This is a genomic window from Acidisoma sp. S159 (assembly GCF_009766125.1).
In the GTDB taxonomy this organism is placed as follows: Bacteria; Pseudomonadota; Alphaproteobacteria; order Acetobacterales; family Acetobacteraceae; genus Acidisoma.
The window spans coordinates 384,919-442,346 of record NZ_LMUG01000008.1 but is presented as its reverse complement, the minus strand read 5'-3'; the positions used below and the strand labels follow the sequence as shown (position 1 = coordinate 442,346).

Here is a 57,428-nt window from a genome sequence, read left to right as displayed (position 1 = left end):
CCGCGACATTCGCCATGATCGATCTTCCTAGTCGAGGGGCACGGCCGAGCCGTCCCGCAGAATATGAGTGCAAAGCAAACGCCGCGCCTCGCCGTCAGGATCCGCCTGAGTATCAAGCGCCGCAACCGTCGCGAAGCCATTCTCGCGGGCAACTCTCGGCGCGTCCCCGTCCGCATCCGCTGGCACATAAAGGCGTGGCCGGGGCGCGGGCTGCGGCGCCACATCCAGGATCGCGTCAGGGAAGAGGGTAAGCCCTGTCGCGGGCTCCTGCTCGCCGCTGATATAGCGGCCGCCCCGGCCGAGCTCCTGCTGCCGCCCGAGCGCGAAGACCGTGATGCAGGGACCGGTGTGATAGCGGAAGCCACGAAACTCCACGGGATCAACCGTGAGGCGCAGATGCGGCGCGCGAGCCTGGATGGCGGCGACCACCGCCGCCAGACGATCGGCCAAAAGCCGCGCCTCGCGTGGCAGCGCCGCCGCCGCTAAGGCGGCGAGGGCGCGCTGCGCTTCGCCAGCTGCCAGCAGCAGCGCCGTCAAGGTCTCCGCCATGCCGCCGCCAAGCTTCGCGACCGCGGCGGCATCCTTGCGATCGAGCGCATGGGCGAGGGCGGCGCGGCGATCGCCGGTGGCGCCCTCTGCGTCGAGAAGAAGAGACGCCATGGTCGGCATGGTGAGGTCGAAGCTGATCTCGGTCAGTCCCACCGTCGCCAAGGCATCGGCGCCCGCCAGCACGATCTCCGCGTCCGCCTGCGGTGCATCGGAGCCAATAAGCTCGATCCCCGCCTGTGCCACCTGCCGGTCCGGGGCGAGATGGTGGCCGCGCACGCGGAGGCATTGGCCGGAATAGGATAGCCGCAGTGGGCGTGGTGCGCCGGCCAGCCGCGTCGTCGCGATGCGCGCGACCTGCGGCGTGGTATCCGCCCGCAGCCCCATCATGCGCTGGCTCACCGGATCCATGAGCCGGAAGGTCTGCTCCGCGACGGCGGCGCCGGTGCCCGCGAGCAGACTATCCTCGAACTCCAATAGAGGCGGCCGGATACGCTGATAACCATGGGCGGCGAAGCAACCCATCATCGCCTCCACGGCGGCAGCCTCGACTTCCGCATCTGGCGGTAGCAGGTCGCGTAGTCCCGCAGGCAGCAAAGCCAGATTTGGCGGAAGGTCGTCGGTCACGGGCATGGGTCTCGCGCAGAGGGGGCAGGCCGCGGTCCGGCGGCGGCGCCTATAGCATCCGCCGGGTAGAAGGCAAAACCGCTGCGGCGCGAAACGCGAGATCCGGCAACTGAACGTTTGCTATTCGTAACGTTATCGGCACTCTTGAGCGATGCTCTTTGGCACCCCGGTTTTCGTGCTCGCCTTCCTCCCCGCGACGCTCCTGGGCTTTCACCTCCTGTCCCGCCACTCACCGCCGGCCGCGCTCGCTTTCCTGATCGGCGCCAGCTTCGTTTTCTACTCCTGGGGGCGCCTGGACGACCTGCCATTGCTCATCGGCTCGGTCCTCGCCAATTTCGCATTGTCTCGCGGTGTCTCCGGCATTCGCGGACGAGCTTGGTTCGCGGCCGGCGTTGCCGCCAATCTCGGTCTGCTCGCGCTCTTCAAATACGGCCCTCTCGTCGCCCCACTGATCCGCCTGCCGCTACCAGGGCTCGCACTGCCGCTCGGCATAAGTTTCTTCACCTTTCAGCAGATCATGTTCCTCTCCGCCTCCCGCAAAGCACGCGGGCGCATGAGGATACCTTTCCTCCCTTGCGCCGCCTTCATCGCTTTCTTCGCCCATCTCATCGCCGGGCCGCTCGTGCGCCCCGCTGAAATCATCCCGCAGTTCCGCCGCGCCGCCCGAAGTGGCATCCGCGCTGAGATGCTGGCCGATGGCGCCACCATCTTCATCCTCGGTCTCGCCAAGAAACTCGTGCTGGGCGATCTCTTCGCGCATTTCGCCGACCAGGGCTTCGATGCCGCCGCGCGGGGCGCCACACTGAGTCTTTTGGAAGCGTGGTGCGCGGTTCTCGCCTTCAGCCTGCAAATCTACTTCGACTTCTCCGGCTACTCGGACATGGCGATCGGCCTTGCCCGCATGTTCGGCATCCGCTTCCCGCTGAATTTCGCGAGCCCCTACAAAGCACGCACGATCCGGGATTTCTGGCGGCGCTGGCACATCACCCTCAGCCAATTCCTGCGCGACTTCCTCTACATCCCGCTCGGCGGCAACCGGCACGGCGAGGCCCGGCGCCTCCTCAACCTCATGGTGACGATGCTGCTCGGCGGCCTTTGGCATGGCGCGGCCTGGCGCTTTGTTCTCTGGGGCGGGCTGCACGGCCTCTATCTCGTTCTGCAGGAGACATGGGACCGCATCGCCCCGCCCTGGGCGCGCCTCCCGCGGTTCTGTGCCCAGGCGCTGACCTTGCTCGCCGTGATCCTTGCCTGGGTGCCCTTCCGCGCGGCGGATCTGCCGACAACGGAGCGCATGCTCCATGGCATGGCCGGGCTGAACGGTTTCGCGGTTCCGGCGCCGCTCGTGGCGCTATTACCGATCCTTGGACGGCTCGGCCGCGTCGTCCCTGTCCTGCCCGCGCTGGGGGATGCCCGAACCCTCAGCCTGCCGGACCTCCTCGCCAGCCTCGCGGTCGGCTGGGCCATCGTACTCTTCCTGCCGCATCTGCACGAGATGACGCCGAGGCGGCGCGCATGGTCGGTGCTGGCAAGTGGCGGCTTCACGCTTCAGGCGCTGTTCTTTTCCAGCGACGCGGTGCCCTTCCTTTATTTCCGCTTCTGAGGCGTGCCATTAGACGCCTCCTCGCCTTGGCGGGACTCTTGGCGGCCTCGGTGCTGCTCCACCTCGGCGCCTTCGCCTTCGTCCTCGACCGCCCGCTCAGCCTCGGCACGTTATGGCGGGAGTTGGACGCCAAGCTCGCCTACGCGGCCTCGTTACCCAGCCCGCGTCTCGTCATCCTTGCGGGCTCGAATGCCCTGTTTTCCCATCGCTGTGCCATCATCGGGCCGATGCTGCGGCTGCCCTGCGTCAATGGCGGCGTCGCGCTGGGCCTAGGACTCGACTACCAGTTCCTGCGCTGGGAGGCCGTGCTGCGGCCCGGCGACCTCGTCTATCTGCCGATGGAGCTGCAGCAATATGCGATGACTCCACGCGCGGCCGTGGCCGGTCCGGACCTCGCAATCATGCTGCGCCACGACCGAGCGAGCCTGCTCGCCCTGGGTCCGTCGCGCTGGCCCGCCGCATTGCTCTCCGGCACGCTCGAAGACTTGATCCTAAGTGTCGTGGAAATCGCGGCGAGTGCGGCGCGGCCCGACCTCGCCCGCCACGCGCTCGAGGACATCAACGACGCGGGCGACGGCATCGGCCACTCGCTGAGGCGCGCGGCGGCGAACCGCGCATTCCTGTCGGGGCTACACCGCTCCGACCCATCACTGCACGCCATCCTAGCCGGCCGCGGAACCCAGGAGATCGCCGCGTTCCTCGGCTGGGCTGCGGCCCACCAGGTTCGCGCTATTGGCGGCTGGCCCACTGAATTCGCCGACGCGCCACAGGATCCCCGGCTCGTCGACACCCTGCGCAGCTTCTACGCCGCCGAGGGCGCCGCCTTCCTCCCGCTCGGCAACCAGGGGCGCTACCCGCGCGGCGACTTCTTCGACACTCAGGATCATCTGGCCGAGGAATGTCAGGCCCGCCATTCCATCCGTGTCGCCCAGGCGCTTGCGCCTTTGCTTCACGAGGTGGGAGCGGCAGCGCCTTCAGGCTGGGCGGCGTCCCTAGCCGCCGCTTGCCCCGGCAACCCCGGATGATCAGGCGTTCCACGTGAAACTTGATCAGACTGCGGTTGCGCGGCAGGCGCCTCGGCGGCGGGGAGGTCGATCCAGGACAGGTGACCGCCCTTGCCGGCGCCTGTATCGAGGAAGATCGCGCGCCCGCCGGAACGGGCACGGATCTCGAGCGGCCGCCCATCGGGGCTCCGCCGGTCATGGCCGACATAGACCGTGAGATCGTCGGGGATGCGGTTGACCCATCGCAGGCTGCGTTCGGGGAAGCCATCGGTCTGGGAATGTCCGGTGGGTTCGCCGAACAGCGCCCGCGCCGTGACGCCCAGGGCACGGCCAATCTCCGTTTCTGGTGCGTCTCCCAGCAACATCTCGGTGTGGAAGCCCGCATGAACGAACATGCGGTTGCCGACCCGCAGCCAAAGAGGCGCCCGCCTGGCCTCCAACGCGAAGCGCTGCCGCAGCGGCGCATCGAGCTGCGCCAGTGTCGCGATCAGTTGCGGGTTCAGCCGCACCGCTTGCCCCGCCAGGACGCGCGCCAGCTTGAGGTCGTGGTTGCCGAGAAGAAACAACCCGCGCCCCTCGTCGATCAGCCGGAACATGAGCCGCAGCACCCCGGCGCTGTCCGGGCCGTAATCGACGAGATCGCCGAGCTGGATCACGAACCGGTCCGTATCGACGGCATAGGCGAAAGCTGTGGCGTCCCCATGCACGTCCCCGACCACGCGAAGCGGCCGGCCGGCGGGAGAACGAAGAGTACCAGTCTCGGTCATTCTGACCATATATGGGACATCGGCGGCTTGAGTCGCGCCTTCGCTGGCCTCAATCTGCATGGCTAGACATCAGCGCGGGAAAACCTGAGCACTCGGCCGGTGCGACAGGCTCAGGTCATGGCGACCGGAGCCTGTGGCGGCAACAGGCCCTGGCTTGCAGCGACGGAGGATAGGCGTGGAATATCGGCTTCTCGGACGGTCGGGCCTCAAGGTCTCGACCCTTACTTTCGGCACGGCGACCTTCGGGGGTGTGGGCGACCTCGCGAAATGGGGCAGCACGGATGTCACCAATGCCCGCCGCTTGCTCGACATCTGCATCGATGCCGGGATCAATACGGTGGACACCGCGAATCTCTATTCCTACGGCAAGTCCGAGGAGATCCTCGGCGAGGCGATGGAGGGGCGGCGCAATCAGCTCATCGTCGCGACCAAGCTCGGCTTCCCGATGGGCAAGGGGGTCAATGACCACGGCCTGTCCCGGTTCCAGATCATTAAGGAATGCGAGGCCAGCCTGAAGCGGCTGCGGATCAGTCATATCGATCTCTACCAGATGCATCAGTGGGACGGGCTGACGCCGCTTCAGGAGACGCTGGAGGCTTTCGATGCGCTCATCCGCGCCGGCAAGGTGCGCTACATCGGCGCCTCGAACTTTTCCGGCTGGCACCTCATGAAGGCGATGGAAACGGCGCGGGTGAACCACTTCGTGCCGATCGTCAGCCAGCAGATCTACTACTCGCTGGAATCGCGGGATGCCGAATACGAGCTCATCCCGATCACGCTGGACCAGGGCCTGGGCGTGCTGATCTGGAGCCCGCTCGCGGGCGGCCTGCTCTCCGGCAAATACCGTCGCGGCAAGACGCCGGAGGAGGGCGGGCGTCACCTCAATGACTGGCACGAGCCGCCGATCTACAATCAGGAGAAGCTCTACGACACGATCGAGGTGCTGGTGGCGATTGCCGAGGCGCGTGGCATTTCCGCGGCGGAAGTGGCGCTCGCCTGGCTGCTGGGCCGGCCGGGCGTAACATCGGTCGTCTTCGGCGCGCGAACCGAGGACCAACTGCGCAAGAACTTGCGCTCGGCCGACCTGACGCTGACGGCCGAGGAGCGCAAGAAGCTGGACGACATCAGCTTGCCGACGCTGATTTATCCGTATTGGCACCAGCGCAATACGGCAGCCGACAGGCTCGGCCCGGCGGACCTCAGCCTGATCGGACCGTATCTCGACAAGTGAGGGTTGGGGCCGCCGATCCATTCTCCGGACCGGCGGCCAAGCTTGGCCTTGTGTTGCACTGCTCGGTCGCGGGCCGCCGCAAGGCTCTATCCCACGGCAGGGCGCGGTGAATGCTACGCTCTGTCGATCGCAGTCTGAATGCAGCCGGGAAGGTTGACCAGGCCGCAGAGATGATGATCGCGCGCGGCAAGATCAGGACCCAACTCAGTCCGTCGTTAGACCCGACGCGGCCGAATAGCAGGTGGGAGCGGCCGGTTGGGGAGGGGAATTACGTGGGGACCATTCTCCATCGCAAAGTTGTAGTCGATCTCCCGCTTTATCGCTTCTGTGGCTCGAGTATCGCCGGTCAGATACGTGATCGCTCCCAGAAGGCAGTTCCCGAACTGGACTGTGGAACCTTTCCCATCACTGTCCGGACTTTTGCGACGGAAATAGTCGGTGAAGTTTTTGCCGATGAACGGGCTGTTCCTGCTCGCGCCGAGGAATATGAAGGCCTCCTTGCCGTGGGTTAGCTCCTCCGATGACTGCCCGGATGGGCGAAGGTGAAACCGCGCGGCGGGGCCTCCTCCTGCGCCGCCTTTGTCAGGGGGCGGCGTTGAAGTTCGGATTATGCGTGACATTCTGAAACTTTCATTTGGGCCGCGGGCGGTGCGGCCTAGAGGATGTTGACGCAACGGGCTGTCCAACCCTCCAGCGTCTGAACATGCCGCCCCACCTGCTTAACAAATGAATAAACCGAGGATCTTTAGATGCGCCAACGTTGATGCTTGTGGAATGCCAACGCGGATTAATTCAAACGCAAACGCGAAAACTTGCGAGGTTTCTTAGCGAAGCTTGGCTCACCCCCATTGTCTTGCATGACAGCGAATCGTCAGGCGAGCTGACGCTTTGTAGCCAGACATCACACTCCAGCCGCTCCGTCGCTTTCGCGCCCGATACCTAAAATCCGCGCCGCCGGACCCACCGTCCAGCCCTGCACGATGAGGGAAATAATCACCAGGACGAAGGCAGCGCCGAACAGCAAATTGGCATTCTTCACCCCCTCGAGCATTGGGATCACCGTCAGGAAAATCGGCACCCCGCCACGCAAACCGACCCACGAGATAAAGCCCGACTCGCGCCAGGAAAATCCCAGCGGCGTCAGACAGGCAAACGTCGCCAGCGGCCGCGCCACCAGGATGAGCACGGCGGCGATGGCAAGGGACGGGACAATGAGCGGCGTCAGAGCATGCGGCGTCGCCAGCAGCCCAAGCATCAGGAACAGCACGATCTGCGCGAGCCAGGCCAGCCCTTCGATAAAATGCCCCAGTTCGATGTCGGACGGGTAACGGCTCTGGCCCACCATGACCCCGGCGATGAACACCGCGAGAAAGCCGCTGGTCCCCAGCACCTGCGAAATGGCAAAAAGCAGCAGGATCGCGAAGAGGCCGAGAATTGGTACCAGCGAGGCCTCCAGCCGCACCCGCTTCAGCAGCATCACCATGCCGAACCCACCGCCAAGCCCCAGCAACGCGCCGCCGCCCATCTCCTTGAGGAACAGCGTCGCGACGCCACCGACAGTATGCGATCCCGGATGCACCGCTTGCTCGCATAATAGCAGCACCAGGAAGACCGACATGGGGTCGTTGAGACCGCTCTCGATCTCCAGCACCGCGTGGAGCCGGGTGGGGACATGGAACGGCAACCCGCGCAGCAGCGAGGCCACCGCGGCGGCGTCGGTCGGCGCCATCACCGCCCCAATCAGCAGACCGAAAACGATCGGCGTGCCGGTGAGAAGATGCGCCGCGATGCCAGTCAGTGCCGCGGTGATCAGGATGCCGACGGTCGCGAGCGCGGTCGCGGGCAAAGCGGCCAGCCGCACCGCCTGGCGATCGGTTTTTAAGCCACCCTCGAACAGGATAATCGCCAGCGCGATGCTGCCGACCAAGTAGGACGTGTTGAAACTCTCGAATTGGATGCCGCCCGGTCCATCCTCTCCGGCCAGCATGCCGATGACGAGGAAGACCAGCAGTAACGGCGCGCCGATGCGTCGCGACAAATGCCCTAGAAGGATGCTGACGAGGCCGAGCAGTCCCCAGACTAGGATGAGATCGTGGCTATAGGACATCGGAACCAGTCGCCAAGGTCATCGGGACACCACCTCTGTTCAGGCTGCATGATGACCGCCCGCTTGAGGAAGCGGAAGGGTCGGCGCAGATTGGAGCACACATGAACGACCGATCGAACCTGTTGCCGGATCCCGCCCTCGCGCCTGATCTCTTTGCTGCGCTCCACGCCATGAGTTTCGACGGCACGGGCATCACGCGAGAAGCCTATGGGCCGAAAGAGACCGCCGCCCACGCGCTGGTCCGGGCCAGGGCCGAGGCCGCCGGGCTTCTCACCGAGACTGATCACGCCGGCAATCTCTACATGACCCTCGCCGGTCAGGACCGCGACCTTCCGCGCATCATCCTCGGCAGCCATCTCGACAGCGTGCGCTCCGGCGGCAATTTCGACGGTGCCGCCGGAGTGCTCGCCGGCTTGGCGGTTGCCACGGGTCTGGCCCGATCCGGATTCCGTCCGGCACGCGACATCACCGTGATGGCGATCCGGTCGGAGGAGGCCGGAAGCTGGTTTCCGGTGAGTTACGTCGGCAGCCGAGCCGCGCTCGGCACGCTGCCGCCAGAAGCGCTCGACGTGCCGCGCCTGGACGACGGCGTGACGCTCGCCGAGCACATGCGTGGCGAGGGTTTCGATCCGGCGGCAGTGCGTGCCGGCCGCCGCGCGCTGGATCCGGCGCGGGTCGCCGCCTTTGCCGAACTGCATATCGAACAGGGGCCGAGGCTGGACGAAGCTGAAGTGCCTCTTGGCATAGTGACCGGCATTCCAGGCTCCCGCCGCTACCGGGCCGGCCGGGTCATCGGCGAATACAATCACTCAGGCGCGACACCCCGGCGGCTGCGCCACGATGCAGGCCTCGCGCTCGCGGAACTTGCCTATCGTCTGGACGCCGCTTGGGCTGAAATGGAGGCGGCGGGGCACACGCTCGTCTGCACCTTCTGCGTCCTTGCGACCGCTCCGGAAGCTGGTTTCACGATGATCCCCGGCGAGGCCCATTTTCAGCTCGATATGCGCAGCGAGCGGCGTGAAAGTGTCGATGTGCTGCATGAGACGCTGTTGCGCCTGGTGGCGGAGATCGCGGCGTCGCGCGGCGTCCGTTTCGACTTGGGCGCAGAAACCGGCAGTGCCGCCAGCCTGCTGGACGCCGCCTTGCAGGCCGAGATGGCGGCGGCGGCCCAGGCCTCGGGCGTCCGCTTCCAACATCTATCCTCGGGCGGCGGCCATGACGCTGCCGCCTTCGCTCAAGCGGGCATCTCATCCTGTCTGCTCTTCGTCCGCAACCAGCATGGCAGCCACAATGCACGCGAGGCCATGCGGATGGAGGATTTCGACGCTGCCTGTCGCGTCCTGATCCGCTGGGTTGTCAGCCGCGCCGGATAGCACCGCTCGTCACGGTTGTTCCGCGGCGGAGGCTGGCAACACGCGATGCTCCCCCCACATTTGCAAACAGGACAAGGGGGGCAGACATGGCCGCAACTTACGAGAATCGCGTCGCCTCACACCGGTTGGAGGCAGGATCCTCGGCCGCAGCCTTGGTGGGCTCGCCGGCCGGAACGAACCTCGGCAATGCCTGCGCGGGTATGACGCCCGAGGACCTCGAACAGCTTCGCTGGGTCGCCGAGGTTCTCGGCGCCGATCGCAGCATGGCGATGCGCGTCGGCAGCTTCGTCAGTGACCAGGCGGAAGGCTTTGTCGATGCCGCCGGCCGCTTCATCATGAACAACAGCCGCTTCAGCGCCCGCAAACTCGCGGAGATGAGCCTGCGCCGCCTCTACGATACCGCGACCCGAGGCATGGATACGAGCGAGGTGGAGGATGATGGCCGGCGCGTCGCCGCGGCGGGCCGCCGGCACAAGCTGGTGAGCACGCTCAGCGGCGCCGCGACGGGTTTCGTTGGCGCGCCGGGCATGCTGTTGGACATCCCGCTGACCACCGGCCTCATGCTGCGCTCGATCGCCGGCATCGCTCGCGGCTTCGGCGAGGATCCCTCGACCGAGGAAGGCCGCCGCGCCTGCCTGGAAGTCTTCGCCCTCGGCACGGATGGCACGGCCGGGGCGGAGGGCCAGGTGAATTACTGGGCCGCACGCGCCGCCCTCAGCCATCTCGCGATCGACGGCTTTATGCGCCGTGTGGCGACGATGCTGGGCATCGCATTTTCGCAACGGCTGCTGACACGCGTGGTTCCGGTGGCGGGCGCCTTGGCGGGAGGGGCCATGAACTACGCCTTCATGGCCCACTACCAGCAGATGGCCCGGGTCCACTTCACGTTGCGCGGGCTGGAACGCCGCTACGATTCAGACACGGTGCGGGCTTGTCTGGACCGCCTCGTTCGACAGAACGGCCCGCGTGCCGCCAGATCGCTGAGCGATGACACGAGGCAGATCAGCGACTGACGAGCGAGGGCCGGACGGCGCGGGCGGCAAGCGCCCGTAAGGTCCGAACCGCAACGGAGTCGGTTCGGATCCCTCTGAGCAGTTACGCGATAACCTTAGGCTGGTTGGGTTTAAGCGCGATTCGAGAGGAACCAGTCGGAGCAGCACGGCCGTGGTTGTCTCGGTAAGGCGGGCCGTCAGATTTGTACAGAGTTTCCCTGGCATATTGGAGCGTGTTTGCGATTTCCGCCTGTTGCGTGGGTGGCAAGGAGGCGACAGGCACGCCGTGTTTGGTCTGTGACTTGACCACCAGCCCGGTCGCTAGCTGAAATCCTGCGGGGCATCCTGGCCCGCGGATCGCTTGGATCTCCTCGCCGACGCTCACCGCCGAAAAAAAAACCCTCGGATCGCGCAACCCGAGTAGGGCAGTAACGCAGGACTTAATCCGCGTATCGAGCGCGCGACGTTGCACATCAGGGCCCTTATTGTCGTTTACTTGAAACCGGTCGCGGTCGGTGTTCCCACTCTTCTTAGACATGCACTCGGCGTAATTTGAATTGGTACCACGGCCACTTCCTCCATTGCGTTGAGAAGAGCGTAGTTTGAATCCAGGATGGTAAAGCGTCCGTTAGTTTACCTGCGTTCGGCAGGCTGCCCGCGTTGGATGCTAGGACTGCAAAAGGGGGAGATCGCCTGGGCGCGGCCTCGGCGATTTCTCCCTTGCCCCAATCGTTGCGCCACTCCTATCGCGAGTGGCTACGCTTCAACCGCCAGTTTCTTCCGCTGGTAGCACCCGCAGGCTCCAGCTCAAATCGCGGCTCGTGCCAGGGGGGATGCGCATCATCCCTGGCTTCTCGTCTAGCGTGCCGGCGAAGCCGGCGGGGTCAGCGAAGCCGTGCCAAGGCTCGATGCAGAGGAAAGGGGCGCCTCCCGGCTTCGACCAGATGCCGAGCTGTTCGAATCCCTCCCAGGCGATTTCCAGTGCCGGCGTACCGCGCGCGGAATAGCGCAAGGACCGGCTGGCGAGCTGCGTGAAGACCAGCGCGTCTTTCGCGAAAAGGTCCGGTTCGAGCCGCAGCACGCGGTCAATCACCGGCGAGACCGCCTCCTCCGTCAGCAAGCCATTCGCGACCCGATGCACCGGGGCATTCTCGGCCCGGGCGAAACGCACCTCATGAGCTTCCTTCGCCACGCCGGGCAGGATCGGCCAGGCAAAGCCCGGATGCGCACCTAGCGCCGCCGGCAGCACGACATCTCCAGTGTTGGTCAGGCGATAGCGGGCCGTCAGCGCCCCACCTTCGATGGCGTAGGCGAGTTCGAGCTGGAAGGCGAAGGGGTAGAGCGCGCGGCTCTCCGCGCTGTCCCGCAGCACCAGGCGGCAACCGGTGCTGCTTTTATCGGTCCAGGCGAACTCCATGTCGCGCGCAAAGCCATGTTGGCCGAGGCGATAGCTGTCGCCCTCGTGCAGGTAGTGGTCGTCGTGCAGGCGGCCAACTATCGGGAAGAGCACGGGGGAGTGCCGAGGCCATTCAGGACCCGCCTGCCACAGCAACTCGCGGCCGCCGCCGTCCCGGATCGAGACCAGCTCCGCCCCCCGCACGGTCACCGCGACGGATAGTCCGTCCCGGCCAAATTGATGGGTATCCGCTGTCCCGCTCTCCGTCGCCATCTGCGCCTCCCTTGCCGTTGTCAGGATAGGGCGATGCGCGGTGTAAGGGAAAGCTACGAGATGCGGCTTTGGCCGAACCCGGCGCGGCGACCCTTTGGCGCTCGATTGTGGCAAGCGTTCACGGCGCCAGTCGCCTGTTCAGATCGGTAAGCAGAGCGTGGACGGTTTCGTAATTCGCCACGCTCATAACTTCGAAATGCTTTGAGACTTGTAGGCTCCTGTCTGTTACCGTCTTTGCGCGCAGATCAATCTCGATATCGCCTCCATTGCAGCGCACGACAGTGGGACGGCCAGCGTCGAATGTGACATAGCACTCGCGGAGTAACCCACGTTCTGCGCGGAGCACGAAGCTCACCGTTGTATTCCCCCATAATCCTGGGATGGCGGGTCTGGAACACAGCGTTTCGGCCAGGATGCTGGCGTCTGGCGGGGAACCCGGACTCGGCTTTACCCACATCCGGTCGCGATTCTTCTCGGTCAATGGCGTGGTTAGAGCGCCGGCGTTGAAAGCGGCGCACGAGGTATCACCTTGATAACTCGCATTTGGCAAAAGTCGCTGACTGGACATTATACGGCTCATCTATTTTCATCCTTCGATAGCTCGCCTGACGTCACGCGCGGAGCGAGGACGGTCACCTGACCGGGCGAACCAGGCTGGATCGAGGCTGGCCGACACTCCCTTAAAATTTCACCCCCAGCCGCAGGCAGAGACTAGGACCGCCGCATGGCGGCGAGCGGCGCCCGACCCGGATGGCTTGCCGCCCCCACAGCGAATGTGCGAGTTTAGGGCTGCCTTAGGAGGTTCCTCCGTGCGTCGCCCACGCCCGCTGCTGCCGTTGTCCTCCGACCGTCCGCTCGTCGGCCCTCCCTAGCGGGCCCGTTCGGCGGAATGACGGAATGCAACAGAGACAGGAGTAGGTCGTGATCGATCTGCACGAATGGTTTAGCGAACATCATGTGACGGAAGTCGAATGCCTGGTGCCCGACATCACCGGCATCCCGCGTGGTAAAATCACGCCCGCGCAAAAATTCCTCCAGGGCGGCGCGCTGCGCATGCCGGAATCGATCTTCATTCAGTCCGTCACCGGCGAATATCCGCCCGACGAGGAAGACCGCCTGACCGACCCCGCCATCATCGACATCACCCTGGAGGCGGATGCTTCCACCATCCGCCTCGTGCCTTGGGCGCGCGAACCGACCGCGCAGATCATCCACGACTGCCACTACAAAAATGGCGACCCGGTGCCGATGGCGCCGCGTCAGGTGCTGCGCCGCGTGCTCGCCCTCTACAAGGAGCGCGGCTGGGAGCCGGTGCTCGCCCCGGAACTCGAATTCTATCTGGTCGGCCGCAACACGGATCCCGACTATCCGCTGGTCCCCCCTGTCGGCCGCTCCGGGCGGCAGGAAACCGGCCGCCAATCCTACTCAATCGATGCGGTCAACGAGTTCGATCCGCTCTTCGAGGAGATGTATGATTTCTGCGAGATGCAGAATCTCGACCTGGACACTCTCATTCACGAGGAGGGCGCCGCACAGGTCGAAATCAATTTTCTGCACGGCGAGCCGCTGAGCCGCGCCGATCAGGTCTTCCTGTTCAAACGTACGGTTCGCGAAGTCGCACTTCGCCACGACATCTATGCCACCTTCATGGCGAAGCCGATGAGCAGCGAGCCCGGCAGCGCGATGCATGTGCATCAGAGCATCGTCGATCCAAAAACGGGCCGCAATCTCTTCGCGGGCGAGGACGGCAAGGCCAGCAAGCTGTTCCGCAACTACCTTGCGGGGCTGCAGAAATACACGCCGGCCGTCATGCCGATCCTCGCGCCGAATGTGAATTCCTATCGCCGGCTCTCGCGGTTTTCCAATGCTCCGATCAATCTCGAATGGGGCTACGACAACCGTACCTGTGGCTTGCGGGTGCCCTACGGCGAACCCGCCGCGATGCGTGTCGAAAACCGCGTGCCGGGCGCCGACGCCAACCCCTACCTCGCCTTCGCCGCGACGCTCGCCTGCGGGTATCTCGGCATGGTGGAGGAACTGGAACCGACGGCGCCGTTCGAGGGCTCGGCCTATTCGATGCCCTATGCATTGCCGCGCGAGATCAGCCACGCTCTCGATGTCATGGAACAATGCAAGCCAATCCACACAATGCTTGGCGAGAAGATGATCGAGGTGCTTCTGGCGGTAAAGAAGCTCGAATACGATACCTACCTGCACGTCATCAGCTCTTGGGAGCGTGAGCATCTGCTGCTGAACGTATAATGAGCGCGCGTATCGGCGGTTCGGATTCCTCCGCCCCGAGCTACTACGAGGCGAGCCGCCGCGGTTCGGTCATTGCCGAACCGCTCGCTGGCGACATCAATGTCGAGGTCGCGATCATCGGCGGCGGCATCACAGGCTGCTCCGCGGCGCTCGATTTGGCCGAGGCCGGCGTCAGTGTCGCGCTTCTGGAGGCGCGGGATTTCGGTTGGGGCGCTTCGGGCCGCAATGGTGGCCAGGTGCTGCCGGGTTTCGCCATCGGCCAATCGCGGCTCAACCGGCTCGTCGGCACCGCCGATGCGCGGCTCTTATGGGATATGTCCGTCGAGGCGGTGCGGCTGGTCGAGCAACGCATCAGTCGCTACGCGATCCCCGCCGACTACACCCGTGGCTATCTCCACGCCGCGATTCGCCCGCGCCACGAGCGGGAATTGGAAGAGGCGGCGGAGGAGATGGCCACGCTCGGTGTCGGCGGTGCCGAGGTTCTGCGAGGCGCGGCAATGCGCGAGCGTATCCGCAGCGCGCGGTATCGTGCCGTGCTGACCGATCCTCTGGCCGCGCATATCCATCCGCTGAACTACACGCTCGGCCTCGCGAAAGCCGCGCAAGCGGCGGGCGCGGTGCTGCTGCCGCAAACACCGGTTCAGGCCATCGAACAAGGCACCACGCTTCGCCTGCGGACGCCGAAGGGCAGCGTGACTACAAACACGCTGCTGCTGTCTGGCGGCGCCTATCTCGGCCGGCTGTGGCCGGAGGTCGCGGGCTATGTGATGCCGGTCGGCACTTATATCGTCGCGACCGAGCCGCGTGCCGATGTCCGCGACTTGCTGCCGCGCAACGATGCAGTGGCCGACTTGAACTTCGTGCTCGACTATTACCGGCGCTCAGCGGATGACCGCATGCTGTTTGGTGGCCGCGTCTCCTATTCCGCGATCCCCCCGCGCAAGCTTGCGGAAACCATGTTGTCGCGGATGCGGAAAGTCTTCCCCGAACTCGCCGATGCGCGGGCTGAGTTCACCTGGGGCGGGCTGGTCGATATCACGCGCCATCGCGCCCCGCATTTCGGCCGTCTGGCGCCCAATGTGCTTATGGCCCAAGGCTTCTCCGGTCATGGCGTGGCACTCGCCGGCCTCGCGGGCCGGGTATTGGCGGAGGCCGCGCGCGCTCAGGCTGAGCGCTTCGACGTATTCGCGCGCATTCCGCAGGTCCGCTTCCCCGGCGGCCGCGCCTTCCGCGTCCCGGCGCTCTTGCTGGCGACGAGCTATTATCGGTTGCGTGATATTTTGTGAGTATCGGCTGCGTAACGGCAGTCATCGAAAAGGATTTTGTTAATCGGCATACCCAATAGTTCCGACACGATGAAACTAGCGGACGGCTGGACCCAAGCGAAGACCGCCTGACAGTCCTGTTTGTCGGCACCGATGATTTTCACGATTGGGAATGCAGCATGATCCATGGCTTAGGCATCTTGGATAGGACGCCTCCACCGAATCAGCGCAGCCAACCGCGGAGCTTTGCACTTAACGCAAAAACCGCTGCGGGCGGCTCAAAAGAGAACAGACCTGCCGGCGTCGTCTGTGATCCATCCGTGCCCAGGCCGAAGGCCGATGGATTCATGGCGCCGGAGATCCTAGCGATGGCCCCGAACCGAGACAATGTGTCACTGCTGATATCTCGGGTCGGAGCGCTTTCAGGGCACCGTTTAGTAAATCCGGAGAACCCTTCGGAGGTTATTGCCTGGGAGCACCGCAGCGGACTGCAAATTGTAGGCCGCTATGGGGAACTTTTGTTCATCAGTCATGTTAACCTTCCTCACATCATCCTGATTGCCAACGGGCTGCAACCCGACATCCGTCTTTTGCGCAACGGGAATGCATACTCGCGAGGTCAAATGACCGACCGGGAAAAAAATGTCGCCATGGGTTTGTTGAAATTCGCTGCCACCGCGGCCCAGGACCGAGACGAACGCAATTGGCGGCGCGCAGCTATGTAGTGGTCCGGTAAGCACGGCGGCGCCACACGTCGTCAGGTTTCGAAGGGCGCGTTGCCGTCACGTCGCCCGGTCGCGCGATATCCAGCCTGACCGATGAACTCCGATTGCCGCTAGCCGCCGTAGGTGCTGAGCGTCTGCCGCAGCGGGTTCGCACCTGGATTATTCGCCAGCATCTGAACGGCGACCTCAGGTGCTGAGTAAGGCTTGCCGTAATAGGCTGCGTTCCCCTTTGGGTCGGCCGAAAGCACAGAGCCTTCGATCGAGGCTCCGGCATAGAGGCCGCGGGTCTTGGCGAAGGTCACGATATCCGCGCGCATCGCGGTCGTGGTGGCTCCGCCAACCCCCGCGCCGATCGAGGCGGCCGAGAACGACGCGTCGCCGCCGAGCTTGAAGCGGTCGTTCATGACGGCCGTCAGCGCGCGGTCGTTCATGATCATGATCATGAGTTCCGCATCCTGCACGCCGATCTGCGGTCCGAAACTGCCACTACCCAAGGAATAGAACGCCGGGTCGGACCAGGATCCGGCCGCCGCCCGTCCCATCAGCACACAAGAGCCGCCGGACCCGCCGATGACCACGCCCGCCTTGAAGACCTGCGGGCAGATGATGACCGCACGGGCACTGCGCAACGTGCCCACCAGATCCTTGGACTGGCTGCTGCCCAGCATCTCCTGCAACGCGAGGGTCGAGCGATCCACCAGATCCTGCTGCTGCGTGGTAGTCACCACGCCCTGGGCGCAGCCCGCGACGCCGAGCGGCAACAAGACGGTAAGGGAAAGGCCAAGGAGACACTGCCGCAAGCTTCGCATCAAGCCCTCATTCTCTCGATTCGCGGTCACTCGACCGTCAACAAAGAATGACATGATCCTCTAGCGCCGAACGCGCAAGTTCTCGGAAAGGCTGTGATCGAGTGACGTCAACTGTTCCGTTTGGACGGCGGTCAGTGTTCAAGGTCAGGGTTTCACGCCTGCTCCAAGTCGTGTTGTCTGGATGGTGCAGACGCCCGTTGAACCAAAACAAGTGCCAAGCGGACTTGTGGAGCGGTCTCCTGGCGGTTAATCCGGGTGGTATGCTCGATCAACTCAAGGCCAATAACCGTGCCTGGGCCAGCCGGAAGGTTGCGGCCGATCCCGGCTTCTTCCGTCGGTTAGAGAACCAGCAGGCGCCGGAATATCTCTGGATCGGGTGCTCGGACAGCCGGGTGCCAGCTAACGAGATTGTCGACCTCGATCCCGGCGAGCTATTCGTCCACCGCAATGTCGCCAATCTCGCACCTCCGCAGGACGCGAATTACTTGTCGGTGCTGCAATTCGCGGTGGATGTCATCAAAGTAAAGCACATCATGGTTGTGGGCCATTACGGCTGCGGCGGCGTGCGCGCCGCGGTCGATGGTCAGCGCCTCGGCCTGGTGGATCACTGGCTGCATCCGATTCGCGAAGTCTGCGAAGATCACCGGACTGAACTCGATGCGATCGGCAATGAGCGCGCGCGTCTCGATCGCCTTTGCGAGCTTAATGTGATCCGCCAGGTCCGCAACGTCGCCTCCGATGTCTTCGTGCAGGACGCCTGGTCGAGAGGCCAGCCGCTCGCTGTTCACGGCTGGGTCTATTCTCTCTCGAATGGCTTGGTGAACGATTTGAATGTTACGGTGAGTGTTCCGGGCGACGTGGCGCGTTTGCGAAACGGCTCCTGAACCCGGCTAACCGTCACTCAGAATACCGGCACGCCCGCCATCGTCTCGTTGGCGGATACCACGCGCCAGGCCAGGCCGCGCCGCTCCAGGCGAGACAGCGAGATATTGCCCACACTGAAGCGCAGCGCCGCATCCGCGCCGACGCCGAGGGCAAAGGCCAGGGCCGCCCGGATCACCCCGCCATGGCACACTAGAACGAGGTCGGCATCGCCGTGATCGTCCGCCAGGCGCTGCAGCACCGCGCTCACGCGGTCGATGACCTCGCCGAAGCTCTCACCTTCATGCGGCCGCTCTTCATGCGAGACCGGCCAGAAATCGTGCGGCGGCATGCGGACATGCTGGTGGAGCACCGCATTCTCGATCCCTTGGAGCGCACCGAAATTCTGCTCGATGAGGCCGGGCTCAACGGTAAGCGGCGTCTCCGGATAGCCCCCCTCGAAAATCGCTCGCGCCGTCAGCACGGTGCGGGAGAGGGGGGTCACGAACCACTCCGCTTGGGGCGGCAAGCGCTGCCCGAGCGTCACATAGGCCGACCGCTGACCGGCCATGGTCACTTCACAAATGGCGACATCGCGGTTGCCGTACAGCGCCACGCGCTCCTCGGCCGCGACCAAAGCGTGCCTAATCAGCCAGAAGCGCGTGGTGTCCATGCCGCTGAAAATCCCTACTCGCCGATGGTGATCAGAGCGCCGCGAACCCTTGCGGCGCGAAACTGGCTGGCGAAGAGCAGGCTCGCCAGGATCAGCCAGATACAGTTGAGGCCCGCCGCCCAGCCAAGCTGCTCCCAGGCGATATGCCCTGAATGCAGTGCCGCGCGCATCCCCTCGAAAACATGGGTCGCCGGGATCGCCCGCGAGACGGGCTGCAGCCAGACGGGCAAGACAGAAACCGGATAGAACACCGCGGAGAGCGGCGTTAGGCCGAAAAGCAGGGACCAGGCAAGCGCCTCGGCTCCCGCGCCATGGCGCAGGATCAGCGAGACCACACCCAGCGCCACCGCCCAGCCCATGATCATGAGGTTCGCGAAGAACAGCACGAGCACTGGTCCGAGCGAGAAAAGGTTGAAGGCATAGAGCACCCAGGCCAGCAGGATCGCCGGCAGAAGACCCAGCGCGACCCGCATGGTAGCGACCCCAATCAGCCCGGCGATCAGCTCCCAAGGGCGCAATGGGCTGACGAAAACATGGCCGAGATTGCGCGACCAGATCTCCTCCAGGAAGCTCACCGCGACACCCATCTGGCTCCGCAGCGCGACTTCCCAGAGCAGCACACCCGCCAGTAGCGAGGTTCCCGCGACCATCAGCCCGCCGCCAGCGCCACTCATCCGTTGGGTGAGGAATTGCGCCGTAAAGCCCCAGATGCACATCTGCAGGATCGGCCAATAGGCGAGTTCCAACAGTCTCGGCCATGAGCGGCGATAGAGGCAGATGTGGCGGTAGAGCAGTCCCCAGATCCGCCGCAGCGAAGCCCGGCTCATGCCGGGACCTCCGTGCCCTGCCGGCGATCGCGCGCGATATCGAGGAAGACATCCTCGAGCGTGTCCCGGTCATAGCGCGCCAGCAGCATGCTCGGGCTGCCCTCATCCACGATGCGACCCCGCCGCAGCATGAAGACCTGCCCGCAGAGCCGCTCGACCTCCGCCATATTGTGAGAGGCGAGCAGCATCGAGCAGCCGGATTCCGCGCGATACCGCTCCAGCCAGCCCCTCACCAGGTCGCCCGTATCTGGATCGAGGCTCGCGGTCGGTTCGTCCAGCAGCAGCACCTCCGGACGGTTGATAAGCGATTTCGCGAGCGCCACCCGCGTCTTCTGCCCGGCCGAAAGCTGACCGGCCGGACGGTTCATCAGCTCCCCGAGGTTGAGTTCCTCCGCGAGTTCCGCGATGCGCCGGTCGGCGCGCTTCACATTGTATAAGTGTGCGTAGACGGTGAGGTTCTCCCGCACCGTCAGCCGCCCGGGCAGAGCGATATAGGGCGAGGAGAAATTCATGCGGGCCAGGGCTGCGAAGCGGTCCCGCGCCATGTCGTGGCCCAGAACCTCGATCCGCCCACCACTCGGAACCAATAGTCCGAGCAGCATGGCGATCGTCGTCGATTTGCCGGCCCCGTTGCCGCCGAGCAGTCCAACGGTCGCGCCCCGTGGCACCGCGAAGGCAATATTATCCACCGCGACGGTCTCGCCATAATGCTTGGTCAGGCCCGTCACGCGGATCGCATCCATGGGCCTCCCTGTGCCGCCGCGCGCCGAAGCTGTCGAGCCCCCTCTATCGCCGACTCGGCAAGCCGAGGTTAGCTATAGGGATGTCTCTTGAGTTCAGGCCGGCACCTTCAGCACTTCCTCGCGGCCTGCGCGTCTACGCGATCGGGGACGTGCACGGCTGCGCCGCCTCCCATGCTGCGATCCTCGGCATGATCGCGGAGGATTACGACGCCCGTCCGGCGTTGGAGCCACTGGTGGTCCATCTCGGTGACCTGATCGACCGAGGTCCGGATAATGCCGCCGTGCTGGCGCGGGTAGCCGCCGGCTCTCCGATTCCTGGGCGCCTCATCAATCTGCTCGGCAATCATGAGGCGCTCTGTCTTGAGGCGATGATGGAAGGCGGCGATGCGGCGCGCCATTGGCGGCGCCAGGGCGGTGACGCTTGCCTCGCCGATTGGGGCATTCCCAAGCGCAGCCGCCCGGAGGATTGGGCGGCCTTGATCCCGCCCGAGCAGCTTGCCGTCCTGCGGGAGGCGCGGCCATGCCTTCGCCTCGGCGGTTATTTCTTCACCCATGCCGGCATTCGGCCAGGGCTGTCGCTCGATCAGCAGAACAATGAGGATCTGGTCTGGATCCGGGAGCCTTTCCTCTCCTCCGCCGCGACACACGAGGCGGTGGTAGTGCATGGGCACACACCACGCAGCGAGGTGACGCTACGTCCAAACCGTATCGGTATCGATACGGGCGCGGTTTATGGCGGTAAGCTTACGGCGCTGGTTCTCGAAGACGACCGCCTTGCCCTGATGCAGGTGCCGGGGCCCAAGAAGCCGCGGAAGTAGCTCACGGTTCCTCTCAACCCGCCTGCGGCACGGTCACGCCGATCATGTCGCCCTCACGGATGATGCTCGCCAGGCGCTCCTCCGACCAACCTTCAGTGCCGTCCGGACGCATCGGCAGCACCATCCAGCGATAATCCGCGGTGCTATCAACTACCCGGAGCGTTACCTGCTCGGGAAGATCGGTTCCCCACTCGAGAAGAACGCCGCGCGGATCGCGAACCGCGCGCGCCCGGTAGCTGACCGATTTGAACCAGAAGGGCGGATAGCCGAGAACCGCCCTTGGATAGCAACTGCACAGGGTGCAGACGACTAGGTGGTGGACCTCGGTCGTATTCTCCAGCACGCCGAGCGGCGGCATTCCGCGCATCGGGATGCCGAGCGTCTCAGCAGCGCGCGCCCCATCCGTCAGCATAAGCTCCCGGTAGTCTTCATCCATCCACGCCTTGGCGACCATGCGCGCGCCTCCCGCCGGGGAGGCGGCATCGGTGATCGCGATGCGCTCGGTGATTTCTTCCTCCGAGGCGATCCCCTTCGCCGCCAGCACCCGCCGCAATGCTATCAGCAGCGCGTCGCTATCCAATTCGGCGATGTTCACGAAGATGTCTCCAACCAGGGGCCGAAGATTTCGATGAGGATGTCATCGTCCGCACGACCGCCATCCCATAGGCCGTACCGCTTGAACTGGACGTGGTAGAGCGGCAGCCGTTGGGCGGGGCGGCCGAAGGCAAGGTCCTCAGGATTTGGATAGTCGCCGAGATGCCGGAGCACCGTTCCGATCTCGCCGCGCACATAATGCGGCGTCCGGATATGGCAGGGTCCGCGTGTTTCCGGCCAATCGTCCCGAACGCGAACCTGGGTTCCGGGCGCGATCATGGCGTCGCCTCCAAGGCAGCCTGCAGTTCCGCGGCAGTGACGACGTTTTTGGCGAGGAGCGTCGCGGTGATCGAACGCAGCCAGCGCTGGTAATAGGTCATCCGAAGATAATCCTCCTCGGACAGCGCCTCGACTCCCCGCCGCAATTCGTCGACGGACATGACCTGCTTCATACCGAGCAACTGCCGGATCGCGTCAACTTCGCGGTCGAATGCCGTCAGTTCGTGCGGCTCGGCGTCGATCGCATCGCACATATAGCGTGGCACACCACCAAGGTCGTGCATCGCGCGGGGGACATCTCGCTCCATGGGGGCAGGATACCCGTCTTGCCAAAGGAACGAAACGGATAACCCGGCCCCTGGCCGAGAACCGCGTTCGATACTGCCTCACCGCCAAGGATGGCGCCGCGCGATCCTTCAATTGCTCGCGTCTCATGCAGCCTCAACGATTGTGATAGCGAGGCCACGCCTATCGCCAATGCGGATTTTACAGAGCGTTACAGAAAGGCAACAATTTCACTTAAAAAGTCTAAAATACTGTTACACTGGCGGGTGTCATTGCAAAATTAGAACAAGCGTTGGTCTCATTGACGAAATAATCAAAAATCGTGGCTAGTTTTGTCCAAAAATACGTCTTGCGGTAAGGTGATTGGGAGCGCCGAAAGGCTGCCGGCTGAAACAACACCGTCTCTCGCTGGCGCGCGAGCTCTCGAAGAATCGTTCGAGAAAGCGTATGAAGTCTGACCAAAGGCAGAGTTCCGCTACCGGTTCGCCGAGCCGGGATAGGTCAAACCAAGCTGAGAAATAGGCCCAACGTGAGGGGCTTACGAACCTGGCACCGGACACTTGATGATGAGTGATCCTGTTTCCAGGCGCCGCGGCGCGGCCTCCAACGGGTGCAGTACAGTCCTCGCCACGGCCTGCTCGACCGATGCGCGACAGACCTCTGGCGCCGAACCCTGTGCCATCCGGTAAGGCGGTTGCAAAGCAAGGCTCGCCCGATAGATGAAGTTCTCGTTTCTAAAAAAAAATTAAGTAAAGTCTGCTGGACTGCTCCGACTGCCTTGCTCTTCGGAACCTGGCCGGTCCGAAACCTCGCTCAACGACCCTGAAGGATCCCTACATGTACGCCTCGGAACTCGCACTTTCGCCACAGCCGGTGCAGCTTGGCACCTCGATACGCTACGATCCCCGCGCCGAAATGGCGATGCGACTTCCTTCCTGGGTGCAACCGTTACTAACTTGGATCACCGCGAAGCCGGCCCCGGGTGAGGAGCCTGCCCCGAAATCGCCGCTGGCCTTCGTCCGGGAGGCCGCTCTCCTCGTTGCCGGCGGCTGCGCCCTGTCCGCACTGGCGATTTCCTTTATGACTGTGCAGGAGCCGTTGTTCTGGTTGCTTCTGGTGTCAGGCCTGCTGGCAACCACTTCGGGGCTCGGCGTCTTCCAGGTCGTGATCTTCCACCATTGTGCGCATGGCACGATATTCCGCACGCGGGCGCGCAACAGGACAGTGGGGCGGGTGGTTTCGGCAGTCCTGTTGTTCAAGCACTTCGATCGTTACCAGAGCGAACATATGCTGCACCACAACGCGAAGAAGCTCTTCACCGACGATGACGAATTCACCGACTTCATCCTCGGGATCTGTGACCTCGCGCCGTCTCTGGATCGCCACGAGCTCTGGCGCCGGTTACTGGTCGATCTGGTTTCTCCCCTGTTCCACGGGCGCTTCCTCTACAAGCGCATTCGCGGCAGCTTGGGATCGCATGAGCGCTCGCACAACCTCATCGGCATCGGGGCCTGGGGCACGCTTCTGATCCTCGCCGCCTTGACGCACATGCTTGGCATCTTCTTTGTCGCTGTCGTACTGCCCGTTACGGTCCTGCTGCAAATCGCGACTGTCTTTCGCATCCTGTGCGAGCATCGTGTGCCGCCGGTCGAAGTCCTCATCCGCCGCGGCCCCGACCTGGTGTGTCAAGCCACAGCCGGCGTCTTTCCAGGCGTGCGGCCGCCCGAGGCCCGCGCCACAACTCTGCCTGGTCTCGCTGCTTGGCTCATCTGGTGGACGAACATGCTGACGGTGCAGCTCTTCGTGCGCTTGTTCGTACTCGTGGGCGATGCGCCCTGCCATGACTTCCACCATCGGCGGCCAGCGAATAAGCGCTGGACGGACTACGCTCACGCGCGTCAGGCCGATCTGGAGGCCGGCTGCCCGGGCTTCCCGCTCAACTACGTCGATACCTGGGGGCTATTCCGCGCGATCAATGAGAATCTTGGGGCGCTGGCGCGTGCTCCAGCCGACCTGCTGGGATGAGCGGCGTGGTTACCGGCCGTCACCCGGGCGAGGCGCCTGCGGCCGCGTCCGGCGCGAGGCGCATCCTGCTCGGCGGCACGATGACCATCACGGTGGTGCCGCGACCGTCTGCGCTGTCGATGATCAACTTCCCCTGATGCGCTTCGGTCAGCTGCCTGGCGATCGGCAAGCCCAAGCCAGTGCCGGGAAACCTGCGGCTCAGAGTGTTCTCAAGCTGTACGAAAGGCTCAAGCGCGCGCGGAATATCCTCCGGCTGCATGCCGATGCCGCTATCGCGAATGGCAATCTCTACGCCATCTCGCGTCGTGCTGCGCGCCGAGACGGTGATCTTGCCACCGGTCGGCGTGAACTTGATGGCATTGCCGAGGAGGTTCGAGAGGATCTGCCTGAACCGGTCGTAATCGATGAAGCTTTGCAGCCTCGGCACCACCGGAAGCAGCTCGACGACGATCCCGCGCGAGGCGGTCTCCGCCGCGAAGGCCCGCACCGACGCCTGCAACAGCTGGCCAACCGGAACCCAGTCCAACTGCAACCGCGGCACCGCATTGCTGAGGCTGGAGAAATCGAGAATGTCCCGGACCAGCGAAAGCAGGCTCTGGCCGGCGTCTAGAATCTGCCGCGCGAACTCCTCACGGTCAGGTGGCCGTGTCCCGCTATCCAACAGAAGCTCCGAGAATCCGATGATCGCATTGAGTGGCGTGCGCAGCTCATGGCTCAAGGTCGCGAGGAACCGGGCGCGCGCATTGCTCGCCTCTTCGGCGGCCGTCGCGGCCTGACGCAATGTGGTCTCGGCGAGTTTGCGTAGCAGCACGTCGATGTAGACGGACAGCGCGCCTTCAACCAGTTCCTGGTCGCTGGCTTCGAAAGGGCGATGGATATTGCCTTCGGTATGATTACCCAACAGCAGCGCCCGCCGGCTGGCAGGCTCATAGGCCCAGAGCAGGTAAGGTACTCCGAGCAAAGCCGCCAGCGCTTCTCCGGCCGGTCCGATTTTCTGGCCCGAAGCGGTGTACAGAAAGCTCGGCGGTTGCTCCAGCGTCACCTGGGCGCCGACCTTTGGCCCCAAGCCGTGCTCGATCACGAAGCGGCCCGGCGTGGCGGGATCCTCGGTCAGGAAGGCCGCGCGGTCGCAGACGGAAGTGTCCGCGATCGACGCCAGCAGCGGCTCGCCGATCGCTTCGGCCGGCATATCGCGGTTGACGATCTGATAGGCGCCCCGAATCAGCCGCGCGACGATCCGGCTGCGCCGCGCCTCCCGTGAGGCTCGGCTTTGCTCCTCTTGCAGCCGTAACAGCCTCGCGCCGATCTCGTTATATTCGCGCTGGTAGTATTGCAGCTCGCGTTCGAGCCGCTCGATCTTGCCCGCAAGCTCGCCGCTCATGAGTCCCGCTGGAGGATACTCAGCACGCCGGTCCAGTCGAGCGGCCGGCTGTAATTGCCGGCGAAGGGGGCGATCTCCACGCCCGAATAAAAGCCCATGAAGGGGAAGGCCGGCGCGAGGCTGCTTATCACAAGCTCGGCTTCCTCCGTCGCGGCTCCGCTCATCACGCTGGCGCGCCCGGCGCAGTCGATATAGAGGCCCAGTACGCAGTCCTGTCCGGAAATGCGGGTCTTGAGATCCGCGACGCCGCGCTCCACCGAATCCAGCATCAGCGAGTTGTCGCGACTCATGATCTGGACCCGCGTGCCGACGGCGAAGTCAGGCTCGAACAAAGTAATCGAGCCCGCGGCGGGATCCGCACGCAGGATGAGCCGGTTGACGTAGTTATTTTCGTCGTAGGGCGCGAAGGGATCGCCCTGCTTCTGGCCCAGCGTCGCGACCAAGGAGAGCTGCTGTCCGCTCGTTGTTCCAAGCTCGAGCCCGAGCATGCGTTCGACGACCGTAAGCGCTGGCTGACCATCCAGCTCCAACACCTCCGGCCCATTGATGCGCGTGATCTCCATGAATGTGCTGACGGGACGGCAGCCGTGCAGGATGACCGTCGTCGCACGCAAATTCGGCGGGAAGACCAGCGCCGCCATGGCGTGCTTGCGCACCTCGCCGCCCTCAAACACCCAGCCGTCAGAGATATTGATGTCGGTGAGCAGACCGCCGCCGATAACGTGAAGCGCGCGCCCCCCGAGCCCTTCCTGGAACCCTTCCATGAGCTGGCTCGCCGGATGCAATCGCAGCGGCGAGACATTCGCCACGCTGTCGAACAACAGCATGACGGCCGAGCCATCGATCGAGTTGCCTTGAACGACCACGCCCAGCCCAAGCCCCGCCGCGCGTTCGTCGGCCAGAAGATCGCGGGTGGTGAAAATCCGCGGAGTCACGTTAGCGCCGGTGAAGGTGATAAGCCCGATCTCGAACCCGCTATAGCCAAAGGCCGTCCCGGCAATCACGCCAGCCGCCGATCCGCCCGCGAGCGGAACATCGCCGAACGCATCCCTCAGGGCGCTTAGTGCTGCCTCCGGCGGATGCTTGCCACCAATGAAGGCCAGGACGAGTTCGGGCCTGTCCGGTCCCAACTGATCGCGGCACGACCGCACCGCCGTCGAAGCATGCACGTCGCGAGCGTAGGCCGTTCGGATCATGATACCGCCGTTGTTCGGGTTTACGTTTGCGCTGGGGCGCGTAGCGTTTCATCGCGATCGACCAGAGGCGAGCGCAGCGTGACCTTGTTGCGCCCGCTGCGCTTGGCTTCATAGAGTGCGCTGTCCGCCTGTTCGATCAGGCTGAGGGCCGAAAACGCGGTTGCCGACGCTGCCACGCCTATGCTGACCGTGACCCGCACCTCCGGCTCGATGAGCGCCTGTTCGATGGCGATCCTCAACCGCTCCGCGACATTCACGGCGGAATTCTCATCTGAGGCGGCGACGATGACGACGAACTCTTCGCCGCCGTAGCGGGCGACCAGATCGACCTCCCTGAGATTGACCCTGAGAATCGCGGAGACGCCCTGGAGGACGCAGTCGCCAATGCGATGCCCGTGGCGGTCATTGATATCCTTGAAATGATCGACGTCTATCATCAAAGCCGCAAAGCCTTGGTTCACGGCGTCGGCGTAAAGTCCATCGAGATGGCCGATCAGGTAGCGCCGATTATAGAGGCCGGTCAGCGGATCGATGACCGCGAGTTGCAGTGCGGTCCCGACATCGGTTCGCAAGCGGTCCTGATAGTGCTTCCGTCGGATATGGTTGCGCGCTCGCAAAAGGAATTCGCTCTCATCGAGCGGCAGCATGAGGCAGTCATTGGCGCCGAGATCGAGACCGCCGATGACGAGACCACGCTGACCGGGTTCGCCGACCAGCAGCAAGGGCGTGTCGCGCGTCATGTTCGCCGCGCGCAGCTTTGCCACCAGCCGCAATGGATCACCTGCCATCGGCGAAAGGCTGATGACGATCAGATCGAAGGGCGCGACCTCGGTTGCCGCAAGCGCCGCGCTCTCGTCTTCCGCCAAAACCGTCGCTATGCCGTCACGGCTGAGAACATCGCGCAGACGCTGCGCGCGGATCATCAGATCATCGACGATGAGCGCCCGGCCCGGCTCGGAGACTGCCTCATGCAGGCCATTCGCGGTCAGCCCCAACGCGAGCGCGGTGTCGCCCCGGGCGCGCCATTCGTCCAGCAGGCGCTTCAGCCGAATGATGCCACGCAGCCGGGCCAGAAGAATCTCATGCTCGACGGGTTTGGTCAGGAACTCGTCCGCCCCGCAGGCCAGTCCCTGCAGCCGGTCCGCTGGCTCCTTGAGCGCCGTCACCATGATCACAGGGATATGGCACGTCGTCTGCTTAGCCTTCAGCGAACGGCACACCTCGTACCCGTCCAGTCCAGGCATCATAACATCAAGTAGAATGACGTCAGGCTGCCAGTCATCCGCGAATGCAAGCACGTCGCGACCGTCACGGATCGACTTGACTTCGTAATATTCGGCGGCGAGGCGGACTTCCAGAAGACGGACATTGGCCGGGACGTCATCGACGACCAATATGCGGGCCGTCAAGATGGCCTCCGTTTAGAACGCACGCCCGGTGCGGGAGCGACTGGCGCTCCGCCTCGCGTTCTTGTCAGCAGCGGAAACAGCGGGGGGAGGGCGCGTGCGATCGGGCGTACTCCCTGTGCGAATATGGCGGGCACATACATAATTTGCTCAAACGGCGGTAGGCTGGCCACGCCCAAAAGGGCACTAAAGCATTAGCATAGCATAGCCTAAATGGGGGGCACTAGCCTGGACTCGGCCGCCTTCCCCAAGTGTCATGCTCTTCCCTTCAAGCAAGATTTTTACAAATTCTTCCTGTCGCCCCTTTACTCCGGAGCCGGAACAGCGGGTATGCGCGCCATGAGATCTGCTTGTTTTTCTAGAATTACTTTGGTGATACTATGAATTTTGGTGGGGCGGTTCTGGCGGCGCTCAATACTCGATCGATAGGGGTGAGGCGGCGCCCGAGATCGCCTCGGGCTGCCCGGCCGATCAGTCGATATTCACGAACTCGGCCCCTAGCGAAGGGCAATACGTCTGCCCTAAGGTGATTTTGTGCACTGCACTCTAGCGGGGGCACGTCGCGGAAAGGCAGGCGCGTGACCGATTTCGAATTCATCGTCATCGGCAGCGGCCCGTCGGGCCGCCGGGCCGCGATCCAGGCAGCCAAGCTCGGCAAAACCGTCCTGGTGGTGGAACGTGGACGGCGTGTCGGCGGCGTGTCGGTCCATACCGGCACTATTCCCTCCAAGACCCTGAGGGAGACCGTGCTCAACCTCTCCGGCTGGCGGGAACGCGGCTTCTACGGCCGCTCGTACCGCGTGAAGAAGAATATCGAGGCCAAGGACCTCATGGCCAGGCTGCACATCACGCTGGACCACGAGGTCGATATCCTGGAGCACCAGTTTGCGCGCAACGCGGTGCGCACGATCGAGGGCACGGCACATTTCATCGACCCTCATCGCATCGAAGTCGTCTCGGCCAAGGGCGACAGCCGCGTATTCTCGGGCGAGAAATTCCTCATAGCGGTCGGCACCCGGCCCTACCGTCCAGCCAGCATTCCCTTCGATGGCGCGAGCGTTCTCGACAGCGACGAGATCGTCGAGCTGACACGCCTGCCGCGCAGCCTGACGGTCATCGGTGCGGGCGTCATCGGCGTGGAATACGCCACCATCTTCAGCGCGCTGGACGTGCCGGTGGCGCTGGTCGAGCCGCGGGAGAGTTTCCTGGATTTCATCGACCAGGAGATCATCGAGGACTTCACCCACCAAATGCGCGATCGCGGCATGACGATCCGTCTCGGCGCCAAGGTGACAGCGGTCGAGATCGAGAACGGCTGGCCCGTCGCGGCGTTGGAGGGTGGCCGACGCGTGCGCTCCGAAATGTTGCTTTATGCCGCCGGGCGCGTCGGGGCGACGGATACGCTCAACCTTCCGGCTTGCGGCTTGGAGGTCGACCATCGCGGCCGCCTGAAAGTGCATCCGCAAACACTGCAGACTGAGGTTCCCCATATCTACTCGGCCGGCGACGCGATCGGCTTTCCCAGCCTCGCCTCGACCTCGATGGAGCAGGGCCGCATTGCGGCCTGCCACGCTTTCGACGTGCCGATCCCACCCGCCCCGGAATTCTTCCCCTATGGCATCTATTCTGTCCCGGAGATCTCAACCGTCGGCATGAGCGAGGAGGAAGTGCGGCGGCGCGCCATCCCCTATGAATGCGGCATCGCGCGTTTCCGGGAGACGTCGCGCGGCCATATCATGGGCCTCGATACCGGCATGATGAAAATGATCTTCTCGATCCGCACGCGCCGGCTTCTGGGGGTGCATATCGTCGGCGAGGGAGCCACCGAACTCATCCACATCGGCCAAGCGGTCCTCAACCTAAAGGGCACGCTAGACTACTTCATCGACAATACCTTCAACTATCCGACTCTCGCGGAGGCGTACAAGATCGCGGCGCTCGATGCCTGGAACCGGATGGCAATACCCGGTCGCGGCGCCGCATCTCAGTCGGGCGCCTCCCACACGGCGGCCGTCGTTCCGATCGCGCCCGTCACCGCTGGAGCCGCGGAAGAGGAAGACGCCGCCTGAGCTTCGTCGCCAGACGCCCGCGCCAACTCCACTGGGAGTTCAGATGGCGCGGGAAGCTCGGGCGATCCAATCAGGACTGTCCCATCTAATTCTGCGGGGACCGCCGCGACGCTCACCACACGCAGGTTGCCGGATAGGACTTCAGGCTCTGCCAAAGCCACGACCTCCGCCGTACAGTCCGAACCGACCATGATCCGAGGTCCCGTCGTGATCGCCCCCTCAACCTCGATGTCGCGTACGAGCAGCGGCTCGGTGCCGATTTGACCCTTGGGGAGGGCAGTAGCCTCGGCTGGCGTTTGATCTTCGGTAGGACCATCGGCCGAGAGCAGGATAGCCGGTGCCGGTAGCGCGGGTTTCAGGACCTGGCCGATCCCGGCATCAATAGCTCTCTCGGAGAAGCGCTCGCCAACGAGCGTGACGCCGAGGGCTGCCGCTTCGGCATTGCGTTTCGCGTCGTGATAGAGTTCGACGATCTTGCTCGCGAATGCTCCGGCGCCATCGGCGAGCGTAAGCGCCTCCAGCGCCAGCGGCAGATGCATTCCCTCGATCGCGCAGGCTGTGGCGATGCAAGGCAGGGCCGCGGCCATGCTGGTCAATACTTTGCCCTTCAACCCGGCTCCGAAGCGCAGCGGTGCCACGGTGAGTCGGGTTCTCTGCAGAAGACTGCCGAGATCCGCCACATGTCCTATGGGCAATATGCCTCGCCGCCGCAGCGCTTCTATCGCCGGTGGCATGGCGCTGCCCGCCAGAAGGCAGGTGATCTCGGGATCGAGCTGCCACACAAGGGGCATGATTTCATGCACAAGCCAAGTTGCGGCATCCACATTTGGCTGATGGTTGTAGCCTCCGACGAAAAGGATGTGACGCCGCTCGGCGAAAGGCAGTGGACGGGGACCGACGCGCACGACCCACGGAACAACGGACGCGCGTACTGCGCCCGCGGTTTCCTGCGCCAGAGCCAACGCCTCGGCTGACGAATGGACGATCACGCCATCGGCCGCCTTCATAGCGCCGATCTCAAGCAGCTTGATCGAGGCAGCTTTCGCCCGCAGACCTTCGGCACTTTCCACCACGGCCTGACGCTCGGTGCGCAAATAGTGGAGATCGGCGACGCTATAGATGACGCGACAGCCGGGATAGCGCTCCTTCACCAGCGCCGTGTATTTCACGGCATTGACCATGCGATGCAGATAGACGACGTCGTAATGCGCCGGGTCGCGGCGAAGGATCTCCTCTACGGAACTGAAATAGGGATGATAGTAGCACTGCACACCGATGCGCTGCAGTGCGTCCGTATAGGGCGGGATCCGCGCCATATTGTCGGCGCCCACGAAAGCGACTTTGTAACCGAGCCGCATCAGCGAGAGAATATGTTCAAAGGCGGCATTGGAGCCTGCATCCTGATCCGGTGTCGGAACGGAAGAGTCAATAAACAGCGCGCGTTTGGTAACGTGACGCTCGCTATCCTTGTGCGGCGGATCTGACCGGTCTTGGTGATACTGCAGGACATGACGCCAGCGCTCGAGGAACCTGCGTTGATGGATACGCTGGTAGCGCTTCATACCGGGACCCGCGACATCAACGCCCGAGGTGACGCCCTGATGGTGCAGCACGCGGGAGGCGGGTTGGACCACGACGCGGCGCCCGGCCTCTCTCACACGAAAACAGAGATCCGTATCCTCATAATAGCCAGGCGCGAAATCACTCGAGAAGCCGCCAAGCGTCTCGAAGAGATCGCGCGGTATCATGAGGGCGGCGCCCGAGACGTAGTCGCAGTCGCGGAGGAAGCAGTATTCGGGCCGTTCGGGATCTTGCCTGCCGCCATAATTCATCGCATCGCCCATGCGCCAGACGATCCCACCAACCTCCTGTAGCGTCCCGTCAGTCGAGAGCAGCTTCGAGCCGACGACGCCGATGCGGGGATCGCGCGTGAAGGTCTCCAACAGCTCGTCGAGCCAGCCCGCCTGGACTTCCGTGTCGTTATTGAGGAAGAGGAGGTGATGGCCGCGTGCCACCACGGCGCCAGCATTGACCGAGCCGACGAAACCCAGGTTGCCGGCATTGCGGATAATCCGTACCCCGCCGAAGATCCGCCCGGCGAGGAGTGTGGCATCGGTCGAGCCATCGTCGACGAGGATGATCTCGGCTTTTGCCACCGACGGATAACGCAGCATCGATTCGAGGCAGCGGCAAGTGTAGTCGAAGTTGTTAAAGACGGGGATGATGATCGAGACCTCGGGGGCATCGCTGCTGGGCCAGTCGAGGTGGCCATGCGATTGGATTGCCGCTTCGACCAAGCCACTTAGCCGATGCGACAAGCTCGGCTCGCCAGAAGCGAGCTCGGCAAGACGCTCCTGCCGCGCCGCCGCCGAGGCTTCCCTGTCGCGAAGAGCCGCTTCGACGCGGTCGAATTGCACGAGGAAGAAACGCGCGAGTTCGACCAACTCCTTTGTGTCAGCCGCGTTTTCCGCTGCGTGCGAAACCGCGTTTGTCAGCAGGCGCTGTGTCTCGTGACCCAACAGTGCCTCTGCATTCTCGAGCACAATCGGGGAACCCTCGAGATCAATGTCCCTGCCGGCGACACGAACCCTAAGATGCACGCGAAGGGTCTCGAATAGGCGGTGGGGAAGACGAATCGAGAAGCCGTGATGACCGGTACCCGCTCCCACCTCGACGAGATCGGCCCGGAACTTATTTGCCTCGATGCGGCAGATGACTTGGGTATCATGGACGATCTCAATCACGAGAGGCACGTTGGGCAGGACGGGATCGAAGCACCAGCCGCCAATTTCGTTCCAGTCCGCGCAATCGACAAAGCCGACGATGGAGGGACGGACTGTAGTTTCTCCCATGGGCGCCGAAATCCTCTCATCCTGGGGCGTCGCGGAGAGTGCGGCGCCATGACGAATACAGTTAGATGCCGGCGAGCGACCGAGCTTGGTGTATACCGCCGCATGCATGAAAACTGCGTGACCAAAAAGGCTGTCCGTGAGCATGCTCCGGAGCTGCTAAATCGAAGTGCCCATGTGGCGCGGCACGAGGGGAGCGGAGGATCCGCTATCTCCGCTTCATGGGTGGAAACTGCATCAGCCGGCTTGGCCGACCGCGAGCGCGGAGGCCAGGCGGTCAATGCGGGCGAAGGCTGCGAGGATCGTGTCGTTCGAGGGCGGATCGGAGGTCGCCCCGGCAACGCGCCCTTCATAAAGTCGCAGTTTGATGGGTGTCAGTTGAAAAGCGCCTTGCTCACCTACCAAATTGATGACGGCCAGCCGATACTCGCCGTCGCTCCATTTTCCGTTGAGTGTTAATCGCGCGAGGAAGCCAGAACGGCTGGGAGCGTCAGGAAAGAGTTCGAGTACGTCCTCGCGCCCCTCTCGCTCCGTCTCCGCAAAGATATGTAGCGGCCCGCCTTCTTGAACGAGACAGAGGTCGACGCGACCAGCGACATGCAGGTCCGGCACGACAATCCAGCCACGCACCATGAGGCTGTCGCAGGGAAAGACATCCTCGGCCGCCTGGAGATCGTCGATACCGATGCCGCATAGCTCGTCGATGTAGTTCTCGGCGCCCTGCACCGTGATCCAACTGCGAAGGCCGGGCGGTGGCGTGAGCTGCACGCGGCGGGGGCGTGGCGGATCGAAGATGTGGCGTGACGGGGTTAGGTCCTTCCAACCTGCCTTCGGCAGAAGATGGAGCTGACCGACATCGAGTTTGAGCGGACTGCTGTCCAGCGTCGCGACCGGCGCTACGTCATGATAAATTTCCAGCACCGTGCGCGCATAGGCGCGGCTATCGACCCAGAGTTCGGGCGTGATATTCGCGCGAATGGCAGTTCGGACATCCGCGCTCGATCGCAGCAGTTCGAGGCAATCCAGCACAGCGCTGACATCGCCGACATCGACCTTGAAGCCGTTGACTCCATGGATGACGCGGTCACCCAACGCGCCGATATTGGTCACGATGGGGATGAGGCCCGCCTGCCACACCTCCGAGAGCGAGATGCAGTAAGTTTCCGGCCAAATCGATAGATGTAGCGCAACTTCGGTAGCTGCCACCGCGACGTCGCCGGGATTGAAGCGCCCGTGATATATCAGATTCGGCTTTCCGAGGGTGGCAAAGACTTTTTCGTATTGCGGATCAGCTTGGCCGAAGATGTGGAATTTAAACAGTGAGGCGGGCGCCGTGGTGATGATGTTGAGAACCGCGTCGGCCCCCTTTGACCGGATAAAATTGCCGACGACGGCGATCTCCAGAACATAATCTCCGCTATGCGATGCCTTCTCCTGCCGCAGGTCGGGCACGGCATTGGCAGGGCTGGGAATGCCGAGCGTCACCGTGCGCGTGCGGGCGGTGAAGGGATAGATCCGGCGTAGCAGATTACGTGAATAGTCGGAGCCGAAAAGCAGGACATCAATCGAGCGAATGACCTGTTCCATGAAGCCACGTCGCTGCTGCTGCACGCCGACCGGAAGACCCTCGGCGACCTTCAGGCAGACGTCGCAGGCGCTGATCGACTTGGTGCCGATGTCACAAAATTTCTGTTCAAAGTTAAGGAGATTGTAGCGGGCGCAAACAAGAAAGAAATCATGCGCCGAGAAAACCGTGCCACATCCAGCAGCCTTCGCGATCATCGGCAGAGACGCCGCGTGATGGCCAAGATGCTGGAAATGGACGACGTCGATGCGGTAGGTCGCGAGAACGCTAGAAAGTGCCATTTCCTCGAACTGGTCGCAAAGCGTATCCAGCCAGCCGACATCCGGCGTCTCGAACCGTTCCAGCGATTTGCCGTTCGAATCAAGGAGCTGGCAGGCACCGCCGCGCCGCAGCCAGAAAAAGATTTCCGCGTCCTTCTCCAGCATGGAGCAAAGGGTGCGTTGATAGACCTCGACGCCACCCCATTGATTTTCCTGGATGGTGGAATGAGTACACATCAGAATCCGGAGTTTGCGACCCTCGCGCCGGTAGGATCGACTTCCTGCCTCCGGCGCCGGCCGATGCGCCATGGAGAGCTCGCGGTCGAGCAGGGTCTTCAGCCGATGCTCATAGAGATGGCTAGTGCGTACGGCCTCCTGTGTGCGACCTGCCTGGGCCGCTCTTCTCTTCGGGTCGCGCAGCAGGCGGCCCACGGCATCGAGAAGCGCGTTGGTATCATCGACGGCGGTGACGCCGGGGAGTTCGCGAAAATGCTCGCGTCCGATGGCCGAGCCGGCCTCGACCACCTGCGCTGTTCCCGCCAGCCCTAACTCATAGAGCCGCGGCCCTGGCGCGGTCGCCTGGCTGGCTTCGCCGTGGCTGGCATAGTTTCGAAACATAGTCAGAGTTACACGGCTCGCATTCGCGAAGTCGATGAACGCTTCGTGGCTGACCGGGCGTTGCAAAGCGAGGGCGGCGAGGCTGGCGGGCAATGGAGGTAAATACTCGTTCGTCGGACAAATGAGCTTGAAGCGCGCGGCGGGGAAGGTCGCGATCAATTTCTCCAAGATAGGAATGCGGTTCGGCCACATAGTCCCCGCGAAGAAGATGTCGTAGTTCAGCGCGCTGTCAGGCTTGATCTCGCGAAAATGTAGATCGGTGCTTGCTCCCAGCGAAAGAAACCGCCCTTTCGAACCATAAAGTGCGACGCAGGAGGGGTCGTTCGTATAAACGACGTCGAAAACATCGATGTTCCGTCGGTTGTAATCCGACATGAAGGGATCTTCGAACAACCACAGAATACAGCGCTGAAACGCGCCGCGAGCGTGACGGATGAGGCTCTTGTTCAGACGCTGACCGTCGATACAAATGAGCGTGTCGAATTTGCCGGTTGCCGCCAAGGGCAGCAGCGTTCGGTTGTCGGCAAGCACGACCTTGTCCCCCACCAGACGCTTCAGCGCCGCATGGACTCCGAGCGTAAGATAAGCGTTGGGATTGTGGGTAAAATTGGTGTTGTATAAAATGATCATGCGCGCTTCTTGCTTTGCAGAAACTCAATGATACGACGTGCGCGGTGCATATAGGTGTGCTCCGCGCGAGCACGTGCCTGAGCACGCTGTGCAGTGGCGGAGCGGAGCTTATCCGATGCGAGGAAGCGCTGAAGCAGAGAGCCGAACTCGCTCGGATTGGAGAAGCAGGGCAGCTCTTCGGCCGTGAAGTAACGGCTCATCTCCAGCGTGTCTTCATGGAAGAATTGCACGCTGCCCGCCAATGCCGCCTCAAATGTGCGCGGTCCGGGGCTGGATGGCGCGATCATGTAGCGCTTGTTGTCGAAATGCAGGCTGCGGCCGAGGTTCAGAATGATCTTGGCGCGGCTGTAGAGCGCGATTAGCTGGTCCTTCTCGATCCGCCGATCCGAAAATCCGGCACCGAAGCGACCCCATCCCGGGCCGATGATCGAGACGTTCAGTCCGGTGAAATTGCCCCGTATATCCTCGACAATCTCCTGTCGGCTGGAAAAGGCGACGCCGCAGAACAGTACATCGATCGGACGTTCCATCTCGGCGCGCCATGGAACGAAGTGGCGCCGGCCGCAGCCCGCGAGCGGGAGGTGATAGGTCTGCGGATGCTCGTAGAATCGCGCGCCCCAACGGTCACAACTGAAGATGACGTCGAAGATGCTCTCGATCCTATAGCTCGCATCCTTCTCATAGGGATCTTCGGTCGCCCAGAAGACCGTGGCGGCGCCACAACGCTGCGCCTCTCGCGCGACCTCTGTGAAATAGACAGTTTCCGGCAAGTAAGATCCAATGCCGAGGACGATATTTGGCCTCAGCGCGGCGACAACATTCGGTGCGCCGCTGATGTGTGTTGTAATGACGTTCTCTTCGCCGATGAGCTCGACCCAACCGTCCTTGATTGACTGGCGGATCTGCGCATTTGCTTGCGATTCCAGCGCAACGCCACCGCAGATGACGACTTTCAAATCTCCGGCCTTTCCCGCTATGAGGCTTCAATGGCATAAAAAAATTTAGCCCAAGCGCCAAAAAGCGCGACGTCGGGCAGCGGCCGTTAAAATATGTGTTGAGGCTCTAGCTGCCTCTCCGTTTGGATCGACGGCGCGCACCCCTATTACGGATGCGGGACTAAATTTTTCGTTATCGCGCGCGGGTCAAAGATGGTTGCGTCGAAGCGCGGGGCGATTCCCGGAGGCTAGTGCACCGGCCGCGTGCCGGTGCAGCGTGGGCTACAGCCAGCCCGCGTCGACGATGAAGTCGCGGGCGGTGACCAGCCGGCTATCATCAGCCGCAAGCCACAGCACCATGCGCGCGATGTCCGGGGCATGCAGGCGATCCGGAATGCACTGGCCCTGCGCCCGCTTCGCCTCGCCCTCTGGCGTCATCCAGAGGTCAAGCTGGCGTCCGGTGATGACCCAGCCGGGGAAGACGATATTGGCGCGGATATGATGCGGCCCGAGATCGCGGGCGAGGGCGCGCGTCAGGCCGATGACGCCGGATTTCGCGGTCGTATAGGCCGGCATGCCGCCCTGGCCCATCATGAAGCTGGTCGAGCTCATATTGATGATCGAGCCGCCGCCCGCTGCGATCATGTCGTCCTTGAGGGCCTGGGCGCAGAAGAACTGGTGGCGGATATTCGTCGCCATCCGTTCGTCCCAGTATTCCGGCGTCACCTCGTCGATGGCGTGCCGGTCGTCCCGCGCCGCGTTGTTGACGAGCACTGTGAAACCGCCGCCCAACTCGGCGCGGAGCTGCGCGATCGCGATGCGCAGGGCGGCAATGTCGCGCAAATCGACGCTGGCGAAGCGCGCGCGGCCGCGGCCGTCCGGCAGCCGAGCCAGCAGCGCATCCGCGGCCTTGCAGTCCAGGTCGAGGAAGCCGACATGACTGCCCTGAGCGACGAAATGCTCGACGATGCTGGCGCCGATGCCTGAGGCACCGCCCGTGACGAGCACGCGCCTGCCGGCGAGGCTGGGATAGGTCGCGAACTGATCAGCCATAGGATGAACCTAGAAAATCGAATCCAAGAGGTTGCCGAGTGGGCCCCTGTTGCCTGGCTTGACCAGAGGCGTCTGACCGGCAGCCGGGCTGCGGCCGAGAGCGGCATTTTCCTGCAGGCGCTGACGCTCGCCTGCGGGATCGACCTCGGCCACCGGAGCCGCAGCGCGGCCGAGCGGGTTCAGGCGATTGCTCAGCTTGCGGCTGCCCTTGTCCTTCTGGCCTTGTGCATCGACTTCCTCACGAATATCGGCAGGCGCGGCCGGACCCGCCGCCTGGACCAGCGCGGTATCGCCGCCGGTCGTGGGGCCGCCGCCGATCGCGGCGCCACCGATCATCGCATCCTCGGCCTGCTGGCGTACCGCGACGTCCTGCGGCCGCGAGGCGCCCGGGTCGGGCCGTGGCAGAGCCTGGGCGGCGACATTGAGGTCGGGCGGCATGGCGAGCGCCGGCTGCGTCGTGACCTGGAATTCATCGGGCGGGTCGCGCTGCAAGCCGATCGTCTTCATCACGCTGTCACTGCAGCCGGCCAGCACGAGCGGGGCCAGCAGCAAAGCCAGTCGGGTCGTCACCTTGGATGCCATGCTTCCCTCAGCCCCGATTGCGGGCGCCGGGCAGCGCCTCGCGCCCCCCGGGCAACAGGTTGTCGATGACCAGCGCCGCGACACCGCAAACGATCGCCGCATCGGCCAGGTTGAATACATACCAGGAATAGCCCAGCGCATGCGCCTGAATGAAGTCGACCACCGCGCCGTAGCGCAGCCGGTCGAGCACATTGCCAACGGCGCCGCCCGCGATGGCGCCAAGGGGCAGCGCGATGGCGAGGCGTGTCGTCCGCATCAGCCAAAGCCCGAGCACCGCCACGACCACGAGGGCGAAGATGGCAAGGCCAAGATGCGCCGCCGTTCCCGTGCCAGTGAGTAGCCCGAAGGTCACGCCCTGATTCCAGACCATCGTGAAGTTGAGCACCGGCAGCAGCACGACCTGCCCGACCTGCGGCAGGTGCAGCCCGTGCAGGATCCACCACTTGCTCGCCTGATCGGCGGCGAGCACGAGAAGCGCCGCCAAGACACCCGAGAGCACAACTGGCGAGCGGCGCGTCATGCCGGCTTGACGGCTTGGGCAACTAGGCCCGAGGCCAAGGCGTCGGTGCAGCGCAGGCAGAGTTTCGTGTCGCCATCCACCTCAGGCAGCACGCGCCAGCAACGAGCGCATTTCTCTCCGGCGGCTGCCTCCGTCTCGGCGTTCGCTGTTTCGGCTACTGCCAATCTCACGGTGGAGACGATCAGGTTGTCCGCCCAGTCAGCAGCGGATAGGAGCGCGTCCTCGCTCGCGGGGAAGGACAGAACAACTTCGGCCTGCAGCGACGAGCCGATCAGGCCGCCCTGCCGCATCTCCTCGAGCTTCGAGGTTGCCATGCGACGAATGTCGCGGACCCGCGCCCATTTCGCCGCCAGCGCCTCGTCGCGCCACTCCGCCGGGATCGCGGGGAACTGCCGCTCATGCACGCTGCCGCCCTCGGCAAAGCGTGTCGTCCAGGCCTCCTCGGCGGTGAAGACCAGAACCGGGGCAAGCCATGCGGTGAGGCATAGATGCAGGTGATCAAGCACCGTCCGAGCCGCCCGTCGCCGCGGCGCATCGAAACGGTCGCAGTAAAGCGAATCCTTGCGGATATCGAAGTAGAAGGCCGAGAGATCGATCGCGCAGAAATGGTGGATCGCCGGGTAAACCCCGGTCCAGTCATGGCTCTCGACCGCCTCGCGCACCAGCGCGTCGAGCTCCGTCAGGCGATGGAGCACCCACCGCTCCAACTCCGGCAATTCGGCAAGCGGCAGGCGCTCGGCCTCCGAGAAGCCGTCCAGACTGCCGAGCAGCCAGCGCAGCGTGTTCCGCAGGCGGCGGTAAAGCTCGCCCTGCTGCTTGAGGATTTCCGGCCCGATCCGCAGGTCATCCCGCGAATCCGAGGACATCACCCAGAGGCGTAGAATATCGGCGCCGTATTTCGCGATGACGTCCTGCGGCTCGACCCCGTTGCCGAGCGACTTCGACATCTTACGGCCCTGCTCATCCACCAGGAAGCCGTGGGTCAGCACCGCTTTGAACGGCGCGCGCCCGCGCGTGCCGACGGCTTCGAGCAGAGACGAATGGAACCAGCCGCGATGCTGGTCCGAGCCTTCCAGGTAGAGGTCGGCGGGCCAGGGTAGGCCGCGCGCCTCCAGCACGAAGGCATGGGTCGAGCCGCTCTCGAACCACACATCGATAATGTCCCGCACCTGCTCAAACTGCTCGGGATCATAGGCGTTGCCGAGGAAGTCGGCGGCGGGGCGGGCGTACCAGGCGTCCGCGCCTTCGGTGGCGAAGATCTCCACCACGCGGGCCATCACGGCGGGGTCGCGCAAGGGCTCGCCAGTGCGGCGATCGACGAAGATGGCGATGGGCACGCCCCAGGCGCGTTGGCGGCTCACGCACCAGTCGGGGCGCGAGGCGACCATGCTGCCGATGCGGTTGCGGCCCTGGTCGGGGATAAAGCGGGTCTCGGCGATGGCGGCGAGCGCCTTGCCCCGGATGTCCTGCGGCCCGTCCATGCGGATGAACCATTGCGGTGTCGCGCGGTAGATCACCGGCGCCTTGGACCGCCAGGAATGCGGGTAGGAATGTACCAGTGTGCCGCGCTTGAGCAGCCCGCCTGCCGTTTCCAGCGCTCCGGCCACCGCATCCGCCGCCTTGAAGACATGCATGCCCGCGAATAGCGGCACCCACTCATTATAGGTGCCGTCATCCCCCACCAGATCGGGCGTTTGCAGCCCATAGGTGCGGCCGAGCACGAAGTCGTCCTCGCCATGGCCTGGCGCGGTATGCACGAAGCCGGTGCCCGCCTCGGTCGTCACATAGGCCGCCGGTAGCAGCGGCGCGTCATGGTCGTAGCCCTGACCACGCAGCGGATGGGCGGTGATGACGCCCTCCAGATCGGCGCCCTTATAGGTCGCGCGGATACGGTGGCCGGTGATGCCGGTCTCGGCCAGGAAGCCGGGCAGCAGCGCCTCGGCCACCAGCACCTTCTCGCCCGGACGCGCCAGCGAACCTTCACTCGCCGCTTCGACCTCGACGAGCGCGTAATCGATCTCGGGACCATAGGCGATGGCGCGGTTGCCCGGCATGGTCCAGGCGGTCGTCGTCCAGATCACCACTGAGGCGCCGGCAATCTCGGCCGGTCCGCCCGAAATGATCGGGAACCGCACCCAGACGGTGGTGCTCTTATGGTCGTGATATTCGATCTCGGCCTCGGCAAGGGCGGTCTTCTCAACCGGGCTCCACATGACCGGGCGCAGGCCGCGATAGAGCGTGCCGTTCATCAGGAACTTGCCGATCTCGGCGGCGATGGCGGATTCCGAGGCGAAATCCATCGTGGCGTAGCGATGCGCGAAATCGCCCATGATGCCGAGGCGGCTGAACTCCTCACTCTGGATCGCCAGCCACTTCTCGGCATAGGCGCGGCATTCGGCGCGGAACTGCAGGACGGGCACGTCGTCCTTGTTGCGGCCGGCCTTGCGATATTGCTCCTCGATCTTCCACTCGATCGGCAGGCCGTGGCAGTCCCAGCCTGGGATATAGAGCGCGTCGAAGCCGGCCATCTGATGGGCGCGGTTGATCGCGTCCTTCAGCACCTTGTTCAGCGCATGGCCGAGATGGAGGTTGCCGTTCGCATAGGGCGGGCCGTCATGCAGGATGAAATAGTCGCGGCCGGCGGAGGCCGCGCGCACGCGGTCCCACAGTCCGGTCTCCTCCCAGCGGGCGAGCGTCGCGGGCTCGCGCTTGGGCAAGTCGCCCTTCATCGGAAAGGCGGTGCGTGGCAGAAAGACCGTGTCGCGGTAGTCGCGCGTGGGCGCTGACCCTGCGCCGGGCTTTGTTATCGTATCGCTCATGGGCGGCGGTATGGCCGAAATCAAACGCGATGGCTACTCATCCGACGCGATCCCTGCTCCTCCGGCGCTACAGGAACGACACCGGATCGACATCCAGATCCACCCGCACGCTACGCGGCACCTCAACCCTCGCCAGCCACTCCCGCAGGATCGGCTGCACCGCGATGTCGCGCCGCGTCTTGAGCAACAGCCGCCGTCGATGGCGGCCGCGCAGCATCGCAAGCGGGGCGGGGGCGGGGCCCAGCACCTCGATCCCGGAGCCATGCGGCGCGGTCCGGCCGAGATCTCCCGCCACTCGATCAGTCTCCACCGGATCCTCGCCAAAGACGATAAGCGCGGCCAGGCGACCGAAAGGCGGCCAATGCCCAGGCCGCCGGGCCGCTGCCTCGGCCGCCATGAAGCGCTCGATGTCGCCACCGATCAGCGCTTGCATCACCGGATGCTCGGGCGAGAAGCTTTGCAGCAACACCCGCCCCGGCGCCTCCGCCCGGCCAGCGCGGCCGGCGACCTGATGCAGAAGCTGCAGCGTGCGCTCCCCAGCGCGTAGGTCGCCGCCGGCCAGGCCGAGATCGGCATCCACCACGCCCACCAGCGTCAGATGCGGGAAATGCCACCCTTTGGCGACGATCTGAGTGCCGATGATGAGATCGACCGCCCGCTCGGTGATCGCGGTCGCCGCCCGCGCGGCGCCTTCGGGGCCGCCCAGCGTATCGCTCGTCATCACCAGCCGCCGCGCCTCGGGAAACAGCAGTGCCGCCTCCTCGGTGATCCGCTCCACGCCCGGGCCGATGGAGGCGAGGGTATCGGGCTCGCCGCAGGAGGGGCAGGCTGGGGGCACCGGCTCGGCATGGCCGCAGTGGTGGCATTGCAGCAGGCGGCGATGCCGGTGCTCGACGAGCCAGGCGGTACAATTGCGGCATGCGAAGCGGTGGCCGCAGCGGCGGCAAAGCGTCAGCGGCGCATAGCCCCGGCGATTGAGGAAGAGCATCGCCTGCTCACCCCGCGCCAGGGTTTCGCCGATGGCGTCGATCAGCGGAGGGCTGAGGAAATGCCCCCGCTCAGGCGGGGTCGCCCTCAGGTCGATGGGTATCACCTCGGGCAGGCTTGCGCCGCCGTGGCGGGCGCTCAGCACGAGATGCCCGTAGCGGCCGGCCTGCGCATTGGCGAGGGTTTCGAGGCTCGGCGTCGCCGAAACCAGCAGGGTGGGCGCCTCCTCGAGCCGAGCGCGCACCACGGCCATGTCGCGCGCGTGGTAGATCACGCCCTCCTCCTGCTTGAAGGCGCTTTCATGCTCCTCATCCACCACGATGAGGCCAAGATCTGGAAAAGGCAGGAACAGCGCCGAGCGGGCGCCAACTACGACCGAGGCCTCCCCGGAAGCGACAGCACGCCAGGTATGGCGGCGAGTGGCGGGCGTGAGATCCGAGTGCCAAACCGCCGGCGCCACGCCGAAGCGGCGCGCGAAACGCTCCAGCCACTGAGCGGACAGCGCGATCTCGGGCAGCAGCACGAGGCTCTGCCGCCCCAGCCGCAGCGCCTCCGCCACCCCTTCGAGATAGGTCTCGGTCTTGCCCGAGCCGGTGACGCCGTCGAGCAAGGTGACCGAGAAGGCGCGTGCCTGAACGCTGGAAACGATATGCGCGGCTGCTTCGGCCTGCGCGGCAGACAGCGTCGCCGCGCCGGGATGATCGGGCTGAGGCGGCGCGAACCGGCGCTTCCGCTCCAGCAACACCGGGCGCAGCAGCCCGCGATCCGCCATGGCGCGGGCGACGCCGCTGCCGACACCCGCCTCCTGGATCAGCTCGGCAAGTCCACGCGCACGGCCATCGGCCAATACTTCCAGGACCCGGCGCCGGGCCGGGGTCAATGACGCATCCTCCGTCGGCACTTCGGCGGCCACGAATCCGGTGGAGCTGGTGGACGGTGGGCTGGCGAGGAGCGGTGCCCGGATCGCCATCGCCAATACCTCGCCGGGCGCCGACAGCGTGTAGTTCGCGACCCAATCGACGAAGCGGCGCAAGGCGGCGGGCAGGCGCGGCAATTCCGGTGACGGTGCAAGGGCGCGCAATCGAGCAGCCGGAAAATCGGGGTCCGGCGCCGTATCCCATACGACGCCATGCACTTGCTTGCCGTGCAGCGGTACGCGCACCACGTCACCCGCCGTCACCTCGGAGCCTGGCGGCACGCGGTAGTCGAGCGGGGCCGCAAGCGGGAAGGGGAGCAGCACGGCCACCCTGCGGACTGTCTCGCCGCCAAGCAGGTCGCGCTCGCTTCCCTTCATTTGCCTCCTCGGCAGCAGGGGGTCATCATCCGGGTTACCCTGGATCGCAACCGGTCCTTCGGGGACGGAGCCGACAAGCCACAGGACGCCATGAAACCCTTCACCGACACGGGGACGCCTCTGCGCCTGCCGCTTCAAGCTGACCGACGGGACGGACACGGTCAACGCAACCCCAGCGCGCTGACGTGTCACCACGCTAGGACGCTATGATGACTGCCGAGGCGGCACGCCAGTCCTGGCTTATATGGCTTGCCGCTGAGCGGCGCGCCGCCCGGCTCACGGTCGCCACCTACGGCCGCGACACTGCATCCTTCCTCGGCTTCCTCACCCGCCACCTCGGAGCGGAGCCTTCCTCCGCTGACCTCGCATCGCTCACCCAGGCCGATTTTCGCGGCTGGCTGGCTGAGGCGGCGGCGGACGGCAATGGCAACGCCACCCGTTCCCGCAAATTATCGGCCGTGAAATCCTTCCTCCGCTACGTCGAGCGCGAGGGGGGCGCCGGCACGCCTGCATTGAGCCTCGTCGCGAGCCCCCGCGCGCGGAAACCGCTGCCGCGCGCCCTCTCGCCGGAGGACGCTAGGAGCATCGCGGACGAGATCGGTGAAGTCTCGGACAGCGCGGCGATCCAGGCACGGGACGCCGCATTGTTCACGCTCCTCTATGGCTGCGGCCTTCGCATCTCCGAGGCGCTGGCCCTGTCGCGCGGAGAGGCGCCGCTGCCTGGCTCCGACGCCGCGCTTCGCGTCCTGGGCAAGGGCGGCAAGACGCGCATCGTGCCCGTGTTGCCGGCGGTGCGGACCGTCATGGCGTCCTGGATCAGATACCATCCCCAGACCGAACCCGACGCGCCGCTCTTCCTGGGCGCGCGCGGCAAGCGTCTCGATCCCGCGATCGCCCAGCGCCACCTCCGCGCCTTCCGCCGCTTGAACGGTCTGCCCGAACACGCCACCCCCCACGCTCTCCGCCACTCTTTCGCGACGCACCTGCTGGCAGCGGGCGCCGATCTGCGCTCGATCCAGGACCTGCTCGGCCATGCCAGTCTCTCCACAACCCAACGCTATACGGCGGTGGACACGGCGCAACTCATGGCCGTGTGGAAACGGACACATCCGCGCGCTTGAGGCTGTCGCGCAAACCAAGCGGCGCGTCGATGTGGCGCTGGCGGCCTTTCTTGGTCTCGGCATCGCCTGATAAGACAACGGCATGACTCTCCACGTAATCGGTCCAGACGATCCCGTGCCCCCCGAGGCGCGCGGTGCCACGGTGGCGCTCGGCAATTTCGACGGGGTGCATCTCGGCCACGCGGCGGTGCTGCGGACGGCCCATGCCGCGCGGCCGGATGCGCCGCTCGCCGTGCTCACCTTCGAGCCGCATCCGCGCGAATTCTTCCGGCCGGAAGACCCTGCCTTCCGCTTGACCCTCCTGGCCGAAAAAGCCGATGCCCTGGCCGGTCTGCACGTTGCCTGGCTGTTCGAACTGCGCTTCGACACCGAATTCAGCCGGCATTCAGCGGATTACTTCGTGAGCGCGCTGCTGCATGACCGGATCGGCGCGAAGCACCTCGTTTGCGGCGCCGACTTCGCCTTCGGCCATCGCCGGGGCGGCGACGTGCCTTTCCTGGCGGCTCGGGCTGAGGCCCTCGGCATCGGCCTCTCGATCGCCCCAGCGTTTTCCGATCTCTCTGGCCCGATCTCCTCCACCCGCATCCGGCGGCTGCTGCAGGACGGCTATCCGGAAAGGGCGAATGCGCTGCTGGGCCGGTCCTGGAGCATCCGGGGCGTCGTGACCCATGGCGACAAGCGCGGCCGCACCATCGGCTTCCCGACCGCCAATGTTCCGCTCGGTCGCCACCTTGAACCCGCCCGCGGCGTCTATGCCGTGACGGTCCGGTTGCCGGATGGCAGTCACTATGGCGGGGTCGCCAATATCGGGCGCCGCCCGACTGTCGCCGACACGACGGAGAGCCGACTGGAGGTCAATCTCTACGATTTCGACGGCGATCTCTACGACCTGGAGCTTACCGTCAGCGTCCATGCCTTCCTGCGCGCCGAGCAGAAATTCCCCAGCCTCGACGCCCTAAAAACGCAAATCGCCGCGGATGCCCAAGCGGCCCGGCTGCTGCTGCAAGGTTCCGCCTCGCCTTGAGGCCGAGCGCGCTCGCTACGGGTGACTACTTCGCCACCGTCCCTGACCGAGATGCGCCGCCACATAGGCCAAGGCGCCGAGCGCGGTGATCCAGAAACTCACCGGCCAGTCGGTGTAGAAGGCGAGCACCAGGCCGCCCCAGGCTTGCGCCACCGCGATCAGCACTGAGAGCAGCACGCCTCGGCCGAACCGCGCAGTCAGCCGCTGCGCGGTTGCCGGCGGCCCTACCATCAGGGCGAAGACCAGCAGCACGCCCACGATCTGCGCGCATTCCGCTGTCGCGACCGCAACCACGATCATGAACAGCACGGCCATGAGACGCAGCGAGACGCCGCGCGCTTCCGCCAGCTCCGGCTGCAGGCTGGCGAACAGCAGCGGCCGCGCCATCAGCGCCAAGGCGAGCAGGCTCAGCAGGCTCAAGGCAAGGAGCAGCCAGAGTGTGTGCGTATCGACGCCAAGCACATTGCCGAACAGCAGCGCCGTCGCCTGCGCGGCATAGGCCGTGTAGAAATGCAGGAACAGCAGTCCGAGGCCGAGCGATAAGGCCAGGACCAGGCCGATCGCCACGTCGCGCCCCTGCATCCGCTCGCCCATCGCACCCATGCCGATCCCGCCCAGCACGGTCACGGCGAGCAGCCCGGTCAGCGGCGAAACACCCACCAGCACAGCTCCGGTCGCGCCGGCAAAACCCACATGCGAGAGCGCATGGCCGGCGAAAGTCTGCCCGCGCAGCACCAGGAATGCGCCGACCGCACCCGCGAGCACCGCGACGATCGTCGAAGCCAGAAAGGCATGGCGCATGAAGTCGAAGGCGAAGAGGGAGATCATGGGGCGGCGCCTCCTGATCCCATCACCCCGCTACCCGTGCGCATGGTGGTGGCAGCCGATCTCCGCCTCGCTGCCATCGGCCGCCATGACAAAGATGCGGTGCCCGAAGCGAGCTACCTCGATCGGCGAGCCGTAAAGCCGCGACAGCATCGGCCCGGTGATGACGTCATCTACCGGCCCAATCGCCGCCTGGCCGCTGCCGAGGTAAAGCACGCGGTCCATCGCCCCCATCAGCGGGTTGAGTTCATGCGCGCTGAACAGCACCGCGATGCCAAGCTCTGTCTGCAACTGACGCACCAGTGCCACCACGCCATGCTGGTGATGCGGATCGAGGCTGATCAGCGGCTCGTCCAGCAACAGCAGCCGAGGCTGCCCGAGCAGCGCCTGCGCCAGCAACAGCCGCTGCCGCTCGCCGCCTGAAATCTCGGAGAGCGGGCGCCCCGCCAGCCCGGTTCCATCGACGAGATCGAGAACGCGGGCCACCTCCCGCCGCCCCTCGGCACCGAGCAGCGGAAGGCCCCAGCGGTGGCCACCCGCGGCACTCGCCACGAAGTCGCGCCCGCTGATACGGCCGATCGCCGGATTGCTGCGGGTCTGCGGCATGTAGCCGACCGCCGGATTGCCGCGACGCGCCGGGCTGCCTAGTACCCGGATCTCTCCCGCCGCCGCAGGCACGAGGCCGAGGATCGCGCGCATCAGCGTCGTTTTCCCAGCGCCGTTGGGGCCGAGCACGCCGATGAACTCCTCCGCCCCGATGCTCAGCGTGATACCCGAGAGGATTGCCCGGCCGCCGAGTTCGAGGCGCGCCCCGACCAGATCGATCGCTGGCGCGGCAGCCCTCATTTCGCGGCGGTTTCGGAGCCGAGCGCGTCACCCAGCCGATTGAGCGTGGAGAGCTGCCAGGTCTGGAAGTTTGGACCGACGGGCTCCGTCTCCGTCACGCCGATCACCGGCACGCCAGAGGCCTTGGCGATGCCGAGGAGGCGTTCGGCCGCGCTGTCGCTCGCCTGGCTGTTATAGATGAAGAGGCGCACGCGGTGATCCTTGAGATCCGTCTCATAGGCGGCGGTATCGGCCGCACTCGGTTCAGTATCGTTCATCACCGCAAGCTGAAAGCGTTCGTTGCGCATCCGCAGGCCGATAGCGGCCGCCATATAGCCAAAAACCGGCTCCGTGGCCGTCACAGGCTCACCGGCGTAATGGGCGCGCAGTGCAGCGATCTTGTCGTGCACGGGTTTCAGCGAGGCGAGGAAGGTCGCCAGCCGCTGCTCATATTGTGCTTTCCCGGCGGGGTCGGCCTTGACCAGCGCGTCGGTCAGCGCGCGGGCGACCGCGGGCATCGTTGCCGGATCCCACCAGAGATGCGGATTGGCGCCGGTCTGGCGATGGGTCAGCTCGGAGACGACGATTAGAGCCTGCGTTTTGCTGCCACCGACCTGCAACAGCTTTGCCATCCAGGGATCGTAATCCGCGCCATTCTCGATGACGATATCAGCGCCCGCCATGGCCCGGGCCGTCGAGGGATCGGCCTCGAAGAGATGCGGGTCAGTATCGGGATTCGACAGGATGGCGGTGACATGCGCGCCGGGGCCGGCGATCTGCTGGGCCACGTCGCCGTAGAAATTCTCACCCGCCACGATTTCCACGGTCTTCGCTCGCGCGAAAGCGGGAAGCGCGGCACATGCCAGTCCCGCCACAAAAAGGGTCGCCATCCATTGGTGTCGCATCGTCCCGTCTCCTTGACTAAGTGTTATGGTATAACATACCAACTGCCGCGTCGAGCCGGGTCTGATTGAAAATCGTCCCCTGTTACATTATAACAAACCGATGTCTGAAACCGCCTTCTCCGCGCCGACCGAGTCTTTGCTGCGCGAGGCCGAGGCTTTCTGCGGCCGCCGTCAGGCGCGGCTGACTGAGCAGCGGCGTCAGGTCCTGGGTCTCATCCTCGAGAGCCCCAAACCTCTCGGCGCCTACGACCTGCTGGACCGCATGCGAGAGGCAGGCGCGCAATCCGCCGCGCCACCGACCATCTATCGCGCGCTCGACTTCCTACTTGCCCAGGGTCTCATCCACAAGGTCGAGCGGCTATCGGCCTTTATCGGATGCACCCACGCCCTGCAGCCGCATGATCACGATGACCACGCGCTGCACAGCGTTCAATTCCTCATCTGCAAGAACTGTGGCCGAGCTATCGAAATCAGCGATCCAGCGATAGGCAAGGCGCTCGCTGCCGCCGCCGCGAGCGCCGCTTTCACGCTCACCGGCATGACGGTCGAGGCCGAGGGCCTCTGCGCCGCGTGCGTGACGGCCGTGGGCAGCGCCGCCTAGAAGCTCTCGACCCAGGGCCGCAGCTCGACTTCCCAAGTCCACGCACTGCGATGCTGGCGATGGATATGGAGGTATTCGCGGGCGATCGCGTCAGGGTCTAGCCATTTGTCCTCGCCCGTCAGCTCGGTACGGCCGCCGGTGGTTCCTATGCCGCCATCGATGATGAAATGCGCGACGTGAATGTTGCGAGGCGCCAGTTCCCGCGCCAGGCATTGCGCCATGCCGCGAAGTGCGAATTTGCCCATGGCGAAGGCCGTCGATCCAGGCAACCCCTTAACGCTTGCCGTAGCACCGGTGAGCAGGATGCTGCCCTTGCCCCGTGCCAACATGCGAATTGCCGCCGCCTGGGCGACGTAGAAACCGCCCAACGCCGTAACGGTGACGGCTTGCGCCAGCTTCTCGGCCTCAAGCGTGTCGATCGCTCCGCGATAGCGGCCGCTCGCATTGTAGACCACGAGGTCGGGCGCGCCAGAATCATCGTCGAGCTTAGCGAAGAGCGCCGAAACCGCCGCCGCGTCGCTGGCATCGCAGCGATGGAGCCCAGCACCGGTCTGCTCCGCCAGCGGCCTGAGCTTCTCGATATCGCGGGCCGCCAAGGCGACCTTCATACCCTCAGCGGCGCAAAGTTTTGCCAGTGAGGCGCTTAGCCCCGAACCGGCACCGACGATCAATACAGTCTCCGAAGCCGCCACGGCCTATCTCCTCGCTACGACGCGCGAGACATTGTTCCGCGGGCGGCCTCGGCACAAGCCACCGGACCGCCAAGCTCTATCCCCGCGGAAGCTGGCTGGGGTCGAACTGCTCCCGCGTGTCCCAGAAGGACCGGGCGCCCTCCATCTGAGCATCGTTCGGCGAGGCCCCGATATCGGCGAGCATATGGGCGCTCATCGCCGTGAGCTCGTCCCGCTCGCGTGAGATGCGCCGGGCCCGCAAAACCGCATGCCACAGGCTCTGGAAGAGGCGCAGCGGCCTGACGCGGGCCGCCAATCCGGCCTGTTGCGTTATCGGGGAAGAGTGAGTAGCGTTACTGTGTATTTTCATGAAAACGAATAACAGCATCGATGCCGTCACACAACATCTTCGCGCCCTCGCGGGTGCGGAGGCGCCAGGTGCGCGCTTGCCCTCGGTGCGCGACCTCATGCGTGACTTGCATGTCAGTCCGGTTACGGTTCAAGCCGCGCTCGAGCGGCTAAGCAGTGAGGGCGTGGTCGAAGCGCGGCCGGGGCAGGGCACCTTCGCGCGCGGTCCGGCCAAAGTCCCGCCACCGGCTGACCTCGGCTGGCAAAGCGTGGCGCTCGGTGCCGGCCGCGTGGTGACCGACGGTTTGTCCTCGCTCCTTGTTATGCCGCGGCCCGGCACGCGCCCGCTGAACCTCGGCTATCTGCCGGAGGAACTGCAGGCGACAGCGCTGCTGTCCATCGCGGCCGGGCGAGCGCTACGGCGGCCCGGAGTCTGGGGCCGCATGCCGATCGAGGGGCTGGAAGCCCTGCGCGCCTGGTTCGCGGCGGCGAGCGGTTTCTCCGCCCATGAGGTGACGATCTGCCCCGGCACCCAGGCAGCCAATGCCGCCGCCTTTCGGGCCCTCGCGGGCAGCGGCGACGCGTTGCTGATCGAGAGCCCAACCTATAGCGGCGCCATCGTCGGCGCGCGGGCGGCGGGTCTGCGGCTGGTGCCCGTGCCTACGGACGAGGATGGCGTGCGGCCCGATCTGCTCGAGGACGCCTTCCGCCGCAGCGGCGCCCGTTTGTTTTACTGCCAGCCGACCTACGCCAATCCCACCGGCGCCGTGCTGTCCCGCACCCGCCGGGCCGAGGTGCTGGCCGTGGTGCGCCGCGCCGGCGCTTTCCTGATCGAGGACGACTGGGCGCGGGATTTCGGCCTCGACGGCGATCCGCCCCCGCCGCTGGCTCCGGCCGAGAATGACGGCCACGTCGTCTACGTCCGCTCGCTGACCAAATGCGCTGCCCCAGGCTTGCGGATCGGCGCGATCTGCGCGCGTGGCGCGGCTCTGGAGCGGTTGCGGGCGACGCGGCTAGTCGAGGATTTCTCGGTGCCCGGCATCATGCAGGAAACCGCCCTGCACCTCGTCACCTCACCAAGCTGGGAGCGGCATTTGCGGGTTCTGCGCGCCGAACTGCGGCGAAGGCGCGATAGACTCGCCGCCGCCGTGTTGCGACATCCCGGTCTCGGGACAGTCAACGAGCCGCCCGGCGGTCTCCACCTCTGGCTACGGTTGCCGCCAGGCGTCTCGGATGCGGCGGTGGCGGCCGAGGCCGCGCGGAGGAATGTGCTGGTCTCCGCCGGGCAGCACTGGTTTCCGGCGGAAGCCTCGGACCCGTATCTTCGCCTCAGCTTCGCGGCCTCTCAGCCCGATTGGATCGAGGAGGCGGCCGCTACTTTGGCCGCCATTGTCGCGGAGGAGGTCGCTCGCGTGGGCTGAACCGTCGGCTTAACACGATGACGCAAAAGCTGTTTGCCCGGCCCACTCCCGTTGCTTCGCTGAAACTCCTATGATAGGTGCCGCCCCTCGGGCACAATCAGCAGGAACGGCCTCCGCTTAAGAATATTCGGGGGAAGTTTCGACAACAGATTGCGGGTAGGACACGTGGCCTCTGGCTCCAGCACGACTTCATCGGGCCAGATACTCGCTGGCCGTTACGCTGCCGCGCTCTATGACTTGGCGCAGGAGCAGGGTGCCCTCGACCGCACTACGGAGGAGATGGACGCTCTCGGCCGTCTCATCGACGAGAGCGACCCTTTCCGCACATTCCTCGGCAACCCGCTGATTGACGCCTCTGAAGGCACCAAAGCCCTGCGCGCCGTCTTGCAGGAGCAGGGTTTCGGCAAGCTTGTGCAGGATTTCGCCGGCGTCCTTTCCGACAACCGCCGCCGTTTCATGCTACGCAGCGTCGTCACCGCCTATGCGCGCATCGTCGATGAAAAGCGCGGCGTGGTGCGGGCCGAAGTGATTTCCGCCCATCCGCTGACCGATCTCCAGCGCGCCCAGCTGAGCGCGCGCCTCACCGAGATCGGTTACGGCCGCGTGACCATTCATGAGGCGGTCGATCCCGACTTGCTCGGCGGCCTCGTCGTCAAGCTCGGCGCCCGCCTCTACGACACCAGCCTCAAGTCGCGCCTACAGCGACTGCAATACGCGATGAAGGGAGCCGCCTAAATGGAGATCCGCCCGGCAGAGATCTCGGAGATCCTGAAGAAGCAGATCGCCAGCTTTGATACCGAGGCCAATGTCGCTGAGACAGGCCAGGTGCTGAGCGTGGGCGACGGCATCGCCCAGGTCTTCGGATTGCAGAACGTAATGGCCGGAGAGCTGGTGGAATTCCCCGGCGCCGGTCTCAAGGGCATGGCCCTCAACCTCGGCACCGACAGCGTCGGCACCGTGATTTTCGGCGATGACAGCCGCATCCGCGAAGGCGATACCGTCGTTCGCACCGGCGACATCGTCGATGTGCCCGTCGGCAAGGCCCTGCTTGGCCGCGTGGTCGATGGCCTCGGCAATCCGATCGACGGGCGTGGCCCCATCGAGACCACCGAGCGCCGCCGTGCCGAGGTCAAGGCGCCAGGCATCATCCCGCGCAAATCCGTGCATGAGCCGATGCAGACCGGCATCAAGTCGATCGATGCGCTGATCCCCATCGGTCGCGGCCAGCGCGAGCTGATCATCGGTGATCGCCAGACCGGCAAAACAGCGGTCATCATCGATACCTTCATCAACCAGAAATCTGTCAACGCGACGGATGACGAGAGCCGCAGGCTCTATTGCATCTATGTCGCGATCGGTCAGAAGCGCTCGACGGTCGCGCAGCTTGTCCGCACGCTCGAAGAGAATGGCGCGATGGAATATTCCATCGTCGTCGCCGCCACCGCTTCGGAACCTGCGCCGCTACAGTTCCTGGCGCCCTACACCGCCTGCGCCATGGGCGAATATTTCCGTGACAACGGCATGCATGCGCTGATTGCCTATGATGATCTGTCCAAGCAGGCCGTCGCCTATCGCCAGATGTCCCTGTTGCTGCGCCGCCCGCCGGGTCGCGAGGCTTATCCGGGCGACGTCTTCTACCTGCATTCCCGCCTGCTGGAACGCGCCGCCAAAATGTCGGACGCCGAAGGCGCCGGCAGCCTGACCGCACTGCCGGTCATCGAGACGCAGGCCGGTGACGTCTCCGCCTATATCCCGACGAACGTGATCTCGATCACCGACGGGCAGATCTTCCTTGAGACGGAGCTGTTCTTCCGTGGCATCCGCCCCGCCGTGAATGTCGGCGTCAGCGTCTCCCGCGTGGGTTCCGCGGCGCAGATCAAGGCGATGAAGCAGGTTTCCGGCCGCATCAAGCTGGATCTCGCGCAGTATCGCGAGATGCAGGCCTTCAGCCAGTTCGCGTCCGATCTCGATCCGGCGACGCAGAAACTGCTGGCCCGTGGCGCACGTCTGACCGAATTGCTCAAGCAGCCGCAATACCATCCGCTGCCCGTCGAGGAAGAAGCCGTCGTGCTGTTCGCCGGCGTGCGCGGCCTGGTCGATCGCATCGCGGTCGGCCGGATCGTGGAATTCGAGCGTCACTACGTCTCGGAACTCAAGGCGCGCGAGCCGGGTATTCTGGAATCGATCCGCAACGATCGTGAGATCAAGCCGGATGTTGATAAGAAGCTGACGGATTTCATCACCAAGCTTGTTGACGGCTTCATCGCTTGATGGCGGAGCGGGGCGAGATCTGACCGATGCCGAGCCTGAAACCCCTCCGCAACCGGATCAACAGCGTCAAATCGACGCAGAAGATCACGAGCGCGATGAAGATGGTCGCAGCCTCTAAGCTGCGCCGCGCCCAGGCGCATGCCGAGGCGGCGCAGCCTTACGCGGACCGGATGAGCCGGATGCTGCGCGCACTCGCGGCCAGCATGGCGGCGCAGAGCGGCAACGAGGCGCCTTTGCTGATGGCCGGCAATCCGCGCAACCGCACGCATCTCGTCGTGGTGATCACCGCCGATCGCGGCCTGGCGGGCGGCTTCAACAGCAACGCCTCCCGCACCGCTCGCGCCCTCGTTCGCAGGCTGGAAGGCGAGGGCAAGACGGTCAAACTACTGACGGTGGGCCGCAAGGGCCGCGATTACTTCCGCCGCGAATATGCCGACCGCATGGTCGATACGCCTGAGGCCGGAGTCCGCAAGCGTCCTGAATTCGCGGATGCCGAAGCGGTGTCGCAGCGCATCCAACAACTGCTTGCCAGCGGCGAAGTGGATGCCGTGACGCTGGTCTATAATCACTTCGCGGGCGTGATGAGCCAGGTGCCGACCGAGTTGCAACTGGTGCCGCTGGCAATGGAAGACGCGAAAGTCGATCCGAACGAGGCGCCCTATGAGTTCGAGCCGGACGAAGACGAGATCCTCGCCCGTCTGTTGCCGCGTGCGCTCGGCGTGCAGATCTATCGCGCCATGCTGGATAGCGAGGCCGGTTTCTACGCGGCGCAGATGACGGCGATGGATGCCGCAACGCGCAATGCCGGCGACATGATCAAACGCCTGACGTTGACCTATAACCGCGCCCGTCAGGCGAATATCACTTCGGAGCTGATCGAGATCATCTCCGGCGCGGAAGCGGTCTAAAGCAGCTTCGGAACGGAATCGGGAAATGGCGAATAACTCTGTCGGCCGCATCACGCAGGTTCTGGGCGCCGTCGTGGACGTGCAGTTCGAAGGCGAGCTGCCCTATATCTTCAACGCGCTCACCACCAAGATCGGCGACCGCGAGCTGGTATTGGAAGTCGCTCAAGAACTCGGCGAGCACACGGTGCGCGCCATCGCGATGGACACGACCGATGGTCTGGTTCGCGGCAGCGAAGTGACGGACACCGGCGCACCGATCTCCATGCCCGTTGGCCCGGGCACGCTCGGCCGCATCCTCAACGTCATCGGCGACCCGATCGACGAACGCGGTCCGGTTGAGGCCGTGAAGCGCATGCCGATCCATCGCGAGGCGCCGTCCTTCGAGGATCAGGCCGCGACGGCTGAGATTCTTCCGACTGGCATCAAGGTGGTCGATCTGCTGGCGCCTTACCTGAAGGGCGGCAAGATCGGCCTGTTCGGCGGTGCAGGTGTAGGCAAGACCGTGCTCATCCAGGAGCTGATCAACAACATCGCCAAGGAGCATGGCGGCGTCTCGGTCTTCGCCGGCGTCGGCGAGCGGACGCGTGAAGGCAATGACCTCTATTACGAAATGATGGACGCCGGCGTCATCAAGATCGATGGTGAGGGCTCCAAGGTGGCGCTGGTCTATGGCCAGATGAATGAGCCGCCAGGCGCCCGCGCGCGCGTCGCGCTATCGGGCCTGACGCTCGCCGAATATTTCCGCGATGACGAAGGCCAGGACGTGTTGTTCTTCGTCGATAACATCTTCCGCTTCACCCAGGCGGGCGCGGAGGTCTCGGCGCTGCTCGGCCGTATTCCTTCCGCGGTGGGCTACCAGCCGACGCTGTCCACCGACATGGGCGGGCTGCAAGAGCGCATCACCTCCACCAAGAAGGGCTCCATCACCTCGGTTCAGGCCATCTACGTTCCTGCCGATGATTTGACCGATCCCGCGCCCGCGACATCCTTCGCGCATCTTGATGCGACGACCGTGCTGTCCCGCTCCATCGCCGAGCAGGGCATCTACCCGGCTGTGGATCCGCTGGATTCCACCTCGCGCTCGCTCGATCCGCGCATCGTCGGTGAGGAGCATTACAACATCGCCCGCGAGGTGCAGCGTATCCTGCAGACCTACAAGTCGCTGCAGGACATCATCGCCATTCTCGGCATGGACGAGCTTTCGGAAGACGACAAGCTGGTGGTGGCGCGCGCCCGCAAGATCCAGCGCTTTCTCAGCCAACCCTTCCACGTCGCCGAGGTCTTCACCGGCAGCCCCGGCGTCTTCGTGCAGGTCGCAGACACCATCAAGGCCTTCAAAGGCATCTGCGCCGGCGAATATGACCATCTGCCCGAGAGCGCCTTCTACATGGTCGGCACCATCGAGGAGGCCGTGAAGAAGGCCGAATCGCTGCGCCAGACCGCCTGAGCCGAGGATCGCCGGTGCCCGTCGCCCTTGAGATCGTAAGCCCCGAGAAGCTGCTTGTGGCGCGGGATGTCGATATGGTCGTCATCCCCGCCTCGGAAGGCGATATCGGCGTCTTGCCCGAGCACAGTCCGATGATCGTGCTGCTGCGCGGCGGCGAGGTCATCCTCTACGAAGGCGAGCAGATCGCCGCGCGCTACTTCGTGACCGGCGGTTTCGCCGAAATCACCGGCGAGCGCTGCACTGTTCTCGCCGACATCGCGGAACCCAGCAGCAGCCTCAACCGAGCCGATGGCGAGCGGGACCTTCAGTCCGCCATGGCGGATCTGCGCGAGGCTGAGCGCGCCGGCGACGTAGCCGCCGCATCGGCCGCGACGGATCGCGTGCAGGTGGCTCAGGCGATTGTGGACATCGCCGGGCAAGGCTGAGGCTCCGTCGCCCGCCAGGTGAGGCCAGAGCCAAAGGCGATCCGCTGAAGCTTGATGAGCACACAGAGCGTGATGATCTAATATTCGACCGCGACCCAAGGGTCCGTCATGGCATGCGAAGGCATGCCATCCACGCTTGCCTTCGTGGAGCAAAGGCGTGGATGCCCGGCCTTCGCCGGGTATGACGTGGTGGGAGGAGCATCGCTCAACCCACGACATACTGCTCTAGCGTTTCCAAGCCAGCGCTAAGTTCGTATGAACTTCGGCCATGCATGCGCTTCCAGACGAAGAACGGAATCTTTCGGCCGACAGGAAGATCCTGAGCTTCCCGCGATCCTATAGCGAGCGCGCCGGGCTCTTCACCCCGATC

The 57,428-nt window shown here is 64.6% G+C and carries 50 protein-coding genes (2 of these 50 only partly in view); 22 read left to right on the top strand and 28 right to left on the bottom strand.

The window, feature by feature from the left end; all coding sequences use genetic code 11:
* Positions 1-16, bottom strand: the beginning of a protein-coding gene (locus GSQ92_RS05310; RefSeq protein ID WP_158802369.1) for an adenylosuccinate synthase. 1,274 nt of this gene lie to the left of the window's left edge; only the first 16 of its 1,290 coding nucleotides appear in the window; the start codon lies at positions 14-16; the stop codon falls past the left edge of the window.
* Positions 17-27: 11 nt separating this feature from the next.
* Complete coding sequence (locus GSQ92_RS05305; protein WP_158802368.1) at positions 28-1,173, bottom strand: ATP phosphoribosyltransferase regulatory subunit; 1,146 nt, start codon at positions 1,171-1,173, stop codon at positions 28-30.
* Between the two features lie 151 nt (positions 1,174-1,324).
* On the opposite strand from GSQ92_RS05305, the gene GSQ92_RS05300 reads away from it, so the two are divergent.
* Positions 1,325-2,773 (top strand): MBOAT family protein, encoded by a 1,449-nt coding sequence (locus GSQ92_RS05300; protein WP_158802367.1) that lies wholly within the window; start codon positions 1,325-1,327, stop codon positions 2,771-2,773.
* A gap of 38 nt (positions 2,774-2,811) precedes the next feature.
* Positions 2,812-3,798 carry a hypothetical protein gene (locus GSQ92_RS05295; protein ID WP_158802366.1) on the top strand — a complete coding sequence of 329 codons (987 nt, stop codon included), beginning with the start codon at positions 2,812-2,814 and terminating at the stop codon, positions 3,796-3,798.
* Here the strand turns inward: GSQ92_RS05295 and GSQ92_RS05290 are convergent.
* Positions 3,723-4,544 carry a metallophosphoesterase gene (locus tag GSQ92_RS05290; RefSeq protein WP_174246643.1) on the bottom strand — a complete coding sequence of 274 codons (822 nt, stop codon included), beginning with the start codon at positions 4,542-4,544 and terminating at the stop codon, positions 3,723-3,725. The two genes, GSQ92_RS05295 and GSQ92_RS05290, sit on opposite strands and share 76 nt — an antisense overlap.
* Before the next feature lie 175 nt (positions 4,545-4,719).
* On the opposite strand from GSQ92_RS05290, the gene GSQ92_RS05285 reads away from it, so the two are divergent.
* Positions 4,720-5,775 carry an aldo/keto reductase gene (locus tag GSQ92_RS05285; protein ID WP_158802364.1) on the top strand — a complete coding sequence of 352 codons (1,056 nt, stop codon included), beginning with the start codon at positions 4,720-4,722 and terminating at the stop codon, positions 5,773-5,775.
* Between the two features lie 901 nt (positions 5,776-6,676).
* Here the strand turns inward: GSQ92_RS05285 and GSQ92_RS05280 are convergent.
* Positions 6,677-7,882, bottom strand: coding sequence for a potassium/proton antiporter (locus GSQ92_RS05280; RefSeq protein WP_158802363.1), 1,206 nt, complete (start codon positions 7,880-7,882; stop codon positions 6,677-6,679).
* Between the two features lie 101 nt (positions 7,883-7,983).
* On the opposite strand from GSQ92_RS05280, the gene GSQ92_RS05275 reads away from it, so the two are divergent.
* Positions 7,984-9,255 (top strand): hydantoinase/carbamoylase family amidase, encoded by a 1,272-nt coding sequence (locus GSQ92_RS05275; protein ID WP_158802362.1) that lies wholly within the window; start codon positions 7,984-7,986, stop codon positions 9,253-9,255.
* An 86-nt stretch (positions 9,256-9,341) separates the two neighbouring features.
* Positions 9,342-10,268: an EcsC family protein gene (locus GSQ92_RS05270; RefSeq protein WP_159013105.1), complete on the top strand. Its 927-nt coding sequence runs from the start codon at positions 9,342-9,344 to the stop codon at positions 10,266-10,268.
* A 742-nt stretch (positions 10,269-11,010) separates the two neighbouring features.
* Here the strand turns inward: GSQ92_RS05270 and GSQ92_RS05265 are convergent.
* Positions 11,011-11,916, bottom strand: coding sequence for an aldose 1-epimerase family protein (locus tag GSQ92_RS05265; RefSeq protein ID WP_158802360.1), 906 nt, complete (start codon positions 11,914-11,916; stop codon positions 11,011-11,013).
* A 921-nt stretch (positions 11,917-12,837) separates the two neighbouring features.
* Between GSQ92_RS05265 and GSQ92_RS05260 the strand changes: the two genes are divergently transcribed.
* The 3 genes from GSQ92_RS05260 (at position 12,838) to GSQ92_RS05250 (ending at position 16,168) form a co-directional block, all read left to right on the top strand.
* The gene (locus GSQ92_RS05260) at positions 12,838-14,178 is read left to right on the top strand and encodes a glutamine synthetase family protein (protein ID WP_158802359.1); all 1,341 of its coding nucleotides are present in this window, start codon (positions 12,838-12,840) and stop codon (positions 14,176-14,178) included.
* Entirely contained in the window at positions 14,178-15,464 is a 1,287-nt protein-coding gene (locus GSQ92_RS05255; RefSeq protein ID WP_158802358.1) for an FAD-binding oxidoreductase, read from the top strand. The genes GSQ92_RS05260 and GSQ92_RS05255 overlap by 1 nt, the downstream gene beginning before the upstream one ends.
* A 326-nt stretch (positions 15,465-15,790) precedes the next feature.
* A complete protein-coding gene (locus GSQ92_RS05250) occupies positions 15,791-16,168 on the top strand; it encodes a hypothetical protein (RefSeq protein ID WP_159013104.1) in 378 nt (125 codons plus the stop codon).
* Positions 16,169-16,278: 110 nt separating this feature from the next.
* On the opposite strand, the gene GSQ92_RS05245 is transcribed toward GSQ92_RS05250, so the two are convergent.
* Positions 16,279-16,977, bottom strand: coding sequence for a lipid-binding SYLF domain-containing protein (locus GSQ92_RS05245; protein ID WP_158802356.1), 699 nt, complete (start codon positions 16,975-16,977; stop codon positions 16,279-16,281).
* A 197-nt stretch (positions 16,978-17,174) separates the two neighbouring features.
* On the opposite strand from GSQ92_RS05245, the gene GSQ92_RS05240 reads away from it, so the two are divergent.
* Positions 17,175-17,861, top strand: coding sequence for a carbonic anhydrase (locus tag GSQ92_RS05240; RefSeq protein ID WP_254065560.1), 687 nt, complete (start codon positions 17,175-17,177; stop codon positions 17,859-17,861).
* Positions 17,862-17,878: 17 nt separating this feature from the next.
* On the opposite strand, the gene GSQ92_RS05235 is transcribed toward GSQ92_RS05240, so the two are convergent.
* The 3 genes from GSQ92_RS05235 to GSQ92_RS05225 are packed head-to-tail and all read right to left on the bottom strand — an operon-like array spanning position 17,879 to position 20,081.
* Entirely contained in the window at positions 17,879-18,511 is a 633-nt protein-coding gene (locus GSQ92_RS05235) for a histidine phosphatase family protein (protein ID WP_158802355.1), read from the bottom strand.
* A 14-nt stretch (positions 18,512-18,525) separates the two neighbouring features.
* Positions 18,526-19,338: an ABC transporter permease gene (locus tag GSQ92_RS05230; protein ID WP_158802354.1), complete on the bottom strand. Its 813-nt coding sequence runs from the start codon at positions 19,336-19,338 to the stop codon at positions 18,526-18,528.
* Positions 19,335-20,081 carry an ABC transporter ATP-binding protein gene (locus GSQ92_RS05225; RefSeq protein WP_158802353.1) on the bottom strand — a complete coding sequence of 249 codons (747 nt, stop codon included), beginning with the start codon at positions 20,079-20,081 and terminating at the stop codon, positions 19,335-19,337. The genes GSQ92_RS05230 and GSQ92_RS05225 overlap by 4 nt, the downstream gene beginning before the upstream one ends.
* Before the next feature lie 80 nt (positions 20,082-20,161).
* Between GSQ92_RS05225 and GSQ92_RS05220 the strand changes: the two genes are divergently transcribed.
* The gene (locus GSQ92_RS05220) at positions 20,162-20,899 is read left to right on the top strand and encodes a metallophosphoesterase (protein WP_158802352.1); all 738 of its coding nucleotides are present in this window, start codon (positions 20,162-20,164) and stop codon (positions 20,897-20,899) included.
* A gap of 13 nt (positions 20,900-20,912) precedes the next feature.
* Here the strand turns inward: GSQ92_RS05220 and GSQ92_RS05215 are convergent, their stop codons facing one another.
* The 3 genes from GSQ92_RS05215 to GSQ92_RS05205 are packed head-to-tail and all read right to left on the bottom strand — an operon-like array spanning position 20,913 to position 22,056.
* Positions 20,913-21,494 carry a nitrile hydratase subunit alpha gene (locus GSQ92_RS05215; protein WP_158802351.1) on the bottom strand — a complete coding sequence of 194 codons (582 nt, stop codon included), beginning with the start codon at positions 21,492-21,494 and terminating at the stop codon, positions 20,913-20,915.
* Positions 21,491-21,772, bottom strand: coding sequence for an SH3-like domain-containing protein (locus GSQ92_RS05210; protein ID WP_158802350.1), 282 nt, complete (start codon positions 21,770-21,772; stop codon positions 21,491-21,493). Before GSQ92_RS05210 ends, GSQ92_RS05215 begins: the two co-directional genes overlap by 4 nt.
* Positions 21,769-22,056: an SH3-like domain-containing protein gene (locus GSQ92_RS05205; RefSeq protein ID WP_256367076.1), complete on the bottom strand. Its 288-nt coding sequence runs from the start codon at positions 22,054-22,056 to the stop codon at positions 21,769-21,771. Before GSQ92_RS05205 ends, GSQ92_RS05210 begins: the two co-directional genes overlap by 4 nt.
* An 838-nt stretch (positions 22,057-22,894) precedes the next feature.
* Here GSQ92_RS05205 and GSQ92_RS05200 point away from each other — a divergent pair.
* The gene (locus GSQ92_RS05200) at positions 22,895-24,082 is read left to right on the top strand and encodes a fatty acid desaturase (protein ID WP_158802348.1); all 1,188 of its coding nucleotides are present in this window, start codon (positions 22,895-22,897) and stop codon (positions 24,080-24,082) included.
* A 19-nt stretch (positions 24,083-24,101) separates the two neighbouring features.
* Here GSQ92_RS05200 and GSQ92_RS05195 read toward each other — a convergent pair whose 3' ends face one another.
* The 3 genes from GSQ92_RS05195 to GSQ92_RS05185 are packed head-to-tail and all read right to left on the bottom strand — an operon-like array spanning position 24,102 to position 28,068.
* A complete protein-coding gene (locus tag GSQ92_RS05195) occupies positions 24,102-25,463 on the bottom strand; it encodes a sensor histidine kinase KdpD (protein WP_158802347.1) in 1,362 nt (453 codons plus the stop codon).
* Positions 25,460-26,659 (bottom strand): FIST signal transduction protein, encoded by a 1,200-nt coding sequence (locus GSQ92_RS05190; RefSeq protein ID WP_158802346.1) that lies wholly within the window; start codon positions 26,657-26,659, stop codon positions 25,460-25,462. Before GSQ92_RS05190 ends, GSQ92_RS05195 begins: the two co-directional genes overlap by 4 nt.
* A gap of 20 nt (positions 26,660-26,679) precedes the next feature.
* Complete coding sequence (locus tag GSQ92_RS05185; protein ID WP_158802345.1) at positions 26,680-28,068, bottom strand: PleD family two-component system response regulator; 1,389 nt, start codon at positions 28,066-28,068, stop codon at positions 26,680-26,682.
* Between the two features lie 575 nt (positions 28,069-28,643).
* On the opposite strand from GSQ92_RS05185, the gene sthA reads away from it, so the two are divergent.
* Positions 28,644-30,134: a Si-specific NAD(P)(+) transhydrogenase gene (gene sthA / locus GSQ92_RS05180; RefSeq protein ID WP_158802344.1), complete on the top strand. Its 1,491-nt coding sequence runs from the start codon at positions 28,644-28,646 to the stop codon at positions 30,132-30,134.
* On the opposite strand, the gene GSQ92_RS05175 is transcribed toward sthA, so the two are convergent.
* From GSQ92_RS05175 to GSQ92_RS05140, 8 genes are all read right to left on the bottom strand, one after another.
* Positions 30,050-32,986 (bottom strand): glycosyltransferase, encoded by a 2,937-nt coding sequence (locus tag GSQ92_RS05175; RefSeq protein ID WP_158802343.1) that lies wholly within the window; start codon positions 32,984-32,986, stop codon positions 30,050-30,052. The genes sthA and GSQ92_RS05175 overlap by 85 nt on opposite strands.
* 234 nt (positions 32,987-33,220) lie before the next feature.
* Positions 33,221-36,076, bottom strand: coding sequence for a glycosyltransferase (locus GSQ92_RS05170; protein WP_159013103.1), 2,856 nt, complete (start codon positions 36,074-36,076; stop codon positions 33,221-33,223).
* The gene (locus GSQ92_RS05165; protein WP_254065558.1) at positions 36,073-37,032 is read right to left on the bottom strand and encodes a glycosyltransferase; all 960 of its coding nucleotides are present in this window, start codon (positions 37,030-37,032) and stop codon (positions 36,073-36,075) included. The genes GSQ92_RS05170 and GSQ92_RS05165 overlap by 4 nt, the downstream gene beginning before the upstream one ends.
* A gap of 261 nt (positions 37,033-37,293) precedes the next feature.
* Positions 37,294-38,064: an SDR family NAD(P)-dependent oxidoreductase gene (locus tag GSQ92_RS05160; protein WP_158802341.1), complete on the bottom strand. Its 771-nt coding sequence runs from the start codon at positions 38,062-38,064 to the stop codon at positions 37,294-37,296.
* A 9-nt stretch (positions 38,065-38,073) separates the two neighbouring features.
* Positions 38,074-38,634, bottom strand: a complete 561-nt coding sequence (locus tag GSQ92_RS05155; RefSeq protein ID WP_216849972.1) for a DUF3035 domain-containing protein — start codon at positions 38,632-38,634, stop codon at positions 38,074-38,076.
* 19 nt (positions 38,635-38,653) lie between these two features.
* A complete protein-coding gene (lspA, locus tag GSQ92_RS05150; RefSeq protein ID WP_158802339.1) occupies positions 38,654-39,166 on the bottom strand; it encodes a signal peptidase II in 513 nt (170 codons plus the stop codon).
* Positions 39,163-41,985 (bottom strand): isoleucine--tRNA ligase, encoded by a 2,823-nt coding sequence (ileS, locus tag GSQ92_RS05145; RefSeq protein ID WP_158802338.1) that lies wholly within the window; start codon positions 41,983-41,985, stop codon positions 39,163-39,165. The genes lspA and ileS overlap by 4 nt, the downstream gene beginning before the upstream one ends.
* A gap of 67 nt (positions 41,986-42,052) precedes the next feature.
* Entirely contained in the window at positions 42,053-44,266 is a 2,214-nt protein-coding gene (locus tag GSQ92_RS05140) for a primosomal protein N' (protein WP_158802337.1), read from the bottom strand.
* A 209-nt stretch (positions 44,267-44,475) separates the two neighbouring features.
* Between GSQ92_RS05140 and GSQ92_RS05135 the strand changes: the two genes are divergently transcribed.
* Positions 44,476-45,387, top strand: coding sequence for a tyrosine recombinase XerC (locus tag GSQ92_RS05135; protein WP_158802426.1), 912 nt, complete (start codon positions 44,476-44,478; stop codon positions 45,385-45,387).
* An 82-nt stretch (positions 45,388-45,469) separates the two neighbouring features.
* A complete protein-coding gene (locus tag GSQ92_RS05130; RefSeq protein ID WP_158802336.1) occupies positions 45,470-46,411 on the top strand; it encodes a bifunctional riboflavin kinase/FAD synthetase in 942 nt (313 codons plus the stop codon).
* Between the two features lie 15 nt (positions 46,412-46,426).
* Here GSQ92_RS05130 and GSQ92_RS05125 read toward each other — a convergent pair whose 3' ends face one another.
* From GSQ92_RS05125 to GSQ92_RS05115, 3 genes are read right to left on the bottom strand one after another with little or no spacing between them, the layout of a single operon-like run.
* Positions 46,427-47,239 (bottom strand): metal ABC transporter permease, encoded by an 813-nt coding sequence (locus GSQ92_RS05125; RefSeq protein WP_158802335.1) that lies wholly within the window; start codon positions 47,237-47,239, stop codon positions 46,427-46,429.
* A gap of 30 nt (positions 47,240-47,269) precedes the next feature.
* On the bottom strand, positions 47,270-48,082 hold the full coding sequence (locus GSQ92_RS05120) for a metal ABC transporter ATP-binding protein (protein ID WP_158802334.1): 813 nt from the start codon (positions 48,080-48,082) through the stop codon (positions 47,270-47,272).
* The gene (locus GSQ92_RS05115) at positions 48,079-48,966 is read right to left on the bottom strand and encodes a metal ABC transporter solute-binding protein, Zn/Mn family (RefSeq protein WP_158802333.1); all 888 of its coding nucleotides are present in this window, start codon (positions 48,964-48,966) and stop codon (positions 48,079-48,081) included. Before GSQ92_RS05115 ends, GSQ92_RS05120 begins: the two co-directional genes overlap by 4 nt.
* 100 nt (positions 48,967-49,066) lie before the next feature.
* Here GSQ92_RS05115 and GSQ92_RS05110 point away from each other — a divergent pair, with 100 nt between their 5' ends.
* Positions 49,067-49,567, top strand: a complete 501-nt coding sequence (locus GSQ92_RS05110; protein WP_158802332.1) for a transcriptional repressor — start codon at positions 49,067-49,069, stop codon at positions 49,565-49,567.
* Here the strand turns inward: GSQ92_RS05110 and GSQ92_RS05105 are convergent.
* The gene (locus GSQ92_RS05105; protein WP_158802331.1) at positions 49,564-50,259 is read right to left on the bottom strand and encodes an SDR family NAD(P)-dependent oxidoreductase; all 696 of its coding nucleotides are present in this window, start codon (positions 50,257-50,259) and stop codon (positions 49,564-49,566) included. The genes GSQ92_RS05110 and GSQ92_RS05105 overlap by 4 nt on opposite strands.
* Positions 50,260-50,335: 76 nt before the next feature.
* Positions 50,336-50,608: a DUF1127 domain-containing protein gene (locus tag GSQ92_RS31385; RefSeq protein WP_256367075.1), complete on the bottom strand. Its 273-nt coding sequence runs from the start codon at positions 50,606-50,608 to the stop codon at positions 50,336-50,338.
* Here GSQ92_RS31385 and GSQ92_RS05095 point away from each other — a divergent pair.
* The 7 genes from GSQ92_RS05095 to GSQ92_RS05065 all read left to right on the top strand — a co-directional run.
* Positions 50,607-52,007 (top strand): PLP-dependent aminotransferase family protein, encoded by a 1,401-nt coding sequence (locus tag GSQ92_RS05095; RefSeq protein WP_158802329.1) that lies wholly within the window; start codon positions 50,607-50,609, stop codon positions 52,005-52,007. The genes GSQ92_RS31385 and GSQ92_RS05095 overlap by 2 nt on opposite strands.
* A gap of 165 nt (positions 52,008-52,172) precedes the next feature.
* On the top strand, positions 52,173-52,742 hold the full coding sequence (locus GSQ92_RS05090) for a F0F1 ATP synthase subunit delta (protein WP_174247800.1): 570 nt from the start codon (positions 52,173-52,175) through the stop codon (positions 52,740-52,742).
* On the top strand, positions 52,743-54,278 hold the full coding sequence (gene atpA, locus GSQ92_RS05085) for a F0F1 ATP synthase subunit alpha (RefSeq protein ID WP_158802328.1): 1,536 nt from the start codon (positions 52,743-52,745) through the stop codon (positions 54,276-54,278). It begins immediately after the preceding gene.
* Positions 54,279-54,304: 26 nt separating this feature from the next.
* On the top strand, positions 54,305-55,186 hold the full coding sequence (locus GSQ92_RS05080; protein ID WP_158802327.1) for a F0F1 ATP synthase subunit gamma: 882 nt from the start codon (positions 54,305-54,307) through the stop codon (positions 55,184-55,186).
* A gap of 25 nt (positions 55,187-55,211) precedes the next feature.
* A complete protein-coding gene (gene atpD / locus GSQ92_RS05075) occupies positions 55,212-56,633 on the top strand; it encodes a F0F1 ATP synthase subunit beta (RefSeq protein WP_158802326.1) in 1,422 nt (473 codons plus the stop codon).
* 14 nt (positions 56,634-56,647) lie between these two features.
* On the top strand, positions 56,648-57,058 hold the full coding sequence (gene atpC, locus GSQ92_RS05070) for an ATP synthase F1 subunit epsilon (protein WP_158802325.1): 411 nt from the start codon (positions 56,648-56,650) through the stop codon (positions 57,056-57,058).
* A 268-nt stretch (positions 57,059-57,326) separates the two neighbouring features.
* Positions 57,327-57,428, top strand: the beginning of a protein-coding gene (locus GSQ92_RS05065; protein ID WP_158802324.1) for a glycosyltransferase. It continues 4,170 nt past the right edge of the window; 102 of the gene's 4,272 nt are visible here — the first part of the coding sequence; its start codon is at positions 57,327-57,329; its stop codon lies off the right edge, out of view.

Bases quoted from the DNA above. Each gene is read 5' to 3' on its own strand.
- GSQ92_RS05300 (WP_158802367.1), top strand. From the start codon at position 1,325: ATGCTCTTTGGCACCCCGGTTTTCGTGCTCGCCTTCCTCCCCGCGACG.
- GSQ92_RS05290 (WP_174246643.1), bottom strand. From the start codon at position 4,544: ATGACCGAGACTGGTACTCTTCGTTCTCCCGCCGGCCGGCCGCTTCGC.
- GSQ92_RS05280 (WP_158802363.1), bottom strand. From the start codon at position 7,882: ATGTCCTATAGCCACGATCTCATCCTAGTCTGGGGACTGCTCGGCCTC.
- GSQ92_RS05275 (WP_158802362.1), top strand. From the start codon at position 7,984: ATGAACGACCGATCGAACCTGTTGCCGGATCCCGCCCTCGCGCCTGAT.
- GSQ92_RS05270 (WP_159013105.1), top strand. From the start codon at position 9,342: ATGGCCGCAACTTACGAGAATCGCGTCGCCTCACACCGGTTGGAGGCA.
- GSQ92_RS05265 (WP_158802360.1), bottom strand. From the start codon at position 11,916: ATGGCGACGGAGAGCGGGACAGCGGATACCCATCAATTTGGCCGGGAC.
- GSQ92_RS05255 (WP_158802358.1), top strand. From the start codon at position 14,178: ATGAGCGCGCGTATCGGCGGTTCGGATTCCTCCGCCCCGAGCTACTAC.
- GSQ92_RS05250 (WP_159013104.1), top strand. From the start codon at position 15,791: ATGGCGCCGGAGATCCTAGCGATGGCCCCGAACCGAGACAATGTGTCA.
- GSQ92_RS05245 (WP_158802356.1), bottom strand. From the start codon at position 16,977: ATGCGAAGCTTGCGGCAGTGTCTCCTTGGCCTTTCCCTTACCGTCTTG.
- GSQ92_RS05235 (WP_158802355.1), bottom strand. From the start codon at position 18,511: ATGGACACCACGCGCTTCTGGCTGATTAGGCACGCTTTGGTCGCGGCC.
- GSQ92_RS05230 (WP_158802354.1), bottom strand. From the start codon at position 19,338: ATGAGCCGGGCTTCGCTGCGGCGGATCTGGGGACTGCTCTACCGCCAC.
- GSQ92_RS05225 (WP_158802353.1), bottom strand. From the start codon at position 20,081: ATGGATGCGATCCGCGTGACGGGCCTGACCAAGCATTATGGCGAGACC.
- GSQ92_RS05220 (WP_158802352.1), top strand. From the start codon at position 20,162: ATGTCTCTTGAGTTCAGGCCGGCACCTTCAGCACTTCCTCGCGGCCTG.
- GSQ92_RS05210 (WP_158802350.1), bottom strand. From the start codon at position 21,772: ATGATCGCGCCCGGAACCCAGGTTCGCGTTCGGGACGATTGGCCGGAA.
- GSQ92_RS05205 (WP_256367076.1), bottom strand. From the start codon at position 22,056: ATGCACGACCTTGGTGGTGTGCCACGCTATATGTGCGATGCGATCGAC.
- GSQ92_RS05200 (WP_158802348.1), top strand. From the start codon at position 22,895: ATGTACGCCTCGGAACTCGCACTTTCGCCACAGCCGGTGCAGCTTGGC.
- GSQ92_RS05195 (WP_158802347.1), bottom strand. From the start codon at position 25,463: ATGAGCGGCGAGCTTGCGGGCAAGATCGAGCGGCTCGAACGCGAGCTG.
- GSQ92_RS05190 (WP_158802346.1), bottom strand. From the start codon at position 26,659: ATGATCCGAACGGCCTACGCTCGCGACGTGCATGCTTCGACGGCGGTG.
- GSQ92_RS05175 (WP_158802343.1), bottom strand. From the start codon at position 32,986: ATGGGAGAAACTACAGTCCGTCCCTCCATCGTCGGCTTTGTCGATTGC.
- GSQ92_RS05170 (WP_159013103.1), bottom strand. From the start codon at position 36,076: ATGATCATTTTATACAACACCAATTTTACCCACAATCCCAACGCTTAT.
- GSQ92_RS05160 (WP_158802341.1), bottom strand. From the start codon at position 38,064: ATGGCTGATCAGTTCGCGACCTATCCCAGCCTCGCCGGCAGGCGCGTG.
- lspA (WP_158802339.1), bottom strand. From the start codon at position 39,166: ATGACGCGCCGCTCGCCAGTTGTGCTCTCGGGTGTCTTGGCGGCGCTT.
- ileS (WP_158802338.1), bottom strand. From the start codon at position 41,985: ATGAGCGATACGATAACAAAGCCCGGCGCAGGGTCAGCGCCCACGCGC.
- GSQ92_RS05140 (WP_158802337.1), bottom strand. From the start codon at position 44,266: ATGAAGGGAAGCGAGCGCGACCTGCTTGGCGGCGAGACAGTCCGCAGG.
- GSQ92_RS05135 (WP_158802426.1), top strand. From the start codon at position 44,476: ATGACTGCCGAGGCGGCACGCCAGTCCTGGCTTATATGGCTTGCCGCT.
- GSQ92_RS05130 (WP_158802336.1), top strand. From the start codon at position 45,470: ATGACTCTCCACGTAATCGGTCCAGACGATCCCGTGCCCCCCGAGGCG.
- GSQ92_RS05125 (WP_158802335.1), bottom strand. From the start codon at position 47,239: ATGATCTCCCTCTTCGCCTTCGACTTCATGCGCCATGCCTTTCTGGCT.
- GSQ92_RS05120 (WP_158802334.1), bottom strand. From the start codon at position 48,082: ATGAGGGCTGCCGCGCCAGCGATCGATCTGGTCGGGGCGCGCCTCGAA.
- GSQ92_RS05115 (WP_158802333.1), bottom strand. From the start codon at position 48,966: ATGCGACACCAATGGATGGCGACCCTTTTTGTGGCGGGACTGGCATGT.
- GSQ92_RS05110 (WP_158802332.1), top strand. From the start codon at position 49,067: ATGTCTGAAACCGCCTTCTCCGCGCCGACCGAGTCTTTGCTGCGCGAG.
- GSQ92_RS05095 (WP_158802329.1), top strand. From the start codon at position 50,607: ATGAAAACGAATAACAGCATCGATGCCGTCACACAACATCTTCGCGCC.
- GSQ92_RS31385 (WP_256367075.1), bottom strand. From the start codon at position 50,608: ATGAAAATACACAGTAACGCTACTCACTCTTCCCCGATAACGCAACAG.
- atpA (WP_158802328.1), top strand. From the start codon at position 52,743: ATGGAGATCCGCCCGGCAGAGATCTCGGAGATCCTGAAGAAGCAGATC.
- GSQ92_RS05080 (WP_158802327.1), top strand. From the start codon at position 54,305: ATGCCGAGCCTGAAACCCCTCCGCAACCGGATCAACAGCGTCAAATCG.
- atpD (WP_158802326.1), top strand. From the start codon at position 55,212: ATGGCGAATAACTCTGTCGGCCGCATCACGCAGGTTCTGGGCGCCGTC.